The organism is Achromobacter sp. NPDC058515, assembly GCF_042721735.1.
Taxonomy (GTDB): Bacteria; Pseudomonadota; Gammaproteobacteria; order Burkholderiales; family Burkholderiaceae_B; genus Achromobacter.
Map to the genome: position 1 here is coordinate 54650 of NZ_JBHXNI010000019.1, position 46257 is coordinate 100906.

46 protein-coding genes are annotated in these 46257 nt (G+C 66.8%); 20 read left to right on the forward strand and 26 right to left on the reverse strand.

The features are described from left to right. Nucleotides 1-154 precede the first annotated feature (154 nt). The 4 genes from pgaA to pgaD are packed head-to-tail and all read left to right on the forward strand — an operon-like array spanning nucleotide 155 to nucleotide 6457. The gene (pgaA, locus tag ACFWP0_RS26210; RefSeq protein ID WP_377847175.1) at nucleotides 155-2626 is read left to right on the forward strand and encodes a poly-beta-1,6 N-acetyl-D-glucosamine export porin PgaA; all 2472 of its coding nucleotides are present in this window, start codon (nucleotides 155-157) and stop codon (nucleotides 2624-2626) included. Between the two features lie 20 nt (nucleotides 2627-2646). Next, a complete protein-coding gene (pgaB, locus tag ACFWP0_RS26215) occupies nucleotides 2647-4680 on the forward strand; it encodes a poly-beta-1,6-N-acetyl-D-glucosamine N-deacetylase PgaB (protein WP_377847177.1) in 2034 nt (677 codons plus the stop codon). Next, the gene (pgaC, locus tag ACFWP0_RS26220; protein WP_377847179.1) at nucleotides 4677-6014 is read left to right on the forward strand and encodes a poly-beta-1,6-N-acetyl-D-glucosamine synthase; all 1338 of its coding nucleotides are present in this window, start codon (nucleotides 4677-4679) and stop codon (nucleotides 6012-6014) included. Before pgaB ends, pgaC begins: the two co-directional genes overlap by 4 nt. Next, complete coding sequence (pgaD, locus tag ACFWP0_RS26225; RefSeq protein ID WP_377847181.1) at nucleotides 6011-6457, forward strand: poly-beta-1,6-N-acetyl-D-glucosamine biosynthesis protein PgaD; 447 nt, start codon at nucleotides 6011-6013, stop codon at nucleotides 6455-6457. The genes pgaC and pgaD overlap by 4 nt, the downstream gene beginning before the upstream one ends. Here the strand turns inward: pgaD and ACFWP0_RS26230 are convergent. Then, nucleotides 6454-7716 (reverse strand): MFS transporter, encoded by a 1263-nt coding sequence (locus ACFWP0_RS26230; protein WP_377847183.1) that lies wholly within the window; start codon nucleotides 7714-7716, stop codon nucleotides 6454-6456. The genes pgaD and ACFWP0_RS26230 overlap by 4 nt on opposite strands. Nucleotides 7717-7881: 165 nt before the next feature. On the opposite strand from ACFWP0_RS26230, the gene ACFWP0_RS26235 reads away from it, so the two are divergent. Further along, nucleotides 7882-8712, forward strand: coding sequence for an AraC family transcriptional regulator (locus ACFWP0_RS26235; RefSeq protein ID WP_377847185.1), 831 nt, complete (start codon nucleotides 7882-7884; stop codon nucleotides 8710-8712). 226 nt (nucleotides 8713-8938) lie between these two features. After that, nucleotides 8939-11527 (forward strand): PBP1A family penicillin-binding protein, encoded by a 2589-nt coding sequence (locus tag ACFWP0_RS26240; protein WP_377847187.1) that lies wholly within the window; start codon nucleotides 8939-8941, stop codon nucleotides 11525-11527. Nucleotides 11528-11596: 69 nt separating this feature from the next. Here ACFWP0_RS26240 and ACFWP0_RS26245 read toward each other — a convergent pair whose 3' ends face one another. Then, nucleotides 11597-12310, reverse strand: a complete 714-nt coding sequence (locus tag ACFWP0_RS26245; RefSeq protein WP_377847188.1) for a metallophosphoesterase — start codon at nucleotides 12308-12310, stop codon at nucleotides 11597-11599. A 189-nt stretch (nucleotides 12311-12499) separates the two neighbouring features. Here ACFWP0_RS26245 and ACFWP0_RS26250 point away from each other — a divergent pair, with 189 nt between their 5' ends. Continuing rightward, on the forward strand, nucleotides 12500-13675 hold the full coding sequence (locus ACFWP0_RS26250) for a PepSY-associated TM helix domain-containing protein (protein WP_377847190.1): 1176 nt from the start codon (nucleotides 12500-12502) through the stop codon (nucleotides 13673-13675). Continuing rightward, nucleotides 13672-13869, forward strand: coding sequence for a hypothetical protein (locus tag ACFWP0_RS26255; RefSeq protein ID WP_377847192.1), 198 nt, complete (start codon nucleotides 13672-13674; stop codon nucleotides 13867-13869). Before ACFWP0_RS26250 ends, ACFWP0_RS26255 begins: the two co-directional genes overlap by 4 nt. Before the next feature lie 46 nt (nucleotides 13870-13915). Here ACFWP0_RS26255 and ACFWP0_RS26260 read toward each other — a convergent pair whose 3' ends face one another. After that, nucleotides 13916-14743 carry an aldo/keto reductase gene (locus ACFWP0_RS26260; protein WP_377847194.1) on the reverse strand — a complete coding sequence of 276 codons (828 nt, stop codon included), beginning with the start codon at nucleotides 14741-14743 and terminating at the stop codon, nucleotides 13916-13918. A gap of 273 nt (nucleotides 14744-15016) precedes the next feature. Between ACFWP0_RS26260 and ACFWP0_RS26265 the strand changes: the two genes are divergently transcribed. Together ACFWP0_RS26265 and ACFWP0_RS26270 are read left to right on the forward strand one after the other, a co-directional pair. Beyond that, nucleotides 15017-16822: an ABCB family ABC transporter ATP-binding protein/permease gene (locus ACFWP0_RS26265; RefSeq protein ID WP_377847196.1), complete on the forward strand. Its 1806-nt coding sequence runs from the start codon at nucleotides 15017-15019 to the stop codon at nucleotides 16820-16822. A gap of 53 nt (nucleotides 16823-16875) precedes the next feature. Beyond that, the gene (locus tag ACFWP0_RS26270; protein WP_377847198.1) at nucleotides 16876-17262 is read left to right on the forward strand and encodes a Rieske (2Fe-2S) protein; all 387 of its coding nucleotides are present in this window, start codon (nucleotides 16876-16878) and stop codon (nucleotides 17260-17262) included. A gap of 21 nt (nucleotides 17263-17283) precedes the next feature. On the opposite strand, the gene ACFWP0_RS26275 is transcribed toward ACFWP0_RS26270, so the two are convergent. Continuing rightward, nucleotides 17284-18267, reverse strand: a complete 984-nt coding sequence (locus ACFWP0_RS26275; protein WP_377847200.1) for a bile acid:sodium symporter family protein — start codon at nucleotides 18265-18267, stop codon at nucleotides 17284-17286. A gap of 111 nt (nucleotides 18268-18378) precedes the next feature. Between ACFWP0_RS26275 and ACFWP0_RS26280 the strand changes: the two genes are divergently transcribed. Beyond that, entirely contained in the window at nucleotides 18379-19221 is an 843-nt protein-coding gene (locus ACFWP0_RS26280; RefSeq protein ID WP_377847201.1) for a LysR substrate-binding domain-containing protein, read from the forward strand. A gap of 9 nt (nucleotides 19222-19230) precedes the next feature. Here the strand turns inward: ACFWP0_RS26280 and ACFWP0_RS26285 are convergent, their stop codons facing one another. Beyond that, entirely contained in the window at nucleotides 19231-19764 is a 534-nt protein-coding gene (locus ACFWP0_RS26285) for an OsmC family protein (RefSeq protein WP_377847203.1), read from the reverse strand. A gap of 231 nt (nucleotides 19765-19995) precedes the next feature. Here ACFWP0_RS26285 and ACFWP0_RS26290 point away from each other — a divergent pair, with 231 nt between their 5' ends. Next, on the forward strand, nucleotides 19996-21000 hold the full coding sequence (locus tag ACFWP0_RS26290; RefSeq protein WP_377847205.1) for an acyltransferase family protein: 1005 nt from the start codon (nucleotides 19996-19998) through the stop codon (nucleotides 20998-21000). Between the two features lie 48 nt (nucleotides 21001-21048). Here ACFWP0_RS26290 and ACFWP0_RS26295 read toward each other — a convergent pair whose 3' ends face one another. The 7 genes from ACFWP0_RS26295 to ACFWP0_RS26325 form a co-directional block, all read right to left on the reverse strand. Continuing rightward, nucleotides 21049-22470: a c-type cytochrome gene (locus tag ACFWP0_RS26295; protein WP_377847207.1), complete on the reverse strand. Its 1422-nt coding sequence runs from the start codon at nucleotides 22468-22470 to the stop codon at nucleotides 21049-21051. Beyond that, on the reverse strand, nucleotides 22464-23255 hold the full coding sequence (locus ACFWP0_RS26300; RefSeq protein ID WP_377847209.1) for an ABC transporter ATP-binding protein: 792 nt from the start codon (nucleotides 23253-23255) through the stop codon (nucleotides 22464-22466). Before ACFWP0_RS26300 ends, ACFWP0_RS26295 begins: the two co-directional genes overlap by 7 nt. Further along, nucleotides 23249-24268 carry an ABC transporter permease gene (locus ACFWP0_RS26305; protein ID WP_377847211.1) on the reverse strand — a complete coding sequence of 340 codons (1020 nt, stop codon included), beginning with the start codon at nucleotides 24266-24268 and terminating at the stop codon, nucleotides 23249-23251. The genes ACFWP0_RS26300 and ACFWP0_RS26305 overlap by 7 nt, the downstream gene beginning before the upstream one ends. Next, complete coding sequence (locus tag ACFWP0_RS26310; RefSeq protein WP_377847213.1) at nucleotides 24255-25286, reverse strand: ABC transporter substrate-binding protein; 1032 nt, start codon at nucleotides 25284-25286, stop codon at nucleotides 24255-24257. The genes ACFWP0_RS26305 and ACFWP0_RS26310 overlap by 14 nt, the downstream gene beginning before the upstream one ends. Before the next feature lie 128 nt (nucleotides 25287-25414). Then, on the reverse strand, nucleotides 25415-25708 hold the full coding sequence (locus ACFWP0_RS26315) for a hypothetical protein (RefSeq protein ID WP_377847215.1): 294 nt from the start codon (nucleotides 25706-25708) through the stop codon (nucleotides 25415-25417). A gap of 146 nt (nucleotides 25709-25854) precedes the next feature. Further along, nucleotides 25855-26733, reverse strand: coding sequence for an N-formylglutamate amidohydrolase (locus ACFWP0_RS26320; RefSeq protein ID WP_377847217.1), 879 nt, complete (start codon nucleotides 26731-26733; stop codon nucleotides 25855-25857). A 2-nt stretch (nucleotides 26734-26735) separates the two neighbouring features. Further along, nucleotides 26736-27725, reverse strand: a complete 990-nt coding sequence (locus ACFWP0_RS26325; RefSeq protein ID WP_377847219.1) for a Bug family tripartite tricarboxylate transporter substrate binding protein — start codon at nucleotides 27723-27725, stop codon at nucleotides 26736-26738. 110 nt (nucleotides 27726-27835) lie between these two features. Between ACFWP0_RS26325 and ACFWP0_RS26330 the strand changes: the two genes are divergently transcribed. After that, on the forward strand, nucleotides 27836-28771 hold the full coding sequence (locus ACFWP0_RS26330) for a LysR substrate-binding domain-containing protein (RefSeq protein ID WP_377847221.1): 936 nt from the start codon (nucleotides 27836-27838) through the stop codon (nucleotides 28769-28771). A 121-nt stretch (nucleotides 28772-28892) separates the two neighbouring features. Here ACFWP0_RS26330 and ACFWP0_RS26335 read toward each other — a convergent pair whose 3' ends face one another. The 6 genes from ACFWP0_RS26335 to ACFWP0_RS26360 all read right to left on the reverse strand — a co-directional run bounded on the left by ACFWP0_RS26335 (nucleotide 28893) and on the right by ACFWP0_RS26360 (nucleotide 33021). Next, nucleotides 28893-29108 carry a hypothetical protein gene (locus tag ACFWP0_RS26335; RefSeq protein ID WP_377847223.1) on the reverse strand — a complete coding sequence of 72 codons (216 nt, stop codon included), beginning with the start codon at nucleotides 29106-29108 and terminating at the stop codon, nucleotides 28893-28895. Nucleotides 29109-29210: 102 nt separating this feature from the next. Continuing rightward, on the reverse strand, nucleotides 29211-30314 hold the full coding sequence (locus tag ACFWP0_RS26340; RefSeq protein WP_377847225.1) for an AGE family epimerase/isomerase: 1104 nt from the start codon (nucleotides 30312-30314) through the stop codon (nucleotides 29211-29213). Between the two features lie 148 nt (nucleotides 30315-30462). Continuing rightward, nucleotides 30463-30675, reverse strand: coding sequence for a hypothetical protein (locus ACFWP0_RS26345; RefSeq protein ID WP_008159938.1), 213 nt, complete (start codon nucleotides 30673-30675; stop codon nucleotides 30463-30465). A 332-nt stretch (nucleotides 30676-31007) separates the two neighbouring features. Next, nucleotides 31008-31232 carry a hypothetical protein gene (locus ACFWP0_RS26350; RefSeq protein ID WP_377847227.1) on the reverse strand — a complete coding sequence of 75 codons (225 nt, stop codon included), beginning with the start codon at nucleotides 31230-31232 and terminating at the stop codon, nucleotides 31008-31010. A gap of 69 nt (nucleotides 31233-31301) precedes the next feature. Continuing rightward, nucleotides 31302-32048: a sulfite exporter TauE/SafE family protein gene (locus ACFWP0_RS26355; protein ID WP_377847229.1), complete on the reverse strand. Its 747-nt coding sequence runs from the start codon at nucleotides 32046-32048 to the stop codon at nucleotides 31302-31304. Nucleotides 32049-32109: 61 nt separating this feature from the next. Further along, nucleotides 32110-33021 (reverse strand): DMT family transporter, encoded by a 912-nt coding sequence (locus ACFWP0_RS26360; protein ID WP_377847231.1) that lies wholly within the window; start codon nucleotides 33019-33021, stop codon nucleotides 32110-32112. Nucleotides 33022-33181: 160 nt separating this feature from the next. Here ACFWP0_RS26360 and ACFWP0_RS26365 point away from each other — a divergent pair, with 160 nt between their 5' ends. Both ACFWP0_RS26365 and ACFWP0_RS26370 read left to right on the forward strand, forming a co-directional pair. Then, nucleotides 33182-33652 carry an Lrp/AsnC family transcriptional regulator gene (locus ACFWP0_RS26365; protein WP_006226939.1) on the forward strand — a complete coding sequence of 157 codons (471 nt, stop codon included), beginning with the start codon at nucleotides 33182-33184 and terminating at the stop codon, nucleotides 33650-33652. Between the two features lie 123 nt (nucleotides 33653-33775). Further along, nucleotides 33776-34009 (forward strand): hypothetical protein, encoded by a 234-nt coding sequence (locus ACFWP0_RS26370; RefSeq protein ID WP_377847233.1) that lies wholly within the window; start codon nucleotides 33776-33778, stop codon nucleotides 34007-34009. Nucleotides 34010-34108: 99 nt separating this feature from the next. On the opposite strand, the gene ACFWP0_RS26375 is transcribed toward ACFWP0_RS26370, so the two are convergent. From ACFWP0_RS26375 to ACFWP0_RS26385, 3 genes are all read right to left on the reverse strand, one after another. Next, a complete protein-coding gene (locus tag ACFWP0_RS26375; protein WP_377847234.1) occupies nucleotides 34109-34705 on the reverse strand; it encodes a YSC84-related protein in 597 nt (198 codons plus the stop codon). A gap of 115 nt (nucleotides 34706-34820) precedes the next feature. Further along, nucleotides 34821-35075: a hypothetical protein gene (locus ACFWP0_RS26380; protein ID WP_377847236.1), complete on the reverse strand. Its 255-nt coding sequence runs from the start codon at nucleotides 35073-35075 to the stop codon at nucleotides 34821-34823. Nucleotides 35076-35278: 203 nt separating this feature from the next. Next, the gene (locus tag ACFWP0_RS26385; RefSeq protein ID WP_377847238.1) at nucleotides 35279-36142 is read right to left on the reverse strand and encodes a MurR/RpiR family transcriptional regulator; all 864 of its coding nucleotides are present in this window, start codon (nucleotides 36140-36142) and stop codon (nucleotides 35279-35281) included. Nucleotides 36143-36272: 130 nt separating this feature from the next. Here ACFWP0_RS26385 and ACFWP0_RS26390 point away from each other — a divergent pair, with 130 nt between their 5' ends. Continuing rightward, nucleotides 36273-37271 carry a Bug family tripartite tricarboxylate transporter substrate binding protein gene (locus ACFWP0_RS26390; RefSeq protein WP_377847240.1) on the forward strand — a complete coding sequence of 333 codons (999 nt, stop codon included), beginning with the start codon at nucleotides 36273-36275 and terminating at the stop codon, nucleotides 37269-37271. An 11-nt stretch (nucleotides 37272-37282) separates the two neighbouring features. Then, nucleotides 37283-38236, forward strand: coding sequence for a succinylglutamate desuccinylase/aspartoacylase family protein (locus tag ACFWP0_RS26395; RefSeq protein WP_377847241.1), 954 nt, complete (start codon nucleotides 37283-37285; stop codon nucleotides 38234-38236). A 64-nt stretch (nucleotides 38237-38300) separates the two neighbouring features. On the opposite strand, the gene ACFWP0_RS26400 is transcribed toward ACFWP0_RS26395, so the two are convergent. From ACFWP0_RS26400 to ACFWP0_RS26410, 3 genes are all read right to left on the reverse strand, one after another. Continuing rightward, the gene (locus tag ACFWP0_RS26400; RefSeq protein WP_377847243.1) at nucleotides 38301-39320 is read right to left on the reverse strand and encodes a TRAP transporter substrate-binding protein; all 1020 of its coding nucleotides are present in this window, start codon (nucleotides 39318-39320) and stop codon (nucleotides 38301-38303) included. A 212-nt stretch (nucleotides 39321-39532) separates the two neighbouring features. Continuing rightward, nucleotides 39533-39967: a GNAT family acetyltransferase gene (locus ACFWP0_RS26405; protein WP_377847245.1), complete on the reverse strand. Its 435-nt coding sequence runs from the start codon at nucleotides 39965-39967 to the stop codon at nucleotides 39533-39535. A 259-nt stretch (nucleotides 39968-40226) separates the two neighbouring features. Then, nucleotides 40227-41141: a PhzF family phenazine biosynthesis protein gene (locus ACFWP0_RS26410; RefSeq protein ID WP_377847247.1), complete on the reverse strand. Its 915-nt coding sequence runs from the start codon at nucleotides 41139-41141 to the stop codon at nucleotides 40227-40229. Nucleotides 41142-41454: 313 nt separating this feature from the next. Between ACFWP0_RS26410 and ACFWP0_RS26415 the strand changes: the two genes are divergently transcribed. The 3 genes from ACFWP0_RS26415 to ACFWP0_RS26425 all read left to right on the forward strand — a co-directional run bounded on the left by ACFWP0_RS26415 (nucleotide 41455) and on the right by ACFWP0_RS26425 (nucleotide 44187). Further along, nucleotides 41455-41934: a VOC family protein gene (locus ACFWP0_RS26415; RefSeq protein ID WP_377847248.1), complete on the forward strand. Its 480-nt coding sequence runs from the start codon at nucleotides 41455-41457 to the stop codon at nucleotides 41932-41934. Between the two features lie 549 nt (nucleotides 41935-42483). Then, entirely contained in the window at nucleotides 42484-43518 is a 1035-nt protein-coding gene (locus ACFWP0_RS26420; RefSeq protein ID WP_377847250.1) for a LysR substrate-binding domain-containing protein, read from the forward strand. Between the two features lie 36 nt (nucleotides 43519-43554). Further along, nucleotides 43555-44187 carry a hypothetical protein gene (locus tag ACFWP0_RS26425; RefSeq protein ID WP_377847252.1) on the forward strand — a complete coding sequence of 211 codons (633 nt, stop codon included), beginning with the start codon at nucleotides 43555-43557 and terminating at the stop codon, nucleotides 44185-44187. A gap of 1264 nt (nucleotides 44188-45451) precedes the next feature. Here ACFWP0_RS26425 and ACFWP0_RS26430 read toward each other — a convergent pair. Continuing rightward, the gene (locus ACFWP0_RS26430; RefSeq protein WP_377847254.1) at nucleotides 45452-45709 is read right to left on the reverse strand and encodes a PAAR domain-containing protein; all 258 of its coding nucleotides are present in this window, start codon (nucleotides 45707-45709) and stop codon (nucleotides 45452-45454) included. 120 nt (nucleotides 45710-45829) lie between these two features. Beyond that, nucleotides 45830-46257 (reverse strand): hypothetical protein (locus ACFWP0_RS26435; protein WP_377847256.1); only part of this gene is annotated, 428 nt, incomplete at its 5' end.

Below are 46257 nucleotides of genomic sequence, written 5' to 3' on the forward strand. Positions count from 1 at the left end.
CGTAGCGGGCGCCGCGCAGTCCCAATCAAACGTTCCTTTCCGTGTCGCGGGCGCCTTTGCGCCCCCGCGTCCGCTTCCGGCGTTGCCGGAAACCGCGCCCCCATGGGCGGCGGAGCCATGAACGCCCCGAGTCGCAACTGCGGAAGTACAACAGATGCCAAACAAAGGACCGAAGCAACCTCGCGTTGCCGGATCGAGACTGAACCTGATGGCGGCCAGCGCCGTGCTGGCCCCCGCGCTGGCGCTTTCCGCGCCGCTCGAAGATTACGACGCCCTGGTCGCCCGCGCCCGCGCCGGCGACTACGAGCCCGCCCTGGCCATGCTGCGCCAGCAAGGCCCGGAGGCCGGCGCCCGCGCCGTCCACGACCGCATCATCATCGCCGGCTGGGCCGGCAGGCCTGCCGAAGCCATCGCCGCCTACGAGGCCCTGCCCGCCGGCGCCGCCCTGCCCGCCGATGTCCAGCTGGCCGTGGCGCGCGCCTACCGCGACGCGCGGCGCTGGCCAGAAGCCCTGGCCGGCTACCGGGCAGGCGCGCGCCGCTACCCGGCCCAATCCGCCTTCCCCGCCGGGGAAATCATGACCCTGGCCGACGCCGGACAGTTCGCGCCCGCGATGGAAGCGGGAGAAAAATGGGTCCGGCGCCGCCCGTGCGACGCCGACGCGCGCCTGGCGCTCAGCTATGTCAACGCGCGGCGCGGCCAGCCGTTCGAAGCGCTGCACCAGGCCGACCAGGCGCTGGCCTGCGCCCCCGGCTCGCCCTACGTGCTGCGCGAGTACGTTCTTGCGCTGCAAGGCGCCCGCATGGCCGACGTGGCGCTGGAGTTCGCGCGCCGCCACGCCGATCTCTTCGACGCCGGCCAGATGCGCGGCCTGCAAGCCGACGCGCTGGCCCAGGAGGCGCGGCTGGCGGCCATGCCCGCGCGCGGCGAGGCGGAGCGGTTCGCCATCGCCGACCGGGCGCTGGCCGGCTACGACGCCGCGATCTCCGCCTGGCGCCAGTTGGGCGACGAGGCCCGCGGCGACGTGCTGCGCGCCCGCATCGATCGCCTGCACGCCCTACACGCCCGGGTGCGCATGAAGGAACTGACCGAGGAGTACGAGGCGCTGCTGGCCGAGGGCATCCAGGCGCCGCGCTACGCGCTGAACGACGTGGCCTCGGCCTATCTGTACCTGCGCCAGCCCGAGCGCGCCCGCGACATCTACCGCCAGGTCGCCGCCGGCGACGCCTTGCAGGGCGACGATCCCGAGCAGCGCCTGGCGACCGAAACCGGCCTGTACTACGCGCTGGCCGAAGGCGAGCAATACGACCAGACGGAGGCCGTCACGGACGCGGTGCAGTCGGGCTATGCGCCCTGGCTCTATTACAAGGGCCAGGCCACGCGCATGCCCAACGACCTGAACCTGGAAAGCAGCCAGACGCTGGCCGCCGCCCGCCTCCAGGCCGACGACACCGTCGCCGCCCGGCAGCGCCTGGAAGAGATGGTCGCGAAGGCGCCGAACAATTCCGGGCTGCGCACCGACCTGGCCACTGTCTACCGCGCCCGCTCGCTGCCGCGCGCCTCCGAGATCGAACTGAAGATGGCCGAAACGCTGGCGCCCCGCAGCCTGGGCGTGGAGAACGGCCAGGGCTACACCGCGCTGGACCTGCAGGAATGGCGGCAGGCCGAGGCGCTGTCCCAGGACACGCTGGCCCGCTCCCCCGAGAACCTGACCAGCCGCCGCCTGGCCCGCGAATGGGAAGTCCATCAAAAGGCCGAACTGCGGATCGCCGGCTACCGCGGCCTGGCCAACGACAGCCCGGTCAGCGGCAATGGCGACTTCGGCATCGACGCCGTGCTGTATTCGCCGCCCATCGGCTACAACTGGCGCGTCTTCGGCGGCGGCGGCTATGCCGCCGGCGACTTCGAGGAAGGCCGGGGCAACTACCGCTGGCTGCGCACCGGCGCCGAATGGCGCGGCCGCGACCTGACGGTGGAAGGCGAGGTGTCCACCCACGACTACGGCCATGGCGTGAAGCCGGGCGCGCGGCTGTCGGCCGCCTACGACCTGGACGACCACTGGCAGGTCGGCGGCTCCGGGGAGATCATGTCGCGCGACACGCCGCTGCGCGCGCTGACCAATGACATCTCGTCCAACCGGCTGTCCGCCTTCGTGCGCTGGCGCGCCGATGAACGGCGCGAATGGACGCTGTCGGCGGCCCCCTCGCGCTTTAGCGACGGCAACAACCGCTGGGAACTGGGGCTCAACGGCCGCGAACGCGTCTACACCGCGCCGCACCTGAAGGCCGACCTGGAGCTGGACCTGTCCTCGCAACGCAATACCCGCGACGACGCGCCCTACTTCAACCCCAGCGCGGACCTCATGGCGCTGCCCGGCGTGCGCGTCACGCACACGCTCCACCGCCGCTACGAAACCGCATGGGAGCAGATCGGCACGCTGGGCGCGGGCGTCTACAGCCAGCAAGGCTATGGCGCCGGCGGCGTCATCGCGCTGGGCTACGGCCAGCGCTATCGCGCCAACGACGTCCTCGACATGGGCGCCATGGTCACCGGCATCAGCCGCCCGTACGACGGCGAACGCGAGCGCGAACTGCGCATCGTGTTCGACCTCGCCTACCGCTTCTGAACCCGGCTCCCGACACCGTCATGATGCTCAAATTCCATACCCGAATTCTCCTTGCCGGCCTGCTGCTGCTCGTGTTCCTGCTGCTGACCGCCTGCGCCAAGGACATCCCCGTCTACACGCCGCCGGCCGAGCGCCCCGTCGCCGCCGCCGAACAGCCTTGGGTCAATGGCCAGTTCCTGGCCCTGGCCTATCACGACGTCGAGGACGACGACCCCGACCAGGGCTTTCTCAGCGTGCGCACGGACCGCCTGGCCGAACAGCTTGCCTGGCTGCGCGCCAACGGCTACCAGGCCGTTTCCGTGGACCAGATCCTGGCCGCCCGCCAGGGCGGCAAGCCGCTGCCCGACCGCGCCGTGCTGCTGTCGTTCGACGACGGCTACCGCAGCTTCTACACCCGCGTGCTGCCCATTCTGAAAGCCTATGGCTGGCCCGCGCTGCTGGCCCCGGTGGGCGTCTGGATGGACACCCCGGCCGATAAGCCGGTGGACTTCGGCGGCAGCCTGGAAGCGCGCGACCGCTTCCTGAACTGGGACGAGATCCGCGAGATCTCCCGTTCCGGCCTGGTGGAGATCGCCGCGCATACCGACGCCTCGCACTACGGCGCGCTGGCCAATCCGCAAGGCAACACCGAACCCGCCGCCGCCATCCGCGCCTACGACGCGCGGACCCGCCAGTACGAAACCGAGGCGCAGTTCGACGCCCGCATGGGCCGCGACGTCGCCGCCATCACGGAAAAGATCCGCGCCGCCACCGGCAAGAAGCCGCGCGTCTGGGTCTGGCCGTATGGCGCGGAAGGCGGCTCCACGCTGCGCATCACCGCCGAAAACGGCTATCGGCTCGCCCTGACCCTGGAAGACGGCCCCGGCCGCCTGGGCCGCCTGATGTCCACGCCCCGCATGCTGCTGTCCAGCGACCCGGCGCTCAAGTCCTTTGCCAATAGCGTGGTCGGCATGGAGGCCGAGCCGTTCATGCGCGTGGCGCACATCGACCTGGACTATGTCTACGACCCGGACCCGGCGCAGACCGACCGCAACCTGGGCGTGCTGGTGCAGCGCATCCTGGACATGCAGATCAACACCGTGTTCCTGCAGGCCTACTCCGACCCGGCAGGCGACGGCCTGGTGAAGTCGCTGTACTTTCCGAACCGCTGGCTGCCCATGCGCGCCGACCTGTTCAACCGCGCGGCCTGGCAGCTGCACAATCGCGCCAACGTGATGGTCTACGCCTGGATGCCGGTGCTGGCGTTCGACCTGGACCCGGCCCTGCCGCGCGTCGCGCGCTGGGACCCGGATTCCGGGCAGGCCGCCCCCGACCCGGACCAGTACCGCCGCCTGTCGCCCTTTGACGCCACGGTCCGCGCCCGCATCGGCGACCTGTACGAAGACCTGGCCCGCCATGCGATCTTCGACGGCATCCTGTTCCATGACGACGCCCTGCTGTCGGACTTCGAGGACGCCGGCCCCGGCGCGCTGGCCGCCTACCGGGCCGCGGGCCTGCCGGGCAGCGTCGCCGAACTGCGCGCGGCCCCGGACACCCTGCAACGCTGGACCCGCTACAAGAGCCGCGCCCTGGTGGACTTCACCGCCGCGCTGGCCGAGCGCGTGCGCGAGGTGCGCGGACCGCAGATCAAGACGGCCCGCAACATCTATGCGCAGCCGATCCTGAACCCGGAAAGCGAAACCTGGTTCGCGCAGAACCTGGACGACTTCCTGGGCGCCTACGACTGGACCGCGCCCATGGCCATGCCGCTCATGGAAGACGTGCCCAAGGGCCGCGAAAACGCGTGGCTGGACTCGCTGGTCGATACCGTTGCGCGCCATCCGGGCGCGCTGCCCAAGACCGTGTTCGAGCTGCAAAGCCGCGACTGGCGCACCGGCCCCGGACGGCCCGAGGCAACGCCCGTCGACACCGAGGTCCTGGCGGGCTGGATGCGGCGCCTGCAACTGCGCGGCGCCCGCAGCTTCGGCTACTACCCCGACGACTTCTCGCAAGACCAGCCCCGGCTGCAAGGCATCCGGCCCGCCATCTCCGACGCGTGGTACCCCATCCAATGACAGACCGACTGATCGCCCTGCTTATCCTCTGCGCGGTGCTCGGCGCGCCGTTCGGCTTCACCCTGATGCTGACCGGCGAAGCGCTCCTGGGCTTCGTGTTCTTCTACCCCCTGTTCATGTCCGGCATGTGGATGGCCGGCGGCATCTATTTCTGGTGGCACTGGGAACGGCACTGGAAGTGGGGCCCGGAGCGGCAGCCGCCGGCCCTGGCCGGCGCGCCGCTGGTGTCCATCCTGGTGCCCTGCTTCAACGAAGCGGACAACGGCGAGGAGACCCTGCTGGCCGCGCTGGGCCAGAACTACCCGCACGTCGAGGTCATCGCCATCAACGACGGCTCAAGCGACGGCACGGGCCCGATGCTGGACCGCCTGGCCGCCGAGCACCCGCGGCTGCGCGTGGTGCATCTGGCCCAGAACCAGGGCAAGGCCATGGCGCTGCGCATGGGCGCGCTGGCGGCCCGCAGCGAATACCTGGTCTGCATCGACGGCGACGCGGTGCTGGACCCGGACGCCGCCGCCTACCTGGTCGCGCCGCTGATCGACAACCCGCGCGTCGGCGCCGTCACGGGCAACCCGCGCATCCGCACCCGCTCCACCCTGATCGGCCGCATCCAGGTGGGCGAGTTCTCGTCGATCATCGGCCTCATCAAGCGCACCCAGCGCGTCTACGGCCAGGTCTTCACCGTGTCGGGCGTCGTCGCCGCATTCCGCCGCGCGGCGCTGGACCGCGTGGGCTACTGGAGCCTGGACATGATCACCGAGGACATCGACATCAGCTGGAAGCTGCAGCGCGACCACTGGTCGATCTTCTATGAGCCGCGCGGGCTGTGCTGGATCCTGATGCCCGAAACCCTGCGCGGACTGTGGAAGCAGCGCCTGCGCTGGGCCCAGGGCGGCGCCGAGGTGTTCCTGAAGAACCTGCGCTCCATCTGGAGCTGGCGCCATCGCCGCCTGTGGCCGCTGGTGGCGGAATTCTGCCTGTCCACCGCCTGGGCCTTCGCGTTTGGCATGTCGGTGCTGCTCTGGCTCGTCAGCCAGGTCGTGTCCCTGCCCAACAACATGCAGATCGCCAGCCTGATGCCGCCGGCCTTCACCGGCATGATGCTGGCCGTCGTGTGCCTGCTGCAATTCGCCGTCAGCATCCTGATCGACCGCCGCTACGAGCCGCGCCTCACGCGCGCCCTGTACTGGGTCATCTGGTATCCGCTGGCCTACTGGATGGTCAGCCTCTTCACCACGCTGGTCAGTTTCCCAAAAGTCATGCTGCGCAAGCAGGCCGAGCGCGCGCGCTGGACCAGCCCGGACCGCGGCATCAAATCACCGGACGCATCATGATCATCACCACGCAACGCTCGCGCGCGGGCTATCTGTTCGACCTGGCCCTGACCGCCATCGGCTGGTTCGCCTTCGTATACCTGTTCGGTGCCGGCATCCTGGCGATACTGCGCGGGGCCGCCGGCGGCCCCGGCGCCTCGCTCTGGCCGGTCTTCCTGCCCACCATGCACACGCTGTGGGGCTATGCGCTGCTGGCGGTGGCCAACGCCGCCGTGCTGGGGGCCTGGGCGGTCTACAACCATCGCCGCTTTGCCGGCAAGGACCGCCGCAAGCCCATCAAGCCGCTGAACGACGAGCGCCTGGCCAAGAGCTTTTCGGTCAGCGCCGCCCAGTTGGCCCAGTTGCGTTCGGCGCGCGTGGCCGTCGTCCACCACGGCGCGCAGGGGGAAATCAACGGCATCGAATACCGCCACCCGCGCCTGCGGTCCCTGCGCGCGGGCTAGGCCTGCGCCTTTTTCGCCCGGGGCAACAGGATCGCCACCACGCCCAGCAAGGGCAGATAGGCGCAGACCTGGTACACGAAGCCGATGCTGGTGGCGTCGGCCAGCCTGCCCAGCACCGCCGCGCCCACGCCGCCCAGGCCGAAGGCAAAGCCGAAGAACAGGCCGGCGATCATGCCCACCTTGCCCGGCACCAGCTCCTGGGCATAGACCACGATCGCCGAAAACGCGGACGCCAGCACCATGCCGATGATCACCACCAGCACGCCCGTCCAGAAAAGATTGGCATGCGGCAACATCAGCGTGAACGGCGCCACGCCCAGGATGGACACCCAGATCACGATCTTGCGGCCGATCCGGTCGCCGACCGGGCCGCCCACCACCGTGCCCACCGCCACGGCGGCCAGGAACAGGAACAGGTACAGCTGCGCCTCGCGCACCGACAGCGCAAACTTGTCGATCAGATAGAAGGTGAAGTAGCTGTTCAGGCTGGCCAGGTAGAAGTATTTGGAGAACACCAGCACGCCCAGCACGGCCAGGGCGCCCAGCACCTGGTTGCGCGACAGTCCGTTGCCGGCGCCTTCGCGCCGCGCGCGCGGCTTGAGCAGGACGCGGTTGGCGCTGTACCAGCGCCCGATGCCCGTCAGCACCACGATGCCGAACAGGGCCGCAAGGGAAAACCACGCCACGCTGCGCTGGCCGTGCGGAATGATGAAAAGCGCGGCCAGCAGCGGCCCCAGCGCCGATCCCACATTGCCGCCCACCTGGAACAGCGATTGCGCCAGGCCGTGCCGCCCGCCCGAGGCCATGCGCGCCACGCGCGACGATTCGGGATGGAACACCGATGAGCCCGTGCCCACCAGCACGGCGGCCACGAGCAGCCAGCCGAACGACGGCGCCACCGACAGCAGCAGCAGGCCCGCCAGGGTGAAGCCCATGCCCACCGGCAGGGAATACGGCTTGGGATTGCGGTCGGTGTAGAACCCGATGAAAGGCTGCAGCAGCGAGGCGGCCAGTTGATAGACCAGGGTGATCATCCCGATCTGCGCGAACGACAGGCTGAACGAGTCCTTGAGCATGGGATAGATGGCCAACAGGATCGACTGGATCATGTCGTTCATCAGGTGGGCCACGCTGATCGCGCCCAGCACCTTGAAGGCGGTGGACGGATCCGAGGCGGCGGCCGGTTCCGCGGCAGGCGCCGCGGCGGGGGAAGCAGGGCCGCCGGGCAGGCCGGCGGCGGGGTTCTGGGCGGAATTCATGGGTCGCACGCGTAGGGGATGGGCCAACCCGGCGCAGTGCCGGGACCTGCGGATAGTGTAGGAATGCGGTGCCGGACCGATCTGCCAATTTTCGTCGTAAAAGTGACAAAATGCGGTGATGGCGCTTTCAAGCCTCTACTCATCCTTTCGTCGGAAGTGACACCCATGCCCGTGCGCCCCGCCGTGCCCGACCCCGCCCGCAGCATCAATGCGCAGGACTACCAGGACCGGCCGCGCGTGGTCACCGCCATGGCCAAGGAGTTTCCCGCCGGCGCCCGGACCGGCGCCCATTCGCACCCGCGGGCCCAGCTCATCTACGCGGTCGAGGGCGTGATGCGCGTCAGCACCCCCAGCGGATTCTGGGCGCTGCCGCCGCTGCGCGCGCTGTGGGTGCCGGCGGGCGTGCCGCACGGGGTGGACATGGTCGGCGCGGTGTCCATGCGTTCGCTCTACATCCAGGCCGAGGCCGCCCAGGGCTACTGGCCGCAATGCCAGGTGATCGAGGTCAGCGGGCTACTGCGCGAGCTGATCCTGGCGCTGACAGCCGAACCCATCGTCTACCCGCTAGGGGGCCGGGTGGAACAGATCGCGGCGCTGATTCTTGCCGAGCTTTCCGCCGCCCGCGTGGCGCCCATCCAGATCCCCTGGCCGCGCGACCGCCGCCTGCAGACCATCTGCGCGGCGATCCTGGACCAGCCCGGCCTGCAGCGCGGCATCGAAGACTGGGGCAGCGAGGTCGGGGCCAGCGCGCGCACCCTGATCCGCCTGTTCCAGTCCGAACTGGGGCTGAACTACCGCCAGTGGGTCCAGCAGGTGAGGCTGGCGGATGCGGTGTGCCGGCTGTCGCTGGGCGTGCCGGTGGCGCGGATCGCGGCCGACCTGGGCTACCGCAGCGCGAGCGCGTTCTCGGCCATGTTCCACCGCGCGCTGGGCGCGCCGCCGCAGCGCTACCTTCAATCCGTCCCCGACACCGATCCGCCCCCGGATACCGCCTGAACACCGCTGGCGGCTGCAACGGGCCTTGCCGTTTGTCACGGCGCGCAATACATTTCAGGGCGCGCGCAGGCCGTTGCGGCACACAAGAGCCGCGCCCCGCGTATCCTGGACCCGGTCCCCCTATTTTTTTGGCATCTCGCCCCCATCGCCCACCCGGCAATTTTGGTTACTGAAACCTTATTGCGCCGTGGGCGGTCTATAGCGTTCTGCCCTAGAATCGCCTGCAATGAGCACCCCCCAGCAATCCTCCGCCACCCCGGGCGGCAAATCGGGCCTTCCCTGGAAACGACTCCTGGTCAAAGCGGGCATCGCCGCGGCCGGCGCCGGCGTGTGCGCGGCCGTCCTGGTCGGGCTTGCCCTGGCCCTGGCCTGGCCCAGCCTGCCCGACCTGCACGCCATGACCGATTACCGGCCGCGCGTGCCGCTGCGCATCTACACGGCGGACAAGGTGCTGATCGGCGAATACGGCGAAGAGCACCGCAATGTGCTGCGCTTTGACGAAATCCCCCCCGTGATGCGGCAGGCGGTGCTGGCGGCCGAGGACGACCGCTTCTACAGCCACGGCGGCGTCGACTGGATGGGCGTGGCGCGCGCGGTGCTGACCAACCTCGTCAAGGGATCCAAGACGCAGGGCGGCAGCACGATCACCATGCAGGTGGCGCGCAACTTCTACCTGTCGTCGGAAAAGACCTATTCGCGCAAGTTCTACGAACTGCTGCTGACGTTCAAGATCGAGTCCGAGCTCTCCAAGGACCAGATCCTTGAACTCTACATGAACCAGATCTACCTGGGCCACCGCGCCTATGGCTTCGCCGCCGCCTCGCGCACGTACTTCGGCAAGCCGCTGTCGGAAGTCACGCCCGCCGAGGCCGCCATGCTGGCCGGCATTCCCAAGGCCCCCTCGCGCTTTAACCCCATCACCAACTTCCCGCGCGCCGAGATCCGCCAGCATTACGTGCTGGGCCGCATGAAGTCGCTGGGCTACCTGACCCCGGAGCAAGCCGACGAAGCCCTGAAGGAACGCCTGACGATCCGCGGCGCGGACGGCACCAGTGCGCGCGGCTTCGCGGTGCATGGCGACTACCCGGCCGAACTGGCCCGCCAGCTGATGTACGGCGTGTTCCAGGAAGACACCTATTCCAAGGGCATCGACGTCTACACGACGATCGACTCCAAGGCCCAGGAAGCCGCCTACCGCGCGGTGCGCGACGGCGTCATGGACTACACCCGCCGCGCCGTCTACCCCGGCCCGGAAGACCACGTCGACCTGCCCGACGATATTGAAAAGGACGCGCAGGCGCTGGACGAGATCCTGGACGGCGTGCAGGAAAAGACGCCCGACAGCGAGGACCTGCTGGCCGCCGTGGTGCTGGCCGCCAGCCCCACCGAGGTCACGGTGGCGCGCAGCGCGCGCGACCTCATCACGATCTCGGACAAGAAGGCCCTGTCCGTCGTCGCCCGGGCCCTGAATCCCAAGGCCCGCGACAGCCAGCGCATCCGCCGCGGCTCGGTGGTCTATATCCACAAGACCGGCGACAACTGGGAGATCATCAACATGCCGGCCCTGCAGGCCGCGCTGGTGTCCATGGTCCCGCAGGACGGCGCCATCCGCGCCATGGTCGGCGGCTTCGACTACAACCGCGGCACCTTCAACCGCGTCACCCAGGCCTGGCGCCAGCCCGGCTCCAACATCAAGCCCTTCGTCTACGCGGCGGCGCTGGAGCGAGGCCTGACGCCCGCCACGCAGATCTCGGACCAGCCCTTCATGCTGACCGCGGAGCAGACCGGCTCCAAGGCCTGGCAGCCCAAGAACGACGGCAACCAGTACGAGCCCATGCTGACGCTGCGCCAGGGCCTGGTGCGCTCGAAGAACATGGTGTCGATCCGCATCCTGCAGGCCATCTCGCCGCAGTACGCGCAGGACTACCTCACGCGCTTCGGCTTCGACAAGTCGCGCTGGCCGGCGGTCCTGCCGCTGGCGCTGGGCGCGGGCGGCGCCACGCCCCTGCAGGTCGTCAACGGGTACAGCGTGTTCGCCAATGGCGGCTACCGCGTCACGCCCTATCTGGTGGACCACGTCACCGACCGCTCCGGCAAGGTGCTGATGCAGGCGCAGCCCGTCGTCGCCGGCGACGCCGAGGCGCGCGCCATCGATCCGCGCACCGCCTGGGTCATGGACGACATCCTGCGCGGCGTGACGGTCAATGGCACCGCCGCCCGCGCGCACCAGGTGCTCAAGCGCAACGACGTCGGCGGCAAGACCGGCACCACCAACGACGCGGTGGACGTCTGGTTCTCGGGCTTCACGCCCAATCTGGCCACCACCGTCTGGATGGGCTTTGACCAGCCCAAGTCGCTGGGCACCAACGAATTCGGCAGCGGCCTGGCGCTGACCACCTGGCTGGACTACATGCAGCCGGTCTTGAAGGGCGTGCCCGAGGTCAAGCCCCTGCCCCGCCCCGACGGCCTGCTGGTGGACAACGGCGAGTACTTCTTCTCCGAATTCCCGCCCGGCCAGGCCGTGGCCTCGCTGGACTTGTCCTCCGGCGACGCGCTGACCGACTTCCTGAACAACAACCGCTCCACCGACGGGGTCGACACCTCGGTCAAGCCGCTGCCTCCGGGCGGGGCCATGGCCCCGCCGGACAGCCCCGTCCAGCCGCCCCTGATGCCGATCCCCGCGCCGCGCGCCGACAACGCGCCCGCCGCCGGCGTGCAGGCGCCCGCCCTGCCGGCGCCCGGCGCCGACTTGGATGCCGGCGCGCGCGCCAGCGCCGTCAACGGGCCCGGCGCCGTGACGGCCCGCCCGCTCTAGGCGCGGCGCAAAACGGACAACGGGCGCCTGGTGCGCCCGTTTTTTTTTTGCCTGCAAAACGCCGGAATGCTATTCGACGGCGGCCAGTTCGGTCACGACTTCGCTGGGCCACGCCTGCAGGGATTCCAGGTCCAGGAACGTGAAGTAGCCCTCGTTCCAGCCCTCGGTGTCGATGTGGTAGACATTGCCCAGCAGCAAGGGCGAGGCGACCGGGGTATGCCCCGCCACCACGGCGCGCACGCCCCGGATGCCGGTCCGGTCCATCTGCCGCAGGCGGTCGCGCGACCATTGGCAGGCCGCGCTGGTGCGCTTGTAGCGGTCCTGCAAGGCGGATTCCAGGCGCGGCCAGAACAGCACCGGGCAATCCGCGTGCAGCAGCCCCACGGCGCCGGCCGACGTTTCCACCTCGATGGCGATGGGCAATTTCGTGAAGGCTTCGGCAAAGACCTCCTGCCGACCGGGCGGCAGGTCCAGGAACCACCCGCCGCCGTAGCCGCGCCAGTTCAGGACGTCCACCTGGCCGGTGCGCACGTGGCGGATCGCGTAGTCCTCATGGTTGCCCTGGACCGCGTAGAACCAGGGGCGCGCCAGCCAGTCCAGCGCGGCTTCGCTTTCGGGGCCGCGGTCGACCAGGTCGCCAACGGAAAACAGCCGGTCCCGGGAGGGGTCGAAGCCCAGCCGGTCCAGGCTCTCCTGCAAGCGGGAAAAATGCCCGTGCACGTCCCCCACCGCGTAGTCGCGGCCGGATTCGTTGCGCGAGACCTTCAAAAAACGCTGCTCCATGATGATTCGAACTACCGCTGAGGAAACCGACCCTTCTTTTTAACCCGCTTTGCTCCGTCCCCATCTGCCGCCTCGTTGCCCGCAGGGTCAAATTGCGGTACGAGAATCGCTCTTGTTCGTGATAATGTTCCGACTTTCCCAACTAATTCCTGAAAGGAAGGGGCGCCTGCGCCGCTTCCTGCCGTCGCCATGACAGCCGCGTCCACCATCAAAACCTGGTATCTGGTCCATAAATGGACCAGCCTGGTCTGCACGATCTTCCTGCTCATCATCTGTCTTACCGGCTTGCCCCTGGTGTTCCATCACGAGATCGAACACTGGCTCGATGACGGCAAGCCCGTGGCCGAGGTGCCTGCCGGCACGCCCCCCGCGAACCTGGACAAGCTGGTGGCGACCGCCAGGTCCATGTACCCGGGCGAGGTGGTCGACTACCTGTTCTTCGACCCCGACGAACCCCAGGTCTTCGTGGGCATGGCGAAAACCCCCGGCGACGGCCAGTTGTCCGGCCACGCCGTGCGCATGGACGCCCATACCGGCGACGTGCTGCTCGACGGCCCGCTCTACACCGAGGACAAGTTTTCCTTCATGGGCATCATGCTGGCGCTGCACGTGGACCTGTTCGCCGGCCTGACCGGCGAGCTCTTCCTGGGCTTCATGGGCCTGCTGTTCTGCGTGGCCATCGTGTCCGGCGTCGTGCTCTACGGCCCCTTCATGAAAAAGCTGGAATTCGGCACCGTGCGCGCCACGCGCTCCACGCGCCTGAAGTGGCTGGACCTGCACAACCTGCTGGGGATCGTGACGCTGGTCTGGGCGTTCGTGGTGGGCTTTACCGGCGTCATCAACGAGCTCTCGACGCCGCTGTTCCGCCTGTGGCAATCCACCGATGTGGCGCGCATCCTGGAACCCTACAAGGGCCAGACCGTGCCCACCGAGCTGGCTTCGGCCCAGCTCGTCGCCGACACCGCGAAGAAAGCCGTGCCCGGCAACGAGGTGTCGTTCATCTCCTTCCCCGGCAACGCCTTCGGCAGCCCCCACCACTACATCGCCTGGATGCGCGGCGACACGCCGCTGACTTCCAAGCTGAACACGCCCGTGCTGCTGGACGGCAAGACCGGCGAACTCACGACGGTGGCCCGGATGCCCTGGTACCTGACGGCGCTGGAACTGTCGCGCCCCCTGCATTTCGGCGACTACGGCGGCCTGCCCCTGAAGATCATCTGGGTGCTGCTGGATCTCGTCACCATCGTCGTCCTCGTCAGCGGACTCTATCTGTGGGTGGCGCGCCGCCGCGCCACCGAAGCGCGCATCAACGAACTCGTGAAAAAGCACCAGGCCGCCGCCGCCCCGCAAAGGACTCCCGCATGAGCAAGACCAAAAGCAAAGGCAGCCGCGGCTTCATGTTCGTCTGGGGCGCGCCGATCCTGCTGGGCGTCCTCAGCGTGTTCGGCCTGCTGGCCGCCCTGCTCGGCACCGGCGTCTGGCACTGGGCCTCCTGGACCACGCTGACCCTCCTGCTGCTGGTCATCGCGCGCTACTGGATGTTCCCGCTCAAGCACTAGGCCGCGCCGCCCCGCGCGCCGCGCCAGCCGTCCGCCGGATCGCGCGCTAGTTGCCGAACCTTTCGGGGTCCGGTCCCAGCCGCGCGCCCTCCTTGATGCCGTCGATGGCGGCCATGTCCTCCGTCGACAGCTCAAAGTCGAACACGTCGATGTTCTCGCGGATGCGGGCCGGCGTGACCGACTTCGGGATCACGATCAGATCGCTTTGCAGATGCCAGCGCAGCGTCACCTGGGCGGGCGACTTGCCGTGCTTTTTTGCCAGGTCCAGGATGACCTTTTCCTTCGTGATGCCGCCCTGCGCCAGGGGGCTCCAGGACTCCGTCGCGATGCCGTGCCTGGCATGGAATGCCCGCAGTCCGCCTTGCGTGAACCCCGGATGCAGCTCGATCTGGTTCACGGCCGGCGTCACGCCGGACGCATCGATCAGGCGTTCCAGATTGGCTTGGGTGAAGTTGGATACGCCGATCGACCGCGCGCGGCCGTCTTCCTTCATTTCGACCATGGCCCGCCAGGCGTCCAGGAACTTCTCGCTGCCCGCCACCGGCCAATGGATCAGATACATGTCCACGTAGGCCAGGCCAAGCTTCTCCAGGCTCTCGTCCATCGCCTTGTGCGCGTCCTCGTAGCCGTGCCTGTCATTCCAGAGCTTGGTGGTGACGAACAGATCCTTGCGCGCCACGCCGGCCGCGCGCAGGCCCGCGCCCACGCCGGCCTCGTTGCCATAGATGGCCGCGGTGTCCACCGAGCGGTAACCTGCCGCCAGCGCTTCCTTCACGCTGGAGGCCGCCTGCTCGTCCGGCACTTGCCAGACCCCCAGGCCCAACTGCGGAATCTTGCTGCCGTCGTTCAATTTCACTGCGGGTACCTTCGCCATAAGACCCTCCGTAGCATGCAACGCGACGCTCGCGCGGCGAATACGCGCCAGGTCGCGCAACCAAGGGGGGCAGCCAGGCGGACCCCAAGGTTGGAAGAGAAAAGAACGGGCCCGACAAGCTGCGCCCGCGTCCCGCTACCTGATCGATCCCCCGGGCCGCAGGTCGGTCCGTCCCAGGGGTTATCAGCCAAATAGTACCGCTGGTGCCCGATAATGCCCTTCACACGGCCCGCCGCCCCATGGCGCGGCCAGGCATAACCACCGCATCCATCCATGAATTCTCCCGACGCGCAGCCCAAGAAAGGCGGCGGATTCTCCACCCTTCGCACCCTGTTCCCCTACCTTTGGCCGCCCGGCAGGACCGGCCTGAAGGTGCGCGTGGCGGCGGCGCTGCTCTGCCTGTTCGCCGCCAAGGCGGCCACTGTCTACGTGCCCCTGCTGTACAAGCAGGCCATCGACGAACTGGGCAAGGGCGCCCCCGGCGCCGTCACCGTGCCGCTGGGGCTGATCCTGGCTTACGGCACCGCCCGCGTGCTGTCGCTGCTGTTCTCGGAACTGCGCGACGCCATCTTCGCCCGCGTCGGCCAGCACGCCATCCGCGCGGTCGGCCTGCAGATCTTCCGCCATCTGCACGCCCTGGCGCTGCGCTTTCACCTGACGCGGCAGACCGGCGGCCTGAACCGCGCCATCGAACGCGGCACCAAGGGCATCCAGACGCTGCTGTCGTTCCTGCTCTTCAACATCCTGCCGACCTTCTTCGAGATCGGCCTGGTCTGCATCGTACTGTGGAAGATGTTCGACGGCTGGCTGGCGCTGGCCACCGGCGCCACCGTCACGCTCTACATGGCCTACACGCTCATCGTCACGGAATGGCGCGCCAAGTTCCGCCGCCAGATGAACGAAACCGATTCCGAGGCGAACACCAAGGCCATCGAAAGCCTGCTGAACTACGAGACGGTCAAGTACTTCGGCAACGAGGAACACGAAGCGCGCCGCTACGACGCCTCGCTGACCCGCTACGAACGCGCCGCCGTGCGCAGCCAGGTCAGCCTGTCCATCCTCAACGTCGGCCAGGCCGCGATCATTTCCGTGGGGCTGACGCTGGTGATGTGGATGGCCGCCACGGGCATCGCCGAGGGCCGCTACACGCTGGGCGACTTCGTGCTGGTCAATACCTACCTGCTGCAGCTGTACACGCCGCTCAGCTTCTTCGGCTTCATCTACCGGGAAATCAAGCAGGCCCTGATCGACATGGAACGCATGTTCGAACTGCTGGGCCAGGACCGCGAGGTGGCCGACCGCCCCGGCGCGCAGGCGCTGCGGGTGGCGGGCGGCCAGGTGGAATTCCGCGACGTGCATTTCGGCTATGACGCGCGCCGGCCCATCCTGAAGGGCGTGAGCTTCACCATTCCGGCCGGCAAGACCCTGGCCGTGGTGGGCACCTCGGGCGCAGGCAAATCCACGATCGCGCGCCTGCTGTTCCGCTTCTACGACGCCGACGGCGGGTCCATCGCCATCGACGGCCAGGACGTGCGCGAAGTAACGCAAGCCAGCGTGCGCGCGGCGATCGGCGTGGTGCCGCAGGACACGGTGCTGTTCAACGACACCATCCACTACAACATCGGCTATGGCCGCCCGGGCGCCACCGACGGCGAAATCCAGGCCGCCGCGCGGCTCGCCCATATCCACGACCTGATCATGACCATGCCCGACGGCTACCAGACCATGGTGGGCGAACGCGGCCTGAAGCTGTCGGGCGGCGAAAAGCAGCGCGTGGCCATCGCCCGCACCATCCTCAAGAACCCGGCCATCTTCCTGTTCGACGAAGCCACCAGCGCGCTGGACACCCATACCGAGCGCGAAATCCAGGCCAACCTGCGCGAAGTCAGCCAGGGGCGCAGCACGCTGATCATTGCCCACCGCCTGTCCACCGTGGCGGACGCGGACGAGATCATCGTGCTGGCCGATGGCCGCATCGTCGAGCGCGGCCGCCATCCGCAATTGCTGGCCCAGGGCGGCATCTATGCCGGCATGTGGGCGCGCCAGCAGGAAAGCGCCCTGGCCGCGCCCGCGGATTGACAAGGCCCGCTCCCCTGCCCGAACATCCACCCCTTTTGATTTCAAGGCCCGACATGCAGGACTCCTCCTCCGCCCCCGAAGTGCGCGTCTGTGCCGCCGCCGATCTCGTCAATGGCGGCCTGGGCGTTAAAGTGCCCGTGTCCGACGGCGCGGGCCAGACCACGGCCTTCTTCGTGCGCTATCAGGACCGCGTCCATGGCTACCTGAACCGTTGCGCCCACGTGGGCGTCGAACTGGACTGGGAAGGCAGCTTCTTTACCCGCGCGGGCGACCTGATCATGTGCGCGCGCCACGGCGCCACCTACCAGCCCGACACGGGCCTGTGCGTGGGGGGCCCCTGCAAGAACGGCCGCCTGACCGCGCTTGCCGTGCAGGAGCGCGACGGCGCCGTGTACTGGCTGCCGGCCGGCAAGATCCGTCCGCGGGACGGCGCGGCCTGAAGCCCGCCGCGCCCGCCGGGTTCAGGCCCTGGCCGCCACCGCATCCGCGGGCTGCGCGCGCTCCGCATAGCGTCGCGCCAGCACCGCGCAGACCATCAGCTGCATCTGGTGAAAGATCATCAGCGGCAGCACCACCACGCCCATCTGCGACGTGCCGAACAGCACGGTGGCCAGCGGAATGCCCGACGCCAGCGACTTCTTCGATCCGCAGAAGACCAGCGTGATCTCGTTCTCCTTGGACAGCCCCAGCTTGCGGCTGCCCCAGGTCGTCGCCAGCAGCACCGTGCCCAGCAGCAACGCATTCACCAGCACCATGCTGGCCAGGTCGATCGCCGGGAAGGCGTGCCAGATGCCCTGCGCGACGGCCTCGCTGAACGCCGTGTAGACAGCCAGCAGGATGGAACTGCGGTCCACCTTGGACAGCGTGCGGCTGTTGCGCTGCGCCCAGGCGCCGATCCATGGCCGCAGCAGGCTGCCCACCGCGAACGGCAACAGCAGCTGCAGCAGGATGCGGCCGGCGTCGGCCAGCCCGTGCCCGCCGCCCTGGCGGTGCAGCAGCACCGCCACCAGCAGCGGCGTCAGCACGGTGCCCAGCAGATTGGAGGCCGTTGCGGCGCAAATGGCGCCAGGCACGTTGCCGCGCGCCATCGAGGTGAACGCAATCGACGACTGCACGGTGGACGACAGGGTGCAGACGAACAGCACCCCCAGCCACAGCGAGGGCGCGAGCAGGCCCGGAAACAGCGCCCGCAAGCCCAGGCCCAGCGCGGGAAACAGGATGAAGGTGCACGCCAGGATCAGCCCGTGCAGCCGGACGTCCTTCACGCCCGCCACGATGGCGTCGGTGGACAGCCGCGCGCCGTGCAGGAAGAACAGCAGCGAAATGGCCACGTTGCTGGCCACCATCATGAACGACGCGCCCTTGCCCACCGCGGGAAAGAAACTGGCGAAGACCACCGTGGCGATCAGGATGAGGGTGAATTGGTCGGGCAGGAAGCGGCGCATGGCGGGAGGATTTCCGAAAAGTTGCGGAAACTATAGGCGCGCCCCTTGCCATCGGGAAGGCCACTGAGTACTTTAACTGTCATCGGAATATCCTATGACCGGCCGTCCGCCATGCTCAACCCCCTGTGGCTCAAGACCTTCGCCGCGGCCGCCGCCGCGCCCAGCTTCACGGAGACCGCCCGCCGGCTGGGCCTGACCCAGCCCACCGTCAGCGAACATATCCGGCAGCTGGAGCTGGCCGTGAACCGGCGCCTGTTCCTGCGCGATACGCATTCGCTCACGCTCACCAGCGATGGCCGCAGCCTGCTCGTGCATGCGCGGATCATCCTGGATGCCCACGAACGGGCGGAACGGCTGTTCGACGCGCCGCGCCTGCGAGGCCGCGTCCGCCTGGGCACGTCGGACGACCTGGCGATGGGCCCGCTGCCCGACGTGCTGGCCGCCTTCCGGCTGGCCCATCCCGAAGTGGAGCTGGACCTGACCATCGGCGTCACCAGCGAGCTCTACAAGCTGCTGGACGACAACGGGCTGGATGTGATGATAGGCAAGCGCCGCCGCGGCGACCGGCGCGGCCAGACCCTGCACAAGGAGGCGCTGCTGTGGCGGGCCAAGGAAGGCCTGCGCATCGCCATGGACGAGCCGCTGCCCCTCATCCTGCTGCGCGAACCGAGCGTGACGCGCACGCTGACGCTGGATGCGCTGGCGCGCGCGGGCCGCAGCTGGCAGATCGTCTGCACCAGCACCAGCTACGCGGGCTGCCAGGCCGCCGCCCGCGCCGGCCTGGGCATCACGGTGCAGCCCTCGCACCTGTCCACGGCGGGGCTCTCCGCGCCCGCAGGCGCGGCGCAGCTGCCCGCCCTGCCCCAGGTGGAATTCATCGTGATCTCGGCCCCCGCGCCCAATAAGCCCACGCGCGCGCTGACCGAGATCCTGATGCGCAGCACCCTGACCTGACCGTGCCCCCTATTGCGCCGCGGAGCGCGTGTGCTTGACGCTGCCTTCCAGGGCCTGCGGCTGCTTGAGCAGGTTCAGGATCGGGCACCATTGCTCCACCGCCTCGTGCACGGCGCGCACGGCCCGCGCGTCGGCAGGCGACACGATGTGCGCGGTATAGCGGATGTTGTGCGGAAAGAACGGCACCGTCTCGTAGCCCGGCTTGCCGCCGCGCGGATCCAGGTCGCCTTCGATGGTCACCTCCAGCGACTCCAGCGGCAACTCAAGCTCGGCCGCCTTGATCAGGAAGATGTGCGTCAGGCAGCTGCCCAGCGAGCCCAGCAGCAACTCGGGCGAACTCGGCCCCAGGTCATATCCGGCGAAGTCGGCGGGGCTGTCGCTCACCACCTGATGATCCCGGATCCGGATGCGGCGCACGCCGCTGCGCCCTTCGGCGCTCACCTGCGCGCGCAGCTTCACGGGCTCCACGGTTTGCGGATCGCGCCCGTTGCGCAGCAATACGGCCTCGCGCTTCTGGTCCAGGTATTCGTTCAACGTACTCATCTTGCGTGACCTCGACTGGAAAGGGAAAGGGGGAGCGCTTCACGATCCATCCTCGCGCCGCGCATCCGGCATGGAAATGATGCGTGCGAAGAGAGGGTTGGGGAACTAACTTGTCGATATTTGAGCGGCGCTTTTTTTCATACTCGGCCATCGGCGGTTGCGCTATCGCATGAGTCCTTTGTTACGATCGCCCTCTCCGAATCCCCCCACACGCGCGACATGCAAAACCATTTGGATCGAATCGCCGGCCTGGACTATGGAAGGGCGCTCGCCGCCCTCTTCGTATTGCTGTGGCATGAACATTTCTTCGGCGTGGGCAGCATGTTCAGCCAAACGGCTTCCTCTCCCCATCTCCCGGGGCCGGCGGATATCCTGAATGCCAACATCCTGCTCCAGGCCGTCCCGTTCTTCATCTTCCTGTCCTGCTACCTGTACGTAGCGCGGGAGTCCGGCATGCCGGCGCTAAAGCGCCGCGCAGCGCGGGTGACGACCCTGCACGTGTTCTGGGGCATCGCGTACTTCGTGGTGCTCGGCGGAATCCCCGCCCTGATATCCGCTGCCGCGACATTCCAGACCCGGCCGGTCTATGCGACGGTCACCGCAATGGGGTCTTACTACTTTTTCTCCGCTCTGCTGGTGACCGTCGTGCTGACCCACATCGCCGCCCGTCTTCGTTCATCCTGGCTGATTGCCTTGACGCTCGTGTCGTTCGCCGCCATCACGGGGATGCAGGCGGCGACGATAAAGTACGGCATCGCCTGGACCTCCGCGTTCTGGAATCCGTTGAACTATGTTGCGATTCCTCCGCTGGCGATCCTGCTGGTCCGGCACCTCGAAGGCCAGGGACCGACCCTGAAGACCATTTCTCTGCTTGCGGCCGCATTCGTCCTTGTCGCCGCCGCGGAGTGGGCCCTGCTGGTCGACCCCGTATTCGCCAGGAACCAGGGCTACGCCATGCCCGCGTACACCAGAATCTCCCCCGCCCTCTTTTCATGCCTGGCCATTTGCATTCTCTTGAGAGTCCGGCGAGCGCCGGGCGCCGTCATCTCGTTCATGGCCAAGTATGCCCTTGCGGTGTACTGCCTTCAGGCCTTTGTGCTGACGTGGACAGCGGACTTGAAAATTCCCCTCGTCCTGAAAACCGCCATCGACCTCGGCGCCTGCTACCTGTTGGCATTCCTGCTGCACCGATTCGTCTTCAAGGATCAGCTTCTGGCATCCGGCCACCGCGCATGACGCCGTCCTCGTTCGCGTGAACGCCAACCGTCGACGCCTCGGATCAGGTCATTCCGGCATGCTGACCGGCGTCCGATCCATCGCCGCCAACAGCTCGCCCATCCCCCTTGCCGTCGCATCTTCCATCCGTCCACCAGGACCGCAGACATTGTCCGCACTCGTCCAGGCCTGGACATCCCCCGGCAGGCGCCGGGCCCGCAGCCAACCGCGGCGGTCGACCATGAACTGCGCACCCGCCAGCTCGGCGGACGGCACGCCGGCCGCCAACGCATAGGCCTCCCAGGCGTCGCTGCCCGCCGCGACGCAGTCGGCGTTCACACCCGCGGCTTCTCCATGCGTCAGCGCCACGGTCAGCACACGCGGATCCTCAGCTTCGTCGGGCGCGCCTGGCGCATACGCCATCACCCGCAGCGGCAGGCCGCGCAATCCGCTCAGCCGGGTTGCGCGACCATCCCGGCAGACCACGTCCACGACCGGCGCGGGTATGGCCGGCATGCCCGCGCCGCCGCTTGCGCCGTAGGCCCGCAAGCGCAGATAGTCCAGCGCCAGCCAGATCTCGTCCGGGCGCAGCACAGCCAGGAATCCGTGCATCGCGGGCTTGGCCGAGGCCTGCCCGCCCTGCGCTACCCGCCAATACAGCTCGCCCTCCAGGCGGTTGTCGAACAGCGCCGCGCCCAGCACGCTGGGCCAGGCGGGCAGGCTTGCCGCGCGCGGGCCGCGGCCATCGGCCGCCGCGCCATGGCAGGACGCGCAATGCTGCCGGTAAAGTTGTCCGCCCTGCAACACATTGACGTCCGAGAACGCCAGCGGCGACCGCTGGTACGACGTGCCGTGCGCTTCGGTCAGCAGCATCCGGGGACGAGGCCAGCTCGCGCTGAACGCCAGGGCCGCGGCGGCCGCCAGCAGCGCCAGACGCCCGCGCCTGGCGAACAAGGCCCAGACCAGCAGGCCCAGCGCGGCGCCGCTCTGCGCCAGCGCCAGCCACAGCCGGTTCCACGTATGCGGGCTGACGGGCAGATCCGGGTCGTAGCGCCAGGCGAACGGCCAGTTGGCCAGCGCCCGCGCATCGGCGGGCTGGCGCCATATCGCGATCGCCAGGATCAGCACCAGCAGCGCCAGCGCGCCCATCGCCATGGCCGCGCCTCGCCGCCACGCGGACAGCGCGGCGGCCTCTACATCGCCCGCCCGGGTATGCAGCCACGCGGCGGACAGGCCGGCCAACAGCAGAATGCCGGCCACCGCCAGCGCCAGGTGCCCCAGGCGCGAACCGAAGAGGCCCGGCACGCCCTGCACCGTACGCCAGGCCAGGCCCAGCAGAACGGCGGACCCCGCAAGCGTCCCCGCCGCCAGCCAGGGCAGGCGCAACGCGCCCGCCCCCGCGTCGCGCAACCGCGCTGCCCTGCCCGACCACGCCAGCATGGCGGCGCCCGCCGCCGCGACGGCAAGCGCCAGCCCCCACGCGCTCACCACGTCGCATCCAGTCCCAGCAAGGCCAGCGCGCGGTGCCGCAACGCCGCCAGGCGCGGATCGCCGCGATGGCGCGGGTACGGCAGGTCATTGACGATCTCGTCCTTGATCCGCGCGGGCCGCTCGCTCAGCACCACGATGCGCGAGGCCATGAACAGGGCCTCCTCCACGTCGTGCGTCACCAGCAAGGCCGTGAATCCCGCGCGCTGCCAAAGCTCCACGAGCTCGGCCTGCATGGCGATGCGCGTCAGCGAGTCCAGCTTGCCCAGCGGCTCATCCAGAATCAGGATGCGCGGATCGTTGACCAGCGCGCGCGCCAGCGCCGCGCGTTGCGCCATGCCTCCCGACAACTGATGCGGATACGCCTGGCCGAACGCCGTCAGCCCCACGCGCTGCAAGGCGTCGTCCACGCGATGGCGTTGCGCCTTCAAGATCCCGCGCGCCTGCAGGCCCAGCGCCACGTTGTTCCACACCGTGCGCCACGGGTACAGCGTGGGGTCCTGGAACACCACGATGCGCGACGGCGACGGCCCGGCGATGGACGCGCCGTCGGCCAGCAGATCGCCTTCGGCCGGCGGCTCCAGCCCCGCCACCAGCCGCAGCAGCGTCGACTTGCCGCAGCCGCTGGGGCCCAGCAAGGCCACGAACTCGCCCGGCTTGACGTCCAGGTCGATGCCATCGAGCACCGGCAGCGCCGCGCCGTCCAGATCGAAATGATGATTCACGCCGCGCACGGCCAGCGCGGCCCCGCGCGCGTCCGGCTGTTCAGCCCATGCCGCCGCTACCATTTCACGACTCCCTTCTGCCAGGCCAGGAGCCGGTCGCGGCCCAGGAAGAGCAAGGTGATCAGCCCCGAGAACACCAGCGCCATCACGATCAGCGCCCCGTACATATTGGCGTAGGAGGCCCAGCCCTGGGCCCAGGACAGATACCAGCCCAGCCCGGACTTCACGCCCATCATCTCCGCGGCCACCAGCACCGAGAACGATGCGCCCAGGCCCATGAACAGCCCCACGAAGACCTGCGGCAGGGCCGCCGGAATCGCCACGCGCAGCACCAGGAACCATTCATTGGCGCCCATGGTGCGCGCCACGTCGTAGTACGCGCGGTTCACGCCGGCCACGCCCGACCACGTCAGGACCGTGACCGGAAACCACGTCGCCAAGGCGATGAGGAACACCGCGGCCGACCAGCTGGAAGGAAAGAAGAAGAACGCCATCGGCAGCAGCGCCGTGGACGGCACCGGGCCCAGGAAGCGCAGCACGGGATGCACCCAGTAGCCCAGGCCGCGCGACCAGCCGATCGCAACGCCCGTCAGGAACCCCGCCGCCGCGCCCAGCAGAAAGCCGTTGGCCAGCAGCCACAGCGAATTCACCAAGCTGTCCACCAGGCGCTTATAGTCCGAGACGTACACCTCGATCAGCGACTGCGGCGGCGCAAAGAATGGACTGGGCAGGAGCGCCAGCTTGGCCGTCGCGATCTCCCAGGCGCCCACCGCCACGGCCAGCGCCAGCAGCCATGGCCCGGCGCGGTGCAAGGCGCGCACGGGACGCAGATGCGCGGCGCCCGACACGGCCGCCAGCAACAGCAGCACGGCCAGCGCCAGCGCCGCCACGCCGAACTCCCGCGTATAGCCCCAGGACGTGAAGCCCACCTCCACGTTCGGCCACGCCAGTGTCACGGCGCCCACGCCCGCCCACAGCGCGGCGGCCGCCACGCCGGTCTTCCACAGCCGCCAGCCTTGCGGGGCCGCCGCATTTGCGCGCGCGGCGGAGGCGGGCAAAGCATCAGCCGAGGACATTGGGCACCACCACTTGCGCGTACTTGTCGATGTCCAGGTTGGCGCTGAGCACCTTGATGGTCTTCAGGTCCTTGGCATAGCCCACGATCTCCTCGCGCAGCGCCGAACCCGTGGACGCATGGCCATGGCTATGGCTGCGCAGGATCGCCGCCACGCGCTCGGCGGGCACCTTGCCCGGAACATAAGGCGCGAAGATGCGCGCGGTCTCGTCGGGATTGGACGCCGTCCAGCGCTGCGCATCGATCACCGCGCGCGTGATGGCCGCCGCGGACTCCGGGTCCTTGCGCACCAGATCGCCGCGCAGGCCCAGCACGCAGCAGGTGCGGTTCTCATAGTCGCCTTCGATGTTGGTGGCGATCTCGCGCAGCTTGTTGTCCTCGCGCAGCGTGTAGATCAGCGGGTCGTCGCCCGCCACCGCGTCCACTTCGCCCTTTCTCAGCACCTCGCCGAACAGGTCCTGCGGGTACTGGCGCCAGTCCACCGATTCGGGATCGATGCCCAGCTGCGCCACGCGGATCGCAAAGAAGTTCTTCACCGGGCTGGCCTGGTCGGACACGGCCACGCGGCGCCCCTTCAGGTCGTTCACGCTCTTGATCGGCGAATCTTCGGCCGTCAAGAGGCGCATGCAGCCGCCATGCGTGCCCACGGCGAGTTTGACGTCAAAGCCCTGCTCCAGCGGCTTGAGCCAGCGCAGCGCCATGCCGATGCCGCCGTCGGCGTGGCCCGTGGCGATCGCCTCCAGCAACTGATCGGTGGACCCGCTGAAATTGATGCGTTCGACCTTGAGGTTGTACTTGTCGAAGAAGCCGCGCTCCAGCGCGACCGACACCGGCGACTGGCAGACCGCGGTCTGGCTCCAGGCGATCTTGAACGCGCGCGGGGCGGCGTTTGCCGCCAGCACGCGCGATCCGAGCATGCCCAGGGGCGCGGCCAGGCCCGCGATGCTTGCCGCGCGCAACAGCGCGCGGCGAGAGACTCCCCGCGCCGCGACGGCGCCGGAATGGACTTTCGTATTCATCAACCTTCCTTTTGAGCAGACCGTGAATGGCGACGATTGCCATGGGGCATCATCAACCTGGGCTCAGGCGTTCGACAAATACAAAGTTGGGATAACAATATGGGCGCGGGCGCCCGCCAGGCTGCGCGCTATTCCGGCAGATGGTCCGGCACGCCGTCCTCGTCCACGGACTTGACGCGGTCCAAAGCGTTGCGCGCGGCAGACATGGCCTCGATCGCGCTGCGGAAACGGCGGCTGACGAAGATCTCGAATTGCAGGCCCTCGGGCTCTTCCGCGACCGGCGCCGCGCCGGCGTCGGGCTCCTCCGCTTTCACCTTGGGCGGCAGACGCCTCGTCTCAAGAAAGGCGCGCGCGGGAATGCGCCCTTCTGGCTGCGTCGCATACGCAACCACTGAAAATCCGTTAATGATCTTCTCAAGCATTCCGGTTCCCCATGGACACGCTCAAAAGGGGCGCGACCCGATGCTATCGACAACGGCCCGGCGCGAGGAAACTTAAGCGCTGGAGGCAAGCCGGGCGCTGATTCGCATCAACGCCCGGGTCGTCTCAAGAAAATATAAAAGCGATTCTATTTTGTCGACGCAACGGCATCCATGCGGACCCGCACATACGCGGCCACCTGCTCCAGCACCTGCGTCAGATCCGCGCGTAGGGCCTCGAACCCCGCATTGCGCTCGCGCGTCGCCTCGTCCATGTAGAGCGGCCGGCGGATCTCCACCTGCAGGCTGTGCCGGTTCAACGCCGGCTGGCCGATCTGCGCGATCAGCTGCACGCCCTTGTAGGGGTCATTGCGCGCCACGGTGTAGCCCTTGGCGCGCAGGGCCGCTTCGATCAGGGCGATGAATTCCGGCTCGCAGGTGGTGCCGTCGCGGTCGCCCAGCACAAAGTCCGCCAGCGGATACTCGCTTTGCCGCCCCAGCCGCTCGTAGGCGTCATTGGGCATAGAGTGCAGGTTCAGGTGCCAGACCGCGCCAAACCGCTCCTCGACCTGCCGTATCGCATGCGACAGCGCGGCATGGTAGGGCTGGTAGTACGCCTGGATCCGGTGCCGCACTTGCGCCAGCGTCAGCTTGCGCTCGTAGATCGGCGTGGCCTTGTCCATCCTGCGCCAGATCAGTCCCTTGCCGAGCCGGGTTTTTTCGCCGGGGTCCAGCGGCTCGGGCCAAGGCTCGGCCAGCAGCTCCGGGTCCAGGTCCCGCAAGGTGCGGTTAGGATCGATATAGACGCGCGGGAAGTTCGCCGCGATCAAGGTGGCGCCCAATGCCGGCGCCGCCGACCACAGCGCGTCCACATGCGTGTCCTCGCCCTGGCGCAATTGCGCCAGCGTGGCGGCGGCCCCGAAGTCCGCGGGATAGCGCTCGCCGCTATGCGGCGAATCGCAGACCAGCGGCAAGGCCGGACCTGTCGGCTCATGCACGGAAACAGCTTGGAAGTCGGCGGGTGTCATCGTCAATCAGCCTGGATGTTGGCGGCCTTGGCCACCTTGGCGTAACGGGCCAGGGCCTGCTCGATCTGCACCTGGAACTCTTGCGGCGTCGTGGGCATCAGCGTACCACCCACCTCCTCGGCCTTCTTGCGGAACTCCGGATCCTGCATCGCGGCGCGGACAGCCTTGTTCAGGCGGTCCACCACCGCCGGCGGCGTGCCGGCCGGCGCGACCAGGCCGAACCAGCCGCCCGAGCCCATGTCGGGATAGCCCAGTTCAATGTAGGTCGGCACGTCGGGAAGCAAGGGCGAGCGCTCGGCGCCCAGCACGGCCAGCGGACGCAGCTTGCCGCCCAGCACCTGGGGCAAGGTCGACGACAGATTGTCGGTGATCGCGTCCACCTGCCCGCCCATCACGTCGTTCAGCGCCGGACCCGCGCCGCGATACGGCACGTGCAGCAGCTTGATGCCGGACAGCATCATGAAGTTCTCGATGTTGACGTGGCCCAGCGACCCCACGCCCGGCGAGGCGAAGCTGTAGCGGTCCGGCGCGCCCTTGGCCAGCGCGACGAACTCGGCCATGTTCTTGGCCGGAATATTCGGGTTGATCGCGAAGATGCTGGGCACGGCCAGCACGTTGGCCACCGGCACGAAATCCTTGAGGGGGTCGTAGTTCATCTTGCGGAACACTGCCGGATTCGAGCCGTGCGTGCTCATCGTGGCCATGCCGATCGTGTAGCCGTCCGGCGTTGCCCGGGCCACTTGCTCCATGCCCATCGAACCGCCCGCGCCGGCCTTGTTCTCGACCACGATGGTCTGCTTCAGGTCGCGGCCGGCGTACTCGGCCACCAGGCGCGCCACGATGTCGGTCGAGCCGCCAGCGGCGAAAGGCACGACCAGCTTGATGGGACGGGCGGGATAATCGGCGGCGTGCGCGACGCCGGCAAAGGACAGCGTGGCAAACATGCCGGCAAGCGCGAGACGCGCGGACCGGCCCAGAAGGCGGCGGGACATGAGGCTACTCCGATGGTTGGTGTGTATCGACAAGGCCGCCAGTGTCCAAACTTTACCGTCCCCTTTCAAACGACTATATTGCACTCCTTCATTACCAAAGGTCATGCTGAATGCGCCTGCACTCGCCCTCCATGTCCGAGCTGCACGCCTTCGTCACGGCGGCGCGCTTGGGCAGCTTCACCCAGGCCGCCCAGGTGCTGTGCGTCACCCAGGGCGCCATCAGCCGCGCCATCTCCCGGCTGGAAGCGCACTTCGGCCAGCCGCTGATGCATCGCAACGCCCACAGCCTGACCCTGACCGAGACCGGCCGCAAGCTCTACGACGGCGCGCAGGCGCCGCTTCAGGCCATCGAGACGCTCAGCGCCGGACTGCGCGCCGACGACCGCCGCCTACGCCTCACCCTGTCCACCGTGCCTACCCTGGCCAGCGCCTGGCTCGTGCCGCGCCTGCCCGACTTCCACCAGCGCCATCCCGACATCCAGCTTGGTTTTGCCGCCTACCGCCGCAGCGAGGATTTCTCCGGCGCCACGCCGGACGCCAGCATCCTGTCGGGCACGCCCGAGCAATGGCCAGGCTGGCAGGCCGACTATGTGATCGGGCGCGAAATGGTCGTGATCTGCCACCCCGGCCGCCTGGCGGCGCGCCAGGCCCAGGGCCTGTGGAACACGCCGCACGGCCTCCTGGGAGAGCCGCTGCTGCATCACTCCAACGGCGTGGACAACTGGGCGCAGTGGTTCACCGCGGCGGGCGTGCCGCGTGAGACGGTCACACTGTCCAACGGCTTTGACCAGGTGTCCATCCTGGTGCGCGCCGTCATGGCCGACATGGGCATCGCCGTGCTGCAGCGCTGCCTGGTGCGCGACGAGCTGCAGGCCGGCCGCGTCGCCGCGCCCTTCCCGGACCTGCCCATCCGCATCGCGCGCGGCTATCACCTGTGCGCGCCGGCGCAGCGCCGCGACCACTATGCGCTGGCCTGTTTCCGGCAATGGCTGCTGGAAACCGCAGGCCTGGATCCCGATGTGGTGGCGGCGGGAGCGGCCTCCTGAATGCAGCGCCTGAATCCAGGGCCCCGGGAATCATCTGGTTTCGAGATGGGCCGCACAATCTAAGACCAAATGAAATCGGGCTCCATCAGGAGCCCGTTCTCATTACTGCGGCAGAGGACGATCAAGGCGCAAGCTTGAAGCCCAGGTCCACGCCCCACCTATCGGTTTCGCGCAGCCATTTCGCGCCGCAATTCAAGCAGCGGAAGTGGTCTTCGCGGCTTTCCTGCCGGCCCTTCTGCGTCGGATTGGTAAATCCCTGATGCCCCAGGTGCGAATGCGGCGCAACGCCCGCAAGCCCCGGGTTAATGCGTTGGCAAGCCAAACACATAACGCTCATTGATGCTTCCCCACAAACTGTGTTAGCAAATTGTAAGGGATTTCACCAATATTTTTCTATCAATTCATGTTGATGAACCGACAAAAATTGTTAACGCGGTCATTAAACAACGTTTGGCAACGCGGCCAGACAGGTCGCCAGGTGGTACGGCGACGTCGACGGCATGTCCGCCCTTGCCACCGCGCCTTGCGCGTCCAGGCACTCGTGCCAGCCGCCTGCATGCAGGAAACGGGCGCGGAAATCCGCCAGCCCGGCCTCCAGCGCGGGCAGATCGCCCACCACGGCCAGCACCCGCAAGTATTCCGTCTGCGCCCAGATCCGGCGCGTATCGTCGACGACGGCGCCGGACTCGTCCAGGGACGCGATCACCCCGCCCGCATCCACGCCATGGTCGCGGGACCACTGCACCGCGCGCGGCAGCGATTCGGCAAGATCCAGGCCTTCGAATACCTGGGCCGCGCCGTGCACCAGCGACAGCCATTCAAACTGATGGCCCGGCTCCAGGCGGTTGCCGGCCGAGCCCTGCAGCGCTTCCGAGATGCATTGCGTGGGCGCATGCACGAAGAACTGGCTGATGCCCTGCGCAAGCCCGCGCAAATGCTGCGCGAACAGCGCGGGCTCGGCGACCTGGGCGGCGGCCAGATACGCCTCGGTCAAATGCATCATGGGATTCTGCGCAGGCGGCCGCAAGGGCTGGCTCAGGTCCGGGGAGAGCGCCGCGTGATACAGCGAATCGGCGGACTTGAAGCGCGCTTCGATGGTCTGGGCCGTGCCCAGCATCAGCTTGCGCGCATCGGCGTTGCGGCTGCGCTGAAAATAGGCCGCGCAGGCCAACACGATGAAGGCGTGGGTATAAAGGTCTTGGGTTTCGTCCAGCGGACGCGCTTCGGCATCCACGCTATAGCGCCAGCCGCCGCGCTCGTCGCGGAACACGCGCCGCAACGATTCGAACAGGCGGTCGGCATGCTGGCCGGCAGCCACGCCGGGCGCCTGGGCATACACATACAACTGGCGCGCGCAGGCCATCGCGCGATAGCGCGCCGCCGGCAACGGAGCGCCGGTGGACGAATCCAGCGATTCAAAAGGCAGACCGAGCGCATCGTTGAAACCTCGCCCGATCCACATGGGCAGGACGACGGAATCGAAGTGTTCGCGCAGCGCGCGGATATGCTCCGCGAGAGAAGAGTTGGTCTGTGCGGCAGTCATCTTGGAACGACGCATACCCGGTAAGGGCCCCATGTTTTGGAGCAGCAACGATAACCGAAATCTACGTCGCCAACTTCTGAGTATTTGCGTAATGCTCATGCACGCACAGACCGGCCCTGCCGATCAGCTCCATCCAGGGCAAAGCGCCCTATCGGAAGATGTTTTCCTCGACCCAGTTCTGCGCGAAGACTTCCGCGCGATCACGTGCTTCGTCCAACGAAGCGCAGTTGCCCAAGTGGGAAAACGCGGCATCCACTTCGGTGCCGCCCTCGGCCGTTACCGTCAGCAATACGCCATATCCGCCGGTATCCATGGCCGCCGTGGAAACGTCGATCAGTACTTCCTGGTCACGATGCTGCATGTGCTACCTCCCAGTCGGTTACCTAAACGCGTGAACCACGCGTGACGTTGGCGGAGGAGAAATCTCCGCGCAAATGAATAGACCTGTAAACGTCACGCAAGTTCATCTTACTGGGGCCGCGCCCCCCGCGATACGTCGGAAAGATGCCAAATCGCACATTCCGTCTCAGGAAATCCCGTACGGCGGCCCGGATGGCCGCGAACGTGCGAAATACTGCGAGATCATTCGCAAACAATGCGCAAATTCGCCGCGCCAGCCCGCGCTGCGCGGCTAAAACGGGGTGAAAGCTGAAGCTTTGCGCCACTCTCGGGCGGAATCCGCCCGGAAACCGGCTAGCGCACGTGTATGGCGCCCGGCTCTTCCATGCGCAGGGAAAGCCTGCCCTTGTCGGTGATGAGCCAGCGGCCGTCGGCGCCGGCTTCAACGCAACGCAGCGTTTCCAGCGCCTTTGCCACATGCTCGGGCACTTCGGTCTGGGCGGCGCCGGGTTCGCAATTGTCGGCCACGATGCGCAGCCAATGACCCAGTTCGCCTTTCTGGAAACGATGCAATGCCATGCGTGATTCTCACTTGAATGCTCAACGATAGCATGCCATCCGCCCCTGCCCGGCCGGCGCCTGTGCTCGCTAGGCCAGCAGCCTGGGCACCGACGAGGCCAGCAGGGCGAAACCCGACAAGGTCAGCAGGCTCAGCACCACGCGGCGAAAGGCCGCGTCGCTGATTCCCACATAGACGCGCGCGCCCCACAGCGTGGGCACCAGCATCGCGGGCACGATCATCGCGAACAGCGGCAGCATGTCGCGCGTGACCACGCCCGTCAGCACGTAGCTGGCCATCGTCACCATCAGCATCGACAGATTGAAATTCTGGATCACCGCGCGCTGCACGTCGCGGTCAAAGCCGCGCAGGGTGCACCACAGCGTGGGAATCACCCCCGTGAAGCCGCCGATGCCGCCCATGACGCCGCCGATGGCCCCGACCACGCCATCGGCCGTCTTGCCGCCCACGGTGATGCGCGGAATGCGCGCCGCAAACAGCATGACGGGACACCACACCGCCAGCAGGCCTCCGATGAATGCCTTGAACATCAAGGGATCAAGATGGGGCAGCAACTTCACGCCCAGCGGAATGCCCAGCAGCCCTCCCGCGACGAACGGCAGCAGGTGCGCCGCGGCGTATCCCCGGCGCACCGTGAACGCCGCCAGCAGCTGCCCGGTCAAGGCGCCAAACACGGCCATCGCGGCCGCCAGCTTCGGGTCCACCGTCCAGGCCCAGAACGACATGGCCACCATGCCAAAACCGAAGCCCGACAAGCCCTGCACAAAACCCGCGGCCATGGCGCCCACCACGACCAACACGTATAGCGAATCCATATCAGCTGCGCGCCTGCATGAAATGCCGGGCCCTCCCCGGCGCACGCCATTCTAGATCCTTCTACAACGGACGCAGCACCAGCGGGCGCTTGAACCGCGCGGCCAGAGCCGAGGCGGCCACGCTCACGCCGATCAGGGCAAGGCCCAGCGCCAGGTCGGCCGAGATGCGCTCATGGAACACCAGCGACGACACGATCAGCCCGATCACCGGCACGCACAGCATCGCAATGGAGGTCGCCGCCGGCGGCATCTTCTGCGTCATGCCCAGCACAACGATGAACGTCAAGGCCGTGGCGAGCGGGCCGGTGTAGAGGATGACGGGCCATGCCTCCGGCGCCGCCAGAAACGCCGGGGCACCATCGCGCATCCACGCCAGGGCAGCCAGCGGCACGGTGGCGATGGCGGTCTGCCACGGGATCATGTCCGCGCCCAGCCGCACATGACGATTGCCGCGCAGTTGGATGATGTTGCAGGCCCAGGCGAACGAGGCGCCCAGCAGCATCGCCAGGCCGATCACGGTATGCGCCTGCCAGGGGCTGAACGCGGGCGCCACGATGACGCCGATGCCCGCATAGCTCAATGCGGTCGCCAGCCATTGGCCCATCGACAAGCGCTCTTTCAGGATCAGCGACGACAGCGGGATCACCCAGATGGAGGTCGCGTAGGCGATGACGGATGCGCGTCCCGGCGCCACATACTGCAGCGCCCACAAGGCCAGCGCGGTGAACGCCCCCATCTGCAGCAGGGCCACGCCCGCCACCAGCGGCCATTCCTGGCGGGTGGGCAGGCGCAGGCGGCCCAGCAGGCCCAGCACCAGCACGCTGATCAGCGCGGCCGACCCGAAGCGGCTGGCGGCCAGCCATAGCGGACTCATGTGCGCCAGGCCCAGCTTCATCACCGGCCAATTGCCGCCCCAGATGACCACCGCGCCCACCAGAGGCAAGAACTTGCGCAACGTGCTTTGCTGACTCATTACTGCTCGATCTACCGCTTGATTATTCTGCGCTTTGGCCGAACAGCCAAAGGAAGAAATAGTCTATAGGGTAAACCCCAGCACATTTCACCTCAATTTATGCCAATAACCGGCATACTCAGCACAGATGAACTGCAAATAGACAATCCCTAGGTGACTTATGCCGGAAATCAACCTGGATGCCACTGACATCCGCATCCTGAACGAACTTCAGCGCGACGCGCGCCTCACGAATGTGGAGTTGGCCGCGCGTGTGAACCTGTCCGCATCGCCCTGCCTGGCCCGCGTCCGCCGCCTGGAAACCGAAGGCCTCATCGATCGCCGCGTCACGCTGCTGAACGCGCGCAAGCTGGGCCTGAAAGTGAACGTGTTCATCCAGATTTCGCTCGACAAGCAACGCAAAGCCGCGCTGGACGTCTTTGAACGCGAAATCGCCGTGCTGCCGGAAATCATGGAGTGCTACCTGATGTCCGGCGACGCCGACTACCTGATCCGCGCCCTGGTGCCCGACGTGGATGCGCTGGAGCGCCTGATCGTCGAGCACATCACCCGCATTCCGGGCGTGGCCAGCATACGCTCCAGCTTCGCGCTCAAGCAGGTGCTCTACACCACCGCCGTCCCGCTCGCCTAGCGTCCGTCTTCAAGTCCGTCCCGGCACTTGCGGGATCGCCCCCGCAAGCCCACAATGAAAGCGCCTGGCGCCTGCCAACCGCCGGCGCAGGCTTCCCTCCCATCGCTTAGCAAGGAGCAAACCATGCCCGAAACCGAATGGTTCCCCGGCAATACGCTACCCGATCGTCAGGGCTACTTTGAAGTGGAGTTCGACACAGGCGAAACTGAAATCACGCGCTATGGCATGCTGGGCTGGGAGCCCGAGCAAGAGCGCGGCAGTATCGTGCGCTGGCGCGGCCTGGATCCGAAAATCGAAGAAGCCGAGATAGAACGCGAGACAGCCGTCCGCAACAACAGCGCTCCCCTGATCGGCTAGCCGGCCGACGCAACCGCGCGGGGCATCCCCCTTCTTTCCCCGCACCAAAACAAAACGCCGCGGAACATTTCCGCGGCGTTTTGCGTGGGCGCTGCCGGTTCAGGGGTCGAGCTTCGAGATCTTCGTGCCCGCCAGCGACACGCCCGCCATCAGGCCGCCGTTGTTCATGACGAAGCCCACCACCGGCTGCTGCGCGGTGTTGGTGTCGATGCGTCCGGTCGCGCCGACATTGACGACGGCCACCGTGGCATCGGCGCCCACGGTCCAGCCGCTGCTGTTGCGGAACTTGTTCAGCGATTCATCCGTCATGAACAGCAGGATCATCGCCTTGGACTGCGCGCCGGCCTGGAAGCCGATCGAACCCGCGGTCGTGCTGTAGTAGCCCGCGTTCGCGCCGCCTACGCGCAGCACGCCCTTGCCATGCTCGGCCCCGACAATGAAGCTGCCGCTGAGCACGTCCGGGAAGACCAGCACGCCCTTGGCGCGCGCCACCAGGTCCTTGGATTGGGGAGAGGCTTCGTAGAGCCTGCTGAGCGTCGCGTTGGCCGCGCTGTTCAGCGACTGGCGCTGCTCGGAAGTCGAGGTGGAAGACTTGGGAGGGGTGGTGGTGGTGCAGCCTGCGAACAGCAGGCCTGCGGCGCCGATCGTGACGGCAGCCATGCCCGTACGGCGCAAGCGAGGAAAAGTGTCAAACATGGAACTCTCCTTTTTTGTTGTCATCCCCTATCACTGTACCGGCCAAACCCCTCCGAACAAAACACACGATTGTGATAAACGAAACAAAAAAACCAGCCGCCCCAGCGGCGGCCGGCTAGAGAATCCCGTAGCGCGGCTCGCCCGTGGACGCATCCACCGACACAATGCCCGAAAGCACCAGCTCCGCATGACGCCGCGCGATCTTGGCGTCCTCGAAGGTCACGAAGCGCGGCAAGGACCAGCGCTGCTGGAAATCGCCATTGCCAGTCCGGCAGACTGTTACCTCGATGGCCAACACCCCGGCATCCAGGCTGACCACCTCGCATTGCACTTGAAAACCATCGATATGCCGCTGCGGCCACGCCCCCATGGTGCGCTCCAGAAATCTGCTCGTCCGGCCGCAATATGCCAAAAAAAAACAGGCTTGAAAAGCACTGTTTTCAAAGGGTTAGGCAGTACTAGAAGGGGTAGTGCGCGCGCATCTTGCCGGCGGGAAAAATGCCCCGAATTCGCATGTTTTCAGCCGCCCGCGCGACTGCGGCTCATGCGCTCGATGCGGCGGCTGGCGTGGGGCTAATCGCCTGCCTGGCGGATCCACTGCGCATCCCACAAGCCTTCGCCGCGCTCCAATGCGGCGCCCAACTCCTTCTTGCGGCGCTGCGCCACCGCCGCCAGCAGCGCATTGCACACCGAGAAGGCGGCCGTGTAGGAGTCGAACGGCGACGCGCTGGAGCTGCGCGCAATCAGCACATGATGCGCCGAAGCGGCCGCGGGCGCCGAGGCGGAATCGGTGATCAGCACCACCTTGCCGCCGCGCTGCCTGAAGTACTTCACCGCGTTGGCCGACGCCACTGAATAGCGCCTGAACGTGAACGCCAGCAGCACGTCGCTTTCATCGATCCAGAGCAGCTGGTCTTCCAGGAACAGCGGTCCGGACACCGCCATGGGCTTGACCGACGGCAGGCACATATTGAGATACAGCGCGACGTGGCTCGCCAGCGGCGCCGCTTGCCGCAACCCCAGCACATGCACCCGGCCCTTGCGTTGCGTCAGCAAACGCACCGCCGCCTCGAACGCCGCCACGTCGATCGAGGCGAACGTCTCCTGCAGATTGTGCTGGTCATGCAGCAAGGCATTGTTCAGGCAGGCTCGGGCCGACGGGCTGTCGCCGCTCACGGCATCCGCGCGCGCCCCTGGCGAGGCCAGGCGCGCCGTCACCTCCGCGCGCGCCTCCATCTGCGCCTGCGCATAGCTTTCATAGCCCAGCTTGGCCAGCAGCCGGACCACCGTGGATGCGCTGGTGCCGACCTTCCTGGCAAGCGCGGTGGCCGATTCCAGCAGCCCCTGCGGGTACCGCGCCTGCATTTCCTCGACCAGCAGCCGTTCGGTCTTGCTGAGTTTCTTGCCGTAGCCGGCGATGCGTTGGTTCAGGTTCATGGTGGCAGCGGATTCGGCAAGCGGTCTAAGTGATAACCCCAGATTTCACAATGTTCATTGCATCTTATATTTCTTCCTGCAATTCGTATTGCAAAATAGACCAAACTGACCGTCACCACAAGAGAGTTTCATGAAGCACCATCCCGAGGCGCCGTCGCTGGCCCGCCGCAGCCTCGTCATCGCCGGCCTGGGCGCCGCCCTGCTGCCGTTGTCCGCACGCGCCAACCCCTATCCGTCGCGTCCCATCACGCTGGTCGTCCCCTTCCCCGCCGGCGGCTCGGTCGACCTGATCGGCCGCATCTACGCCGAGTCGCTGGGCAAGGCCCTGGGCGCCACCGTCATCATCGAAAACCGCGACGGCGCGGGCGGGGCCATCGGCAGCCAGCGCGTTGCGCGCGCCAAGCCCGACGGCTACACGCTCGTCGCGTCTTCGCAAAGCTCGCACCTGGCCAATCCGCTGATGCGCGCCGACCTGGGCTACGACCCGATCAAGGACTTCATCTCGATCTCGCAGCTGTCGCGCACGCCCAACGTGCTGGTGACCAACATCGACGTGCCCGCCAAGACTTTCGCGGAATTCGTGGCGCTGCTGAAGGCGCGCCCCGACGAGCTGCACTTCGCCACCGCCGGCATCGGCAGCATGGGCCAGCTCAACGCGGAGCTGCTCAAGAACACCCTGCAACTCCAGGCGATGCACGTGCCCTACCGCGGCGGCGCGCCCCTGATCAACGCCCTGCTCTCCAACCAGGCCCAATTCGCGCTGGACAACCTGGCCCCTTTCCTTCCGCACATCCAGGCCGGCAAGATGCGCGCGCTGGCCGTTGCCGCGCCCCACCGCCTGGACGCGCTGCCGGACGTGCCCACCTTCGCGGAACTGGGCTACCCGGTGCTCAACGCGATGTCGTGGATCGGCCTGGCCGCGCCGGCGGACACGCCGCCAGACATCATCCAGACGCTGTTGAAGGCGGTGCGCACCGTGGCCGCGCAGGACGGCATGTCCCAATCCCTGGAAAAGGCCGGCGCCCTGCCGCCCGAAGACCAGACGCCCCAACAGTTCACCGCCATGATGTCCGAGCGCCTGGCGTTGTACAAAGACCTGATCGACCGCGCCGGCATACGTCCTGAATAGGCCTGACCCTCATGCAAAATCCTGCTTTCGAACCCGATACCGCTCCGCTCGAAGTCCTCCCCCGCGACCTCTCCGCGTACCGCCAGGGCAACACCGGCATCCCCTACGTCCACCGCTTCGAATCCGGCCGTCCCGGCCCGCACGCGCTGATCAACGCCATCACGCACGGCAATGAAATCTGCGGCATGGTGGCCGCGACCCATCTGCTGGACACGGGCGTGCGCCCCAAGATCGGCACGCTGACCGTCAGCTTCGCCCACGTCGAGGCCTACGAGGCCTTCGACATCGACAAGCCCTACGACAACCGCCAGCTCGTCCACAACCTGAACCGCATCTGGTCGGCCGCCATGCTGGACGGCCCCGAAGACAGCCCCGAACTGCGCCGCGCCCGCGAATTGCGCCCGGTGCTGGACGCCGCCGACTTCGTGCTGGACATCCACTCCACCCGCGCGCCGGTGCAGCCCTTCTGGGTCTACAACGAGATGGACCGCAACACCGCGCTGGCAGCCGCCGTGGGCGCGCCGCAAGTGCATCTGGTCATGCCGCAGGACAAGTTCCCCGGCACGGGCGTCATGGGCTACGGCCACCATGGCGATCCCATGTCGGACAGCGGCGGCGCCCTGGTGGTGGAATGCGGCCAGCATTTCGCCCAGTCCGCCGCCCAGTTGGCCACCGACGTCTCGCTGCGCTTCCTGGCGCACCTGGGCTTGATCGACATGCCGGCGGGCGCCACGCCGCCGCCTGTTCCGCAGCGCTATCGCCTGCTGGAAGTCCACATGGTGAAGTCCGAGGACTTCAGCTTCACGCGCCCGGTCATCGGCTTTGAAACCTTCGACAAGGGCGAACTGATCGCCCTGAACGGCGGCGAGGAAATCCGCTCGCCGTGCGACCACTGCACGATCTTCATGCCCACCCGCATGCCTATCGTCGGCCGCGAAGCCGTGTATCTGACGCAAGCGATCTGACCGAGGCGATACGACGATTCCCGCGCGCGCCGCGCGGGAGCAAGGGCAGCGCAAAAGGCCGGCGTCAACGCCCGGCCGATTGCGTCAGCAGGCGCTCATGCACGCGGCGGGCATCGTGGAACCCCTTGGACTCAAGCATCTTCACATAGGCATCCGACATCGGCTGCAAACCTGTCTTCCAGCGCAGCAGCGCGTCCGCGTCCGGCCGCAGGATCGTCCTGCCCAGCGCGATCGCCCCGTCGTGCAAGGGCTTGTCCCACTGGTCCCACAGCGGGCCGAACCGTTCGACCAGCGCGTCGCCGGAGAGACTGTCGATGGCTTGGCGGATATCCGCGGGCAGGCCGTTGTACCGCGCCTGGTTCATGACGATGAAGAACGCCGACGCGTAGAACGGCACGGCGGTGTGCCAGGCCGTTTCGTCGTTGAAGCCGGCAATGGGCGTGCCCCAGTTGGTCACGATGCCGTCGAGCTGATTCCCGCGCAGCGCGGCAACGATCTCGTCCGGCTGCAACAGCCTGGGCACCGCGCCCACGTGTTCCAGCGCCCTGGCCACCGTGGCGTTCGGCACGCGCAGGCGCAAACCCTTCAGGTCCGGCAGCTCCCTGACCGGCGCAGCCTTGGTGTGGATCAGTCCCGGGTTATGCACGAACAGCGCAAGCACCTTGAAGTCCCGGTATTCGTCGGCGATGACGCCGTCCCGGAACAGTCCCCACAGCGCCCTGGATCCGCTGCCGGCATCCGCCACCACGAACGGCAGCTCGATGATCGAACTGCGCAGGAAGCGGTCTCCTTCGGCGCCGCGCAGGCCCAGCGCGATATCGACCACGCCCTCCTTGACCTGGCTGGCCTGCTTGCGCACATTGCCGAGCGGTGAACTGCCGTTCAGCACTTCCACCCGCACCCGCCCGCCGGTCCTTCTTTCCAGTTCGCGCGCCCAAGGCTCAACCAGGTCCACCTGGAAAAAGCTCTGCGGCCCCAGGAAGTGCGCCATCTTCAGCACGACCGGCTCTGCCCGCGCGGGCAGCGCGCAAAGCGCGAGCAATGCCGCGGCCGCCACGCGCAGCCATAGGTTCCCATATCGCATCGTCATCCTCCTGTTGTGCCGCCGCGGCATTTGCCGCGGCGGATATCGCCCGCGGCAATGCAGCGCGCCAGGACACGGCGGCGGCAAGACAGGCACAGGAAGTTTGCGGCGGCCCCTTACGGACTGACCGCAATTTCAACGGCATATCGGACCAACAGATTCTCAAGACGGCGGTATCGGACCATCTCCCAGCCGATGCGCCGCCGACCCGTTCAACAGTCTGGAATCAGGCGCTTGCCCAGGCTGATCACCTCGTCCTGTCCGAAACCCAGGCTTTCGTAGAAGCCCGTCACGGCGACATTGCCCGACCGGATCAGCAGGTTGATCTTAGGGCAGCCCAATTCCAGCAGCTTGCGCTCCACGGCGCGCATGAGGGCCGTGGCGTAGCTGCGCCGCTGGTGCTCCGGCGACACCGCCAGATAGTTGATCCAGCCGCGATGGCCGTCGTAGCCGCCCATGAGCGTGCCGACGATGACGCCGTCCACCTCCCCCACCAGAAACAGGTCGGGCTGCACGGTCAGCTTGCGCACGATGTCCTTCTTAGGATCATTCCAGCGCCGGGTCAGGCCGCAGTCGCGCCACAGCGCAATAACGGCCGCTTCGTCGGACGGGTGGTAAGGCCGGATGGCAAGGTCTTGATGGGTCATGCTTCATTCCTTCGATGAAAGAAATGAAGGCCTGCGATACGCCCCGGACGCGGAAAGGAACTGCAAACAAAAAGGCCACGAGGGGTATCGTGGCCTTCAGGGAGAAGCGCTGAACACTCAGCGCCCGAACGTGACTAGCCACTCAACGTAGACGTCGAGTGATTCGTCGATTGTCTGCCCGGAACACCGGGGCGCAATGCAATGCGTTCATGAAAGAGAGCATACATGAGGCCTCGCGCCCCAGGCAAGACAGGCTGCGTCACGGTTCGGCGGGCGCGGGCAAGGTGCCTTCCATCACCACCACGGCCTGGCCGGCCACGCCTGCCCACACGCCATCAGGCCTGGGCTCGGCATGCGCCAGCAACAGGCTTGCGCGCCCCATGTCCACGCCCTGGCCCACGCGCAACCGCAGCACGCCCTCGTTCCGCAAGGCCGCGCGCAGCGCCGTGACGGCCGCCGTCGCGCTGCCGGTGGCGGGGTCCTCGGTCATGCGTCCGGTCAGCATGCGCGCCTGAATACCGGTCGGCGCATCCACGGCATCGGCGGCTGTATCGGTGGTGTACACGTAGATGGACTTCGCGCCGTCCAGCGGCAGCAACGCCGCATAGCCGCCCACATCCGGCGCCGCCCGGCGCAAGGCATCGCGGCTGGCAAGCTGCACCACCAGAAACGCCAGTCCGACCGACACCACCTGGGGCGCATGCTCGGATACATCGATGTCCGCCGGCTCCAGCTGCAGCGCCCGCGCCACCGCCGCCTCTGGCGCTTCGCTGCCCCGCGACAGCGGCTGCGGCGCAAGCAGCTCCGCCCCTTCCACGCCTTGGGCGCCATAAGTCAGCGCGATGCGCACCAGCCCCGCCGCCTCCTCGAACACGAACGCATCCGGCGCCGGCAGCCCGGCGGCGATCTTCTGGCGCGCCAGCACCACGGCCGTGCCGATATTGGGATGCCCCGCAAACGGCACCTCGCGATCCGGCGTGAAGATGCGCACCCAGGCCGTATGCGCCGGATCCTTCGCAGGCAGCACGAAACTGGTCTCGGAGTAATTGAATTCGCGGGCGATCCGCTGCATCTGGGCAGTGCTGAGCCCTTGGGCGTCCAGCACGACAGCCAGCGGATTGCCCTGGTAGGCATGGCCGGTGAACACGTCGGCGGTGAGATAGCGATAGCGCATGGGACATCCTCGTCAGCGCCGCCTACCCATGGCGGCCAAGGAAGAAATTGTGCAGACCGAGTCCACTGCACGAAAGACACAGAGGCGGAAGATTCCGTCCATAACAGATGATGCCGGAGAACAAATCTCGCACGGCCCCGCCGACCCGCCCTTCGCTCCCCGGCCAGCCGTCCAGGAACAGCGGGGCGGCAGGCGCCTTGGCGACGAAACCGGTTTTGCGCGAAACTTGCCTTGAAGCGTGCTTCGACGTTGTTCTTCTCTCCCTCCCGTATGGTCCGAATGCACGTATTCGTGTCAATCAAGGAGAATCAGGATGATCAGCAAAAACACGATATGCCTCTGGTACGACAGCGACGCATTGGACGCCGCCACGTTCTACGCCGAGACGTTCCCCGACAGCGCGGTAAAGGCCGTCCATCACGCGCCCGGCGACTATCCCTCGGGCAAGGAAGGCGACGTCTTGACGGTCGAGTTCACGGTGATGGGCATCCCCTGCCTCGGACTGAACGGGGGCCCCGCCTTCAAGCACAGCGAGGCGTTCTCGTTCCAGGTCGCGACCGACGACCAGGCCGAGACGGACCGCCTGTGGAACGCGATTGTTGGAAACGGCGGCCAGGAAAGCGAATGCGGCTGGTGCAGGGACAAGTGGGGACTGTCGTGGCAGATCACGCCGCGCATCCTGATAGAAGCGATCTCCGACCCTGATCCAGCGGCGGCCAAGCGCGCGTTCAACGCCATGATGGAAATGCGAAAGATCGACGTCGCCGCGATCGAAGCGGCCCTGCGCGGTTGACGCCCGGAATGCCGGGCAGCCCGCAAGGGCGGGACTGATTATCCGTTCCTGCTGGCCTCTGTATTTTTCCCGGCGGCGCCACGCGGCGCACGGCGCCGGTAGATGAATTCGTCCCCCGGATACTGCCCGCCCATTTCGAGGCGGGCATCGCGCGTGGCCGCAATGCCGGCGGCGTCGGCCGGCACGACCCTAGGCACCTTCCTAATTTTTAAGAAATTTCTTATTTCTTCGTAAAACCGATGCGCTCAAACTTTGGCGCTTTACGTGTGTATTCAAGTTCATACCGAGCGTAACTCCGCGACTTGCCCAGGCATTCGCGCCCATCAAGTTATCCAGGCGGACCGACCTTCCCGTGAAAACAAAAAGACTCTCCCTGACCACTGCATTTCTTTCCGCATTGGTTCGGCCGGCGGCGCCGTGTGCCGCACCGACCGCACAGGCCCGGCAGCGGTGTTCGAAACATAGGGGCAGCCATGCCTTGCCTATGTCGAGCGTTGCGCGTCCACGTCGTTGCCTGCGCTCACATGCACTTGTCCCGGGTCTCCCACCATGAAGCACTCCGTTGTATCGCTCTCGCGCAAAGTGAAGTTCTATCAACTGGTCGTGTTCGACCAGATCGTGACGAGCGGCTCGCTGATCAAAGCCGCCGCGGCCTTGAACCTCACTCAGCCCTCGGTCACGAAAATTGTTCAAGAGCTTGAATATCACTTCAAGGCTCCTCTGCTGATCCGCGGTCATCGCGGCGTAACGGTCACCGAACTGGGCGAACTGGTATCGCGCCGCCTGCACTACATCCTCGCCGCCCTGTGCAAACTGAACGACGATGTCGAGGCCTATCATCTCGGGACATCCGGCGGCCTCCTGATCGGCACCTTGAATTCCGCATCCGTGTCCGCGCTCCCCGGCGCGCTGGACCTGCTGATGGAACGGGCGCCAGGCTTGACTGTCTCCGTCCGGCAAGGCCACATGAACCACCTGCTATCGGGGTTGAAGGTCGGCGAGCTCGACATGGTCATCGGGCGCATTCCGGACGACTGGAAATGGCATCCCGACGCCGGAGAACTCACGGCAACGCCGCTCTATCGAGAAGAGTATTGCGTCGTGGCCGGCGCCAATCACGCCTTGCAGGAAACAGGCCCGGACGCATGGAAAAACATGCACGAATTCCCGTGGCTGCTTCCCCCGCGGGATTCGTCATTTCGGCACGTCGCGGAGAGCTTGTTCACGCGCGTCGGGATGCCCCCGCCCTCCACGATAGTGGAGTCCACGTCCCTGCTCACCAACATCAGCCTGCTGCAAAACAACCGCGCACTGGCCTTGATGGTCAAAGGCATCGCCCACCCGTTCATCCGGAGCGGCATGCTCAAGACGATTGATGTCGGCGAGGAACTCGACTACGGCCCAATAGGCTGTTTCCTTGCGGCAGGCCGCGACCGGGAGCCGGCTCTGGATGCGCTTCTCGAGTGCCTCGACGAGAGCGCACGCAGCCTCGACGCACGCACCGTCCTCGCATTCGAAAACAGCAGTCCGCAGGAGCCCGCGCCGGCTACCGGCGCAATAGCGCAACGCCGGCGCGCCGCTTGACAATCGCGCTGCCGGCCATGCGCTCAGTCTGGATTAATGACAGCCACCGATTTCAAGCAGCTCATCATTATGAAAATTGACGTACATGCCCCCGCAATAGCCGCGACGCCAATGGACGTCAATATCGCGCCCACCATCAGAACGAAAAGCGCGAGACTTGAGATCCAGGCGAACGGCGACTTGATCATTTACTTCAACGGCGAGATAGGAAACGCGCTCCTTGAGAGAATCGCCAGGCGCATCTTCAAGGCTGCGATTGCGTCGATCTGTCTGTATGCCCTCACTGTGCCCTTTGCCATGTTCGCGGCGCGAGCCTTGCACGCCGACCCTATCCAATGGGCCAAGTGGCTGTTAACCATCTTGTCGGTCGTGTGCTTTCTCCATTTCATGTTCTCGCGCGCCGATCCAGACTCTGTCCTGATAACGGCAGACAGCGTGCTTTACGGCCCCGACTTGACGGATCGGATCGCGTTCAAGGATGTCATCGCCTGGTCCGAGGACTCCTGGGGCGTAAAGGCCCACTGCTGGAATCCGGAATTCGATCTTTATGAAAGGCGCATGGCCACGCTGGCCATAGCCCCTGCCCTAGCCCCCGAGGCGCGCCGCCAGATCCTGAGCGCAATTACCTGTGCATGGTCAAATGCTCGCATTGCGTGGCCGGGCGATTGAACAGCCACCACTCGAAGCGCCGGCGCTTACCGTTGTGCAGCATCTCGATCAGCTAGCCGCCTTCCAATGCTGATCGGTAACGCCACCGAGCTTTTGACTTGCGATTGGTAATTCTGTCCATGTTGGCGCACTCCGGACACCAATGCCCCGCGCGAACGCTAGAAAGCGAAATCCACCAAGCATGTCCACGGTGACACAACCAGTGCATTTTTGCGGTTGCGCTTTCGTAATGAGCCGATAGACATTGACCTCCGCGCTCGGCTGCGGCCTGCCGCGCCACGTCCAAGCTCAGGCGCTTGGCGTCGTAGACGCAGGCCATGCACCAGCAGCCTTCGAACACCTTTCGGCCCGACGCTTCCCACTCGTGACCAGCGCAACAGCGAAATCGGTAATACGCCGCCGCCCCCTCGTAAGTCGCGCTCAAGCATTCGCCGCCCCGGCTCGCCGCGGCGGCGCACAAACGCGATAAGCCGTCCACATGACGGCGCTGCTCTGCTCTGCGCCGGCCTGCGCATGCCGGGCACCAGGTACGCGCTAGCACCCTGCTGCCACGAGCTTTCCATACATGCCCTTCGGCGCACTGGAAAGCGTAAGCATGCTCCACTCCTTCATAACGATCGGCCAGGCATTGGCCGCCTCGACGCGCGGCCACCTCTTTCAGAGCTGCCAGTCCCTCGACGCGGCGACGGCGCAAAGCACCTTGCGCACGCGAACATTCGGGGCACCCCGCACACCTAAGAACGTGCCTCCCCCGACGCTCCCAGGCATGGCCCTCGGCACAGCGGAAACGGTGCTTCACATTCGAGCCAAGCCAACCTGGCTCCAGACACGTCACGCCGGCCTCACGTACGAGGGCATGCAAGCGTCCACTAAAGCGGTTCGACTCGCACGCCGGGCAGGTGCCGGCAACCGCGGATCTGCGCAAATACTTGAAAAAAACATGGCCATGCGCACACTGGAACCGATACTGCACCGCCCACCCTTTCCAGTCCGAATCGAGACAGACAAGGCCCGATCGCTCCACGGTAGCGCGTGCATCCGGTATCCGATCAAGGATCGACGGTAGGATGGCGCCACCAGCGTCTTGCGCGTCGACTTTACAGTTGTGGCTGGACTGGGCGGCGTCGCTCGGCGTGCCGGCGTCGAGTTCACGAAGGGTTTTGGCGATAACCGTCATGCTGGGGTTCCTCTCATCAAGGCGTGCGCCCGTTGCAGGCAACGCCAGGCGGGCATGTCGTGCTGCCCGTCGGCGTGCAAGGACATATCAGTCGACCAACCAGCCCGGCTCGCCTTCTATCAGCACGCCGCCGTGGCTGGTCGTGTCGCCCCGCCGGGCGACCGCCTTGCCGTCGACCGTCGCGGTCGACGATCCCGACTGGATCACCGCGCCGCAGCTTAGTTTGTCGCCGACGCGTGCGATGGGGCGGCCCTCCACATTGGCTTGCGGCGCGCCGCTGACGACGGTTCCCATGCCGTGGGTGGGACAATCATGGCGATGGCCGACGAGAACGATAGGTTGCATAAGTATCCTCACGTGGATGATATTTTTCTTGCAGAAGAAATTTGCGTAGGAGTTCGAAGAGCGGCAATACCATGCGGTGTTACGCCAGCGGCCGCTCTCGGTGTCGGCGCCGGGCAGCAATCAACCCACCACCTCGCCCTTGAGGTTGACCAGGTCAAAGCCCTGGCCATTGAAGCGGTGATAGATATCCTTGCGGGCTTGCACGGGCGTGGTGTCATAGCCGCTCAGATCGGCGCCTGGCGCGCATAAACGTTCCACTTCGGCAGGCCACTGGGCGCTGGCCGCGCGGTGGATCAGATATCGATCGATGAGGGGGCCGCCCGCCAGGTAGTACCCGGGCATGACCACCAGCCTTGCGAACAAGAAGGTAAGCAGGCCGTCTTCTTTCAGCGTGACCGCCTTGGTGAAGCCGCTGGGCTTGTACAGCGTGCGTTGCGGATCGGGCTGCACGGCGGACAGACCTTCGGCCATGTAGCGGCGCAGGAATTCCAGGCGGGTGAGGTTATCGACGAGTGCCGACTCGTCGCCGATGTCGAAGGCTCCAGAGG

Excerpts from the sequence above, each read along its gene's own strand:
- ACFWP0_RS26250 (WP_377847190.1), top strand. The coding sequence starts at position 12,500 with ATGACAGCCGCGTCCACCATCAAAACCTGGTATCTGGTCCATAAATGG.
- ACFWP0_RS26255 (WP_377847192.1), top strand. The coding sequence starts at position 13,672 with ATGAGCAAGACCAAAAGCAAAGGCAGCCGCGGCTTCATGTTCGTCTGG.
- pgaB (WP_377847177.1), top strand. The coding sequence starts at position 2,647 with ATGATGCTCAAATTCCATACCCGAATTCTCCTTGCCGGCCTGCTGCTG.
- ACFWP0_RS26285 (WP_377847203.1), bottom strand. The coding sequence starts at position 19,764 with ATGAGTACGTTGAACGAATACCTGGACCAGAAGCGCGAGGCCGTATTG.
- ACFWP0_RS26280 (WP_377847201.1), top strand. The coding sequence starts at position 18,379 with ATGCTCAACCCCCTGTGGCTCAAGACCTTCGCCGCGGCCGCCGCCGCG.
- ACFWP0_RS26305 (WP_377847211.1), bottom strand. The coding sequence starts at position 24,268 with ATGTCCTCGGCTGATGCTTTGCCCGCCTCCGCCGCGCGCGCAAATGCG.
- ACFWP0_RS26260 (WP_377847194.1), bottom strand. The coding sequence starts at position 14,743 with ATGGCGAAGGTACCCGCAGTGAAATTGAACGACGGCAGCAAGATTCCG.
- pgaC (WP_377847179.1), top strand. The coding sequence starts at position 4,677 with ATGACAGACCGACTGATCGCCCTGCTTATCCTCTGCGCGGTGCTCGGC.
- ACFWP0_RS26415 (WP_377847248.1), top strand. The coding sequence starts at position 41,455 with ATGATCAGCAAAAACACGATATGCCTCTGGTACGACAGCGACGCATTG.
- ACFWP0_RS26385 (WP_377847238.1), bottom strand. The coding sequence starts at position 36,142 with ATGAACCTGAACCAACGCATCGCCGGCTACGGCAAGAAACTCAGCAAG.
- ACFWP0_RS26275 (WP_377847200.1), bottom strand. The coding sequence starts at position 18,267 with ATGCGCCGCTTCCTGCCCGACCAATTCACCCTCATCCTGATCGCCACG.
- ACFWP0_RS26315 (WP_377847215.1), bottom strand. The coding sequence starts at position 25,708 with ATGCTTGAGAAGATCATTAACGGATTTTCAGTGGTTGCGTATGCGACG.
- ACFWP0_RS26405 (WP_377847245.1), bottom strand. The coding sequence starts at position 39,967 with ATGACCCATCAAGACCTTGCCATCCGGCCTTACCACCCGTCCGACGAA.
- ACFWP0_RS26300 (WP_377847209.1), bottom strand. The coding sequence starts at position 23,255 with ATGGTAGCGGCGGCATGGGCTGAACAGCCGGACGCGCGCGGGGCCGCG.
- ACFWP0_RS26370 (WP_377847233.1), top strand. The coding sequence starts at position 33,776 with ATGCCCGAAACCGAATGGTTCCCCGGCAATACGCTACCCGATCGTCAG.
- ACFWP0_RS26410 (WP_377847247.1), bottom strand. The coding sequence starts at position 41,141 with ATGCGCTATCGCTATCTCACCGCCGACGTGTTCACCGGCCATGCCTAC.
- ACFWP0_RS26240 (WP_377847187.1), top strand. The coding sequence starts at position 8,939 with ATGAGCACCCCCCAGCAATCCTCCGCCACCCCGGGCGGCAAATCGGGC.
- ACFWP0_RS26235 (WP_377847185.1), top strand. The coding sequence starts at position 7,882 with ATGCCCGTGCGCCCCGCCGTGCCCGACCCCGCCCGCAGCATCAATGCG.
- ACFWP0_RS26270 (WP_377847198.1), top strand. The coding sequence starts at position 16,876 with ATGCAGGACTCCTCCTCCGCCCCCGAAGTGCGCGTCTGTGCCGCCGCC.
- ACFWP0_RS26380 (WP_377847236.1), bottom strand. The coding sequence starts at position 35,075 with ATGGGGGCGTGGCCGCAGCGGCATATCGATGGTTTTCAAGTGCAATGC.
- ACFWP0_RS26340 (WP_377847225.1), bottom strand. The coding sequence starts at position 30,314 with ATGACTGCCGCACAGACCAACTCTTCTCTCGCGGAGCATATCCGCGCG.
- ACFWP0_RS26395 (WP_377847241.1), top strand. The coding sequence starts at position 37,283 with ATGCAAAATCCTGCTTTCGAACCCGATACCGCTCCGCTCGAAGTCCTC.
- ACFWP0_RS26345 (WP_008159938.1), bottom strand. The coding sequence starts at position 30,675 with ATGCAGCATCGTGACCAGGAAGTACTGATCGACGTTTCCACGGCGGCC.
- ACFWP0_RS26350 (WP_377847227.1), bottom strand. The coding sequence starts at position 31,232 with ATGGCATTGCATCGTTTCCAGAAAGGCGAACTGGGTCATTGGCTGCGC.
- ACFWP0_RS26335 (WP_377847223.1), bottom strand. The coding sequence starts at position 29,108 with ATGAGCGTTATGTGTTTGGCTTGCCAACGCATTAACCCGGGGCTTGCG.
- ACFWP0_RS26355 (WP_377847229.1), bottom strand. The coding sequence starts at position 32,048 with ATGGATTCGCTATACGTGTTGGTCGTGGTGGGCGCCATGGCCGCGGGT.
- ACFWP0_RS26375 (WP_377847234.1), bottom strand. The coding sequence starts at position 34,705 with ATGTTTGACACTTTTCCTCGCTTGCGCCGTACGGGCATGGCTGCCGTC.
- ACFWP0_RS26310 (WP_377847213.1), bottom strand. The coding sequence starts at position 25,286 with ATGAATACGAAAGTCCATTCCGGCGCCGTCGCGGCGCGGGGAGTCTCT.
- ACFWP0_RS26390 (WP_377847240.1), top strand. The coding sequence starts at position 36,273 with ATGAAGCACCATCCCGAGGCGCCGTCGCTGGCCCGCCGCAGCCTCGTC.
- ACFWP0_RS26245 (WP_377847188.1), bottom strand. The coding sequence starts at position 12,310 with ATGGAGCAGCGTTTTTTGAAGGTCTCGCGCAACGAATCCGGCCGCGAC.
- ACFWP0_RS26325 (WP_377847219.1), bottom strand. The coding sequence starts at position 27,725 with ATGTCCCGCCGCCTTCTGGGCCGGTCCGCGCGTCTCGCGCTTGCCGGC.
- ACFWP0_RS26430 (WP_377847254.1), bottom strand. The coding sequence starts at position 45,709 with ATGCAACCTATCGTTCTCGTCGGCCATCGCCATGATTGTCCCACCCAC.
- ACFWP0_RS26330 (WP_377847221.1), top strand. The coding sequence starts at position 27,836 with ATGCGCCTGCACTCGCCCTCCATGTCCGAGCTGCACGCCTTCGTCACG.
- pgaD (WP_377847181.1), top strand. The coding sequence starts at position 6,011 with ATGATCATCACCACGCAACGCTCGCGCGCGGGCTATCTGTTCGACCTG.
- ACFWP0_RS26420 (WP_377847250.1), top strand. The coding sequence starts at position 42,484 with ATGAAGCACTCCGTTGTATCGCTCTCGCGCAAAGTGAAGTTCTATCAA.
- ACFWP0_RS26360 (WP_377847231.1), bottom strand. The coding sequence starts at position 33,021 with ATGAGTCAGCAAAGCACGTTGCGCAAGTTCTTGCCTCTGGTGGGCGCG.
- ACFWP0_RS26400 (WP_377847243.1), bottom strand. The coding sequence starts at position 39,320 with ATGCGATATGGGAACCTATGGCTGCGCGTGGCGGCCGCGGCATTGCTC.
- ACFWP0_RS26265 (WP_377847196.1), top strand. The coding sequence starts at position 15,017 with ATGAATTCTCCCGACGCGCAGCCCAAGAAAGGCGGCGGATTCTCCACC.
- ACFWP0_RS26230 (WP_377847183.1), bottom strand. The coding sequence starts at position 7,716 with ATGAATTCCGCCCAGAACCCCGCCGCCGGCCTGCCCGGCGGCCCTGCT.
- ACFWP0_RS26320 (WP_377847217.1), bottom strand. The coding sequence starts at position 26,733 with ATGACACCCGCCGACTTCCAAGCTGTTTCCGTGCATGAGCCGACAGGT.
- pgaA (WP_377847175.1), top strand. The coding sequence starts at position 155 with ATGCCAAACAAAGGACCGAAGCAACCTCGCGTTGCCGGATCGAGACTG.
- ACFWP0_RS26425 (WP_377847252.1), top strand. The coding sequence starts at position 43,555 with ATGACAGCCACCGATTTCAAGCAGCTCATCATTATGAAAATTGACGTA.
- ACFWP0_RS26365 (WP_006226939.1), top strand. The coding sequence starts at position 33,182 with ATGCCGGAAATCAACCTGGATGCCACTGACATCCGCATCCTGAACGAA.